This window comes from Myxosarcina sp. GI1 (assembly GCF_000756305.1).
Taxonomy (GTDB): domain Bacteria; phylum Cyanobacteriota; class Cyanobacteriia; order Cyanobacteriales; family Xenococcaceae; genus Myxosarcina.
This window is the reverse complement of record NZ_JRFE01000004.1, coordinates 1-57,671: the sequence shown is the minus strand read 5'-3', so window position 1 is coordinate 57,671 and position 57,671 is coordinate 1. Positions and strand designations below refer to the sequence as shown.

The following is a 57,671-nucleotide window of genomic DNA, read 5'->3' as shown; positions in this document are numbered from 1 at the left end:
TGGTTTTCCAAAACCAAATCCACTTTTTTTTCAAAAGACAAATCAAAAATTTTCTCCGATGATAAATCGGGTCTAAACAAGAATATAGGAATTGGCATAGAAAAAGAACGAAATATTCTTATTCCCGCTACAAGAAAACTAATTGCGAGAAGTGCTGTATTTGAAGACTACAATGCGCAGTACAATTTTTTTAAAACTCAAAAAATAAAACCATCCGATTTTGAACAGAAGTTAATTGATGTACCAGAGACATCATTGATTGAAGGATATCTTATTTTAGAGCCAACTCAAAATAAAACTTTGGAAGTAACAATATAAGTGAATTTTTTACTTTAGTTGCCTCATTTAACAGTTAGTAACCGTAATATTTCATCATAAAGCGATCGTTTAAAATCAGGCGATCGCTTTTTTTCGTAGTTACTAAGAATCAACTATTTTCGGACGACTGTTTTATGCTTCTCAGTTTGATCGCCACTGGATTTACAAACAGGTTGCGATCGCCGAATATTTAGACACCTTTAGCGAACTAACTGCCAGATTAGAAAGTTTGCAGGCTTTTACTTCTTTATGTCAAAAAGCAGAAGTAAACAGCAGTCGTGACTTGCTACCTAGCGAACAGCCAGAAGGCTGGTAACTCTACCTGCAATTTCATAGATCCCAAAAATTGGGAAAAACATCGCGAGCGATTGAGTTTTAAATCTAATGCTTTATAGCTTTGACTCTCATTTTTACCCCACCAGCAGGAGTAAAAGTAAAGCCACGACGGGCTGGCTGTAAAGGACGATTATCTAATAGATCTAATTTCACTTGAGACAAAATAGTTGCTAAAACCAATTTCATTTCAAACAAAGCAAAAGCATAGCCCAAACAGCGACGATTTCCACCACCAAAGGGTAAAAATTCGTAGGGAGAAAATTGTCTGGCTAAAAATCTTTCTGGCTTAAATTTTTGAGGTTCGGGATAAATATCTTCCCGTTGATGGGTTAGATATATAGAAGGAAGGAGTAGGGTTCCAGGTTCAAACTGGTATCCCATAAGTTCAAAAGGTGCTTTCAGTTGACGACCGACAAAAACCACCACGGGATTTAATCTTAAGGTTTCCGATACTACTGCATCGAGATAGGGAAGCTTAATAATATGAGTAAATTCGGCTTCAGCAAGTGAATCTAATTCTGTTTGACATTTTTGACCGACTTCGGGAAGTCGATGTAGCCAATAAAAAGACCATGCCAAAGAGCTTGCTGTGGTTTCATGTCCTGCAAACAACATGGTCATTAATTCATCTTGTATTTCTTCATCACTCATCGGTTGACCATCTTCGTATCTTGCTTCTAAAAGCAAACTGAGAATATCTTCACCCAAAGTATTGGGATTTTGGCGACGACGATCGCATTCTGCTTGTAAAATCTCTCGAATCTGGCGTTTTTGTCGTAAGAACTTACCCCAAGGGGTTAAAGAACCTAAGTTTTTTTGCAACGCAGGGAAAAATAGAAAAAATGAATTTAATGGCGAGTTAAATATTGCTAACCAATCAACTAAAACTTCTTTTAGGCGATCGTATCTTTGCCCTTCATCTAAGCCAAAAATTGTCCTAAGAATAATTTGCAGTGAGATTTCTTGAGTGTAATCGCGAATGCAGATAGTCTGACCAACTTGCCATCGAGCAATAACCTCTTTAGTTATGTCAACCATAGTTTGACCATAACTTTGCATCCTTTCTCCATGAAAAGGAGGCATTAGTAACTTACGGTGTCTTTTGTGTTCGACTCCATCGAGTAAGACTAAAGAGCGATCGCCTAACAAAACTCTAATAGGTGCATTGGATTGCTGACTTACTTCAAACAAACTCGGATCGGCAGTAAAAACTCGTTCTATTGCTTTGGGGTTGCTGAAAATTACATTAGCAGGAAATAGGGAAGATTGAGGTGCGTAAAAAATTTCTCCATATTTTTGTTGGTATCTTTCTAGCGTGCCAAACTGATCTAATAAAGCGCGAATCATTATGGCGATCGCAGGGTCTTTCACCTTTGGCGGTAGTTTTGTTTTGTCGGGTGAAGTTACGGTAGTCATGAGTAATAATATTTTGCTCTTGACTTTATAATTCTACTGCAATCGTTTGGAATCAAGCGAGCGATCGCTCTTTATTGAAAAAATCAATTACACTATTAGAAAGGACAATTAGGCTAAATACAACCGCTAAGAATAAACTTTTTTCGGACGACAATTGCCAAGCCAGCAAAACGTAAAGGTAGCTCGGTTTTAGAGCGAACTAGAGATTTGGTAATGTAGAAAGCTATAGAAGCGATCGCTACTCATATCATTGGTGCGGCAAAAAACTCAGGCAGTAGCAATAAATAAACGCAAAATACGATATTACAAAGGAATCCAAGCTAGTTGGTTTTTCCATTCTTCTGCTTCAGTAGTTTCCCAAATTAGGTTGAGATCTTCTGCTATCTCTCTAATATTAGCTTGAGGACGTAACCAAAATAAGCCCCAAATAGAGCGATTGCAGTTCCAATGTGCTTCAAGATGCTGGGGCATACTAGCGCGATTATCGGTCAATAGAATGCGTTGTGACTGCTCTAAGTAAACCAAGATATCAGGATCTGAAGTTCCAAAAGATGGTGTGCTTGAATCTCCGACACGCAAGATATCTATCTGGGGGTTAAACCGAAAGATTGCTAACTTTAGCCGAGGTGATAAATTCTCGTCTAGTAAGAAACGAACTTTCACGATTCGTCAGTTTTGCTAAGTAAACGTCGAGATTTTTCGGTTCTCAAACGTTTTACTAAAGATGAAGAATTAGCATTCCATTGCAAATATTGCGTTTCTCGCTGCTGTGCTAAACGCTGTAAATAAACATCAACCTGGGTACGATGATGTAAATAGTAGGTAATGGTAGCGTAGATCTCCTCTAAACTCAAACTAGGAAGTTCGGCATGAATTTTCTCTGAAGTGTATCCTTCCAGATAATAGTTAAGTACGGTATCGATACCAATTCGATGACCTTTGAGGCGGATGTCATCAGCAGAGCAAAAATCAAAATAATCTTCTAGGGTTGTGGTGGTAGAGGGAAACATCAATGGTTCTCAAATACAATCTAATTTTGAATACTAAATCTATTATCTCTCGATTGTTGTTTGAGTAATGAGACTGCTATAGCAAAAGTCAAAATTTAAAAGTCAAAAGTTAAAACTAAAATGCATAGCCCATAAAGCTTTCAGTAGTTCGGAGTGTCCTAATTCTTTTGTCCACTGATATATTAAAAAAGCGATCGCCTGATTCCAAACGATCGCCTTTACTCAAAATTATTTTGTTTGACTACTATCTCAAAACAGCAGAACTAAAAAACGCTATACCCGTACCTAAAATTGCCAAGCCAGCAAAACGTAAAGGTAGCTCGGTTTTGGAGCGAACCAAAGATTTAGTGATATAGAAAGCTAAGGAAGCGATCGCCAGTTGAATGATAGCAAAGCCAGCCATATAAGCAACCAAAGGAGTCATTTCCGCACCGATAATCGATTCGCCATAGGCGTAACCGTGAAATACTCCTGCGATCGCGGCTAGACTTACTGTCCAGATTAAACTGGGGCGATTTTTTAGAGCGATCGCCGCACCAAAAATTAACACCGATGCCGAGATAAATAATTCGGGTGCTGGTAAATTGAGTCCGAATAGATGAATTACCGTACCAGCTAGAGATGCCAGGATAAATCCTACAGGAATAAATAAACCCTGCTTAGTTAATGCCGCTAGCAGTCCGACAGCGATAATAAAAGCGAAATGATCGATACCGATAATAGGATGGGCAATTCCTGAAAGAAACCCCTGCCAGAAATTTTGGGGAGTCATTCCACCCATTGCATGATGGGCATCGGCTGGAGTAGCATTTAGTAAAAAGAACGCTCCAAAGAGAATAACTAGAGTTTTAATTCTCGGAAAGGATTGAAACTGTAAGTTTTTAATTTTGGTAACTTTAATGATTTGAGACATTATGGCTGACCTTTTAAATTAGATTTGCTTTGCTAATAGCTAACAGCTTATAGCTTAAAGCTTTGTTTATTTAGCAATTACACATTGAGAAAATCCTTGCTCGAATTCCTGACGATCGAGATTACGACCGATAACTACAAATTCGCTGTGTTTTAATTCTTCTGGTTTCCATTTCCTGTCCCGTCGCATAGATGTAAGCATTCTCACGCTTTGAAACAGAACCCGTTCGGGAAAACCCCGCGCATAAAACAAACCTTTAGTGCGGTAGAGATCTTCTCCTTTCTCTTGAGCGACACCATTCATCCACAGCATAAATCGGTTGATATCGATAGGCTGTTCTGTAGTTAGGGCGAACGAACCTACTGTTGCATCGTGTTCGTGATCCAAATCTTCCAAGAAAGCAGGATCGACTTCTAGTTTGCTGGCTAACTCAAATGCCTTAACGTCGAGAATTAAATCTAGATCGATCGCGCTATTTTGAGTAGGATAGATTTTCGCCAGGGGATTGAGACTTCTTATTTTCTGTTCGATATTAGCTAACTCTTCAGCGTCTACTAAATCGGTTTTATTGAGCAAAATAATATCGGCAAAAGCCACCTGTTCTTCTGCTTCGTGAGTGCCAGTGAGGTTACGTTCCAAGTTATAGGCATCGGCAACCGTAACAAAGGCATCTAAGCGATAGTTGGGTCGAATTTCTTCGGAGACAAAAAAGGTTGAGGCAACGGGTGCGGGATCGGCTAGTCCTGTTGTTTCGATTAAAATCGCATCTAGATTGCCTCGCTCTTTAAGTTTATCTAAAGTTTTTGCCAGATCGTCTCTTACCGTACAGCAGAGACAGCCGTTGTTAAATTCTACTAACTGCTCGTTATCTTCTTCTACTACTAACTGTCCGTCGATACCAATTTCGCCGAACTCATTTACGATAACGGCTACTTTGCGTCCCCGCTGTTCCTGCAAAATATGATTGATTAAAGTTGTCTTACCCGAACCCAAAAATCCAGTAACTACAGTAACGGGAATACGCTCGTCGGTTTTGGCTTGTGTTTGCAATACTACCTCCTGCAAATATGCTTGCTGGCGTTGCTTAAAAACTGTTTGTCAAATAAAATTTAAAACAGCCTTAAAATATAGCTTTGTTGGGTTACGGCGAATAGCAGTTTGAAACCCGAATCATCAGAAATATCTCGCCTAACCCAACCTACAATTTATTCTCCCCAAAGTTGGAGGGCTTCTCGATCCGCTCTAATATCGTCCGTGAGAAGCCGAATTTTAGCTTATGGTTTATAGCTTAGAGCTTAAAGCTTTTATCAACGAGTCGGTACTACCGTCTTAGTCATCTCTTGAATTCCCTGTGCCAAAATCTCTTTACGAGTTGCGGGTTCGGGGGCATCGCCGCGAATTTGGTCGTAGGGGACTACTACCCAGCAAGCACAACCCCATAAGCATTCTCCAGCCATGCCGTTAAAGCGAATTGCAGGTTCGGACATCATTACGCCGAGATCGAGCAGCCAGGAGTGATGTAACAGTTTTTCATCCCAACTCATCTGGTCGTAGAGTTCGCGACTCTTGAAGTAAGCTAAAAAGTCGGTCTTAGCTACACCAGGCATAATAATATCGACATAGCAGGTCAGGCGATCGAAGAATTCATCTTGAGCCAGTAGCAAGGTAGAATCTTCTAAGTCTCCTAAATAGCTTTCTTCCATTGCCTTTTTAAACTTGTCATTGAGCTTTTCATTCCACATATCTCTGGGTGCGTGGATGTAGCACTCGGCGTAGTCGGTTTCAAAGCCTTCTTTTAACTCGGCAAATTCGGGAATGTGGTCGATCCACTGAGCGAGAACTTTCCGCCATTTACTTAAAGGTTCCCCTGGAAGTACCTGTACTGCGGGGTGAGTTAGTTTGGCAATATTAAACAGCGTCCAGCTACGGGATTTGGTACTAATACATTCGTGGGGGGCAGAAGTTTGTCCTGAAGGTCGTAAGGCTTTAAACAAGGTACGTCCGTAGTCGTGCTGGACGAACCGCATAAAGGAGTCGGCAACAAACTTGTGAGTTACCTGGAGTCGAATGCGATCGCGCACGATGGGAACGCCTGTATCGGTATAGCGGCTAAGTCGCTGCCAGGAATGTTCGGAAGATACGGTAAAGAAACCGCCAGTAAAGGGATTGCGATATAGATCTCCCCAAACTTGCACCACGCCAGCATTTTTATCTTCATCGAGCATACAGTCTAACTCGTTAAAGGTAGGGAAAAGATTGCCACCGCGCTCTATTTCGGGGTCGCCGCTACAGGGTAAGACTCCCACCCCAATTACAGGAATACGCCGCCCTAGTTTGACGCTAGAGAGGTGACGGGCGAGGTCTACGATCGTACCGCTACCGATGCCTTCACCCATGCCAAAGCAAGTTAGTACCATCGAGGGCAGACGGGTCTTATCGACACTTTTGGCAAATGCTTCGAGTTCCCGTTCTAAAATTCGTTCGCCGTCGTAGTAGTTGATGCCATAGATAGCTTTTGCTAGAGCGCGGGGAAAGTTTTCCCCTGCTTTGGGAATTTCAATGTTTTCTGGCAGCCAGGGTTCGTAGTTGGGGTTCCAGTAGTATCTAGGAAACTCCAGCTTTAAAAACTCGCGATATCTGCGTAACGAGCCAAACATTTCTTCTCGGCTCGGTACTGGCAAGGAGACAGCTTGAAACTGAAACCGCTCGGTGGGAATACCTCTTTCCTTAAGCCGCAGGGTTAAACCTTCAGCATAATCTTTGGCTTGATACATATCCTGCTCGCCAATATCCACGATTAAAGCCGTAAATCTGGCACGAGGATCGTCCAAAATATCTTCTACTTCACCCGTTCGCAACATGGCATCTACCATTCTTGCTCCTGCCTTACCGATGCCGACTATGTGCAGGCAGTGAGGAGACTGCGAACCCGATGCGCTGTGATACATTGATGCTAATGGCATTTTTGATAACTCCTGAATATTTTTAGTGAATATAAAAGGCAATAGGCAATAGCTTTTTTAAAAAACTAAATTTCCCTTTCTTCTAAATAGCCCTATTAACACGCTCCAGTAAAAAAACCTTTGTCTTCCTCGATCAAACCCATATCTCTAAAAATATGAGCTACGGAGGTCGCTCGTTCGTCTGCAACATAGATTTTGTAATCTTCGACAAAAAATCCAGGGTCTTTAGAAATCAGTCCTTCTTCAATTAATGCCACACCTTTTTCTAAGTTTTCGCGGCTCAAACTAGCTTTCCAAAGAGGTGACTGAATATAGATTTTTTCGTCATCCGCTCCCGTAACGTGAAGTATTTTATTACCAGCTACGGTAGGCACTTCTGCTCCCGCGCCGTATTTTTCCTTTACTAAAGTCCAATCTAAGGGCATTTTTTTATCTCTTACAGTTTGACAATTTCTTCTAGCTGCTCTCTAACATTGCTGCTATCTTCACCCCGTATATCTTCATAAGGAACTACTACCCAACAGGCACAGCCCCACAAACATTCGCCAGCCATACCGTTAAAACGAATTGCAGGTTCGGAAAGCATTACTCCCAGCTCTAACAGCCATGAATGCACCATTAACTTTTCGTCCCAATCGATTTCGTCGTAACTGTTGCGACCTTTAAAGAAAATCTCTAAATCGGTTTTACTGGCACCAGGTAGAATAAACTGCACCGAACCCTTTTCTTTTATCTTTGATTGAATTAGACTCGGCTCGATTAAAGGTGCAAAGACTTTATTCATCTTTTCTGCTAGCTCAGTCAGTTTTTTATCCATTTCCTCGCTGCGAGCATAGGAGGTTCGCAACTCAAAGTAATCTGGGTTAAAGTCTCCAATCAGTCCCAACTTTTTGGGTAAGTCTTCCGTGTCAAAAACTTCATCTACAAAGCCAAAGATATGACACCACTGTTTGCCATACTGACTGCGGGCGGCGGCGTGCTGCGAGGGGGGCGCACCGATCCAATTTAACATTCTCAGACTTTCATAGAGGTCGATACTTTGGTTGTCTAATAAGAATGAAGTTAGTTCTCGATATACTTTCTGTCGCGTAGCCTCAATATCTTGGGTTTTTTCCCAGACGGGCTGTTGGGGAACTAGCATAAAGCCAGCGGTAAAGGGATCGCGATACAAATCTCCCCAAACCTGAACTACTCCTTTGTTTTTCTCTTGGTCTAACATACAGTCCAGTTCGTTGAGAACGGGAAACAACTCGGCGGTTTGTACTGCTTCTGAGTCACCATCACAGGGAACGATACCGATACCCTGTACCAAAGCCCGACGACCGAATTTAACATTACTGAGGTGACGCGCTAAATCGACGACTATACCGCTACCGACGCTATCTCCTAATCCAAACACAATACAAACAATCGACTGACATTTGGCAGCATCGACACTTTTAGCAAAAGCTTCTAATTCCTGCTCGATCGCTTGAGTATCTTCGTAATATGCCCTACCGTAAATGGCTTTGGCTAATGCTCTGGGACAGGGTTCTCCTGGTTCTGGTATAGTCAAGTTTTCAGGTAGCCAGGGTTCGTAATTGGGGTTCCAGTAATACCGAGGAAACTCTAGCTTTAAAAACTCGCGGTAACGACGTAGAGAACTAAATAACTCATTGCGATCGGGAATTTCTAAAGCGACGGTTCTAACCTGGGCTTTATTGGGAGGTAGTTTTTCGGCTAATTTCCTAACTGGTGCTAAGTTGCGATCGTCTAGATCTACTGCTAGAGCGGTAAACCGTTGGCGTTCGTCGGTTAAAAAATTCTCTGGAGCATTAGCGACCGCGCTGGCTATATAATCGGCACCCATTTTACCAATACCTATTAGGTGAACGGCAGTTGGCATCGGTTGTTCCTCTTTTATCCGATGAACCTTGCCACGTTTTAGTGCCTCCATTCTTTTTTTGGCGATCGGATCTTTTCTTTGTTCGGGCATAATGTGGGGAACTCCTAACTCAATCTAATCTAGGTTTGTAGGGTTATATGACTGAAATTTATTAACTTATGGTGACGAGCGATCGATTTAAATTTTGCTAATATTTTTTTTTCTATGCTATCGAGCGGTAATGACAATGACGTAGAGCGAATTCTTGCTAATGTTGTTTTCGTACTGTAATAAAAATTCAATACCAACTGTGGCTAGATCGTGCAAGACTTTTGAAAAAATATCAAAGTCTACAAACATAGTTTACCAAGTTCACCTTGGTAAATATTTAATATACATCTACGTTATTTAAATGTTAGAAAAAATGCTTTGTACTAAAGCAAAAAACTTATTTCTAATTTGATTAAAATTGTGTTATCAAATACAAATATGATTGACTACTATTTATTTTTCTGTTAAAATGCCTACAAAATTAATCTAAAAAGCCAATATTGTCATGATTTACTAATTTTATTTCTAATTTTTAATATTTATATTTTAAAGTTTGAGATAAAAACAACCAAGTTTCTTAAAAGTACTAAATATTAGGTCAAAAATAGTTATAAAGTTTAACAAGTATCTTGTCGTTATAAAGTAAAAAAAATCTTCAATTACTGTGCGCTATTTTGTTTGAGTAGAATTTGGATATTGACTTCAGTACCTCGGTCGATCTGGCTGTAGATATTTATTTGGTAATGTAGCAATAAAGTTGACAAGAGAAGAAAACTTACGAGACCTGATTGACTGACAAAAGAGCAAAAGAAAACCCTTACAATATAAAGTGAGTAAAGATTCAAGGGATTGACAAAAATCAAGGGGAGTCAGCACTCTGAAATTAGATACTACTCATAATTTCAGAATACCGTGAATCAAAACTCCCGTCTTTACAATGGCTTAAATCAATGGATGAGTCAACCAGCTAGCTGGTCACATCTATGCCACCTCAAAAGCTGTATCTGGATGATAATAGCTTTGATTCATACAGGGAGTGTAAATTTAACTAAATGGTCAATCTATATTCCATGTCGAGGAAAATTCGCTCAAAGTAGACAAAGACGTATTTAGCGTTGGTTAAATAATCTTCGAATCAATGTTAATCGTCTCTACCGCGCGTTCGAGCTTTGCTCGTGCACAACTGTTTCAAGACAAGAATCTGAAGGTGTGTAATCTCTTCTAGCAGCCAACCAGGTGTTTTTATAGCAACGGAGAAATTTTGGTCGGTAAGGTCAAGAACTAGGATTGCGTAACGCTCTCAAGGGATGTTTTTTCCTCAATCGTTTTCGATCGAAATGATACTGCCCATAAACATTGATATGTGTGTAACGAGTTGGCCAAATAGACTTTAAATCTTCATCATCGTCAGGATAACCTTCAAGCCGAAGTTGCTGGACAACTTTATCGATATAGACCGTATTCCAGACAATAATGGCATTGGTTACTAAATTCAGACATCCGACTTGATTTAGCAACTGGTCATCTTGCTGAGTTTTAATTTCTCCTTGGTTGACATAAAAAAGATGAGAACGCAGAATATGTAAAGCCTCACCCTTGTTTAATTGTCGCTTAATCCTACACTGTAGAAGGTTTTAGTTTGTCAATAAATATCTTTTTTAAAAAAGACAAAAAACCGCGCCAAAAGTCTGTTGTTGTTGCTGATACTCGAATATCTCTAACTTCCATTTGAGTAGAGCTTCTTTACTCATGAGCTTGGATGGCTGCTCTACTCGGTATGCTGGTTTGATAATTAAACAGGCTTAGTTGTCGTTCGCTCACGTTCGATAATGAATGACTGCCAAAGCTGCCAGAATATCACAAGTTCGACTTACTTTCTTCGCTATTGAAATAGTTCTAAAAGTTCTGTAACTACATCAGCAGTTTCAGCAATGCATTGTTAAAGAGAAAAAGAATTGTAGAACTATCGATTAATTAAACAAAATTTTTGGGAATATTACAAATACAGCATTCATAATAACTGAATTGCTCGGAAAATTTTATTCTTGGCTAGCAATTTGATTGACGCTTGATAAAACTATGTATAATTTTTACTTTTTTAAGGAAACGAAAAATAATAAAAAAATCGTTTTTACCCTTTTATCTATGATATTATGGCTATCTTCCTGTGTTGGTCAACAAAAGCAAAGTAATAATTCAAACTTAAAAGGATTTGAAGTTAAGTTTTTAATTGGTAGCGATCTGGCTCAATTTTGCCAGCAAGCCGCAGCTAAATTAAATCAAACCCAACCTAAAACTAATGACGGACAAAAATTTTATCTTACGTGCGAAGCTAAAGGTAGCGGCGATGTAGTTGAAAATGTACTCACCTTAGCTAAGCAGTTACAAACGGGGGATATAACCGCAGAAAACTCTGGATTTCCAACTCTGCTTTCTGTAGACGGAGAAATTTATCAAAGTCAGTTAGTTTATCAAATGAATAAACTTTTTCCAGGACAAGATTATATTCCCAAAATCACCGACTCACCTTTAATTGCCTACAGTCCAATGGTGTTTATGACCACAGCGGAGCTAGCTAGAGGATTAGAAACCAGTAACAATCTCTATACGACTCTAGCCAATACAGAAAATCATCAACAACTAGATAGCAATGCTCCTCCCATACCTGTTAGCTATGTTCATACCGCACCCACTCGCTCTAATTCTGGCTTACAAACTTTAGTCGCACAATTTGCCTCAGTTGCTAACAAACAACCAGAACAACTAACTATAACTGATGTAGAACAACATCAACAACAAGTAAAACAGATTCAAAGCAAAATTACTCGCTACGGGAAATCGACGGGAAATTTGGCACGCTCGATGGTAGAAAACGGTGTATTTTGGGCTTCTGTTGGTTCGGTTTACGAATCTTTAGTTATTTCTGCTAATACTCAGTCTCCCGACACTGGAACTAAATATAAAGCTATATATCCGCAAGCAACTTTTAGTTCCAATATGCGAGCAATGTTACCCGATGCTCCCTGGAACAGTTCCACAGAAAAAGAAGCAGCAACAAAAATAATAGAGTTTATGCGTCAGCCAGAAATCCAACAAATTGCAACCGATTTAGGCTTGCGCCCTGGGGTACCTGGAGTCGCTTTGGGTAATAAGTTTACTTCTCAATACGGTGTTGTTCCCCAACCAAACTACGAGTCTTATCGTCCGCCAGAACCAGAAGTTGTAGAAGCCATGCTTAATAGTTGGCAGACTTATGCCAAAAAATCTTCTTTGGTAGCAGTCGTTATCGATACATCTGGTTCGATGCGAGGAACAAAATTGACGGCGATGAAAAACACCTTACTCAACTACATTCAAAACTTAGGTACCAAAGAAAAAATTGCCTTAATTAGCTTTAATTCCCAAATTAATCCACCAGTAATAATTGAAGGCACTAAAGAAGGAAAAAATCGAGGAATACAATTTATCAGTAATTTACAAGCCGATGGAGGAACGAGATTGTATGATAGCAGCCTTTATGCGCGTAACTGGCTACTTAAAAATTTGCGTCCCGATGCAATTAATGCCGTGTCGATCTTAACTGACGGGCAAGATTCTGGTTCTCAAATTAATCTCGAACAGCTTTCGCAACAGCTAAAAGCGAGTAATTTTGAATCGGGAGAAAATATTGCCTTTTTTACGGTTGGTTATGGTAATGAAGAACAATTCAATCGGGAAGCCTTACAAAAAATTGCCGAACTAAATGCAGGATATTACCGTCAGGGCGATCCTCGAACTATTTCTAATTTGATGGCAGATTTACAGGTGGAGTTTTAACAACTAAAGTCCAGATTTTCTTTAAAACCATGAAACTAGCTAATCCATTACATTATCCTCTTGCTGTTTGTGCTGGTGGAATAACTCTAATAATTGGAGTACGTTGGCTACGCTTACCCAATCCCATTGTCTTACCTACAGCCATAGCGATCGCCACAGTAGTTTCTCTACCTTTACAGCATAAGGAAAATAGCAAAGTTGAGATTGATAATCCTGCCCTCGCTAGAGAAATTTATTCTGTACGACAGCAAGCAAAACTATTGCTGACTAAAGCTGAAGAATTACGTCGTGAAGCCCAGCAAACCCTGACTGCATCAACACAATTAGAATTACTTTCTACTGTAGAGTATACTTGCGATCGCCTCAAGGAATTACCAGCTAAAATCGACCATTTGACTAAAAAACTTCAGGGTTCTGATTCTCTTTTTTCTCCGAAAGAATTAAGCGCACAGATAGCAGAAGTAAGAGCCAAACAACAAAACAGTCCCGATCTAGCCAAGGAACAGTTAAAACAACTGGCTAACAGCCTGGAAAGTAATTTAAAACTAGCACGTCAAGGACAAGATGCTCGTCAGGCGCAAGTAGTTGCTTTAAATACTCTGGTTATTGAGTCGGCAGGAATCTTACAACAGTTACAAAATCGCTTGCGTACTTCTAACTTAAACGATGCTGAGGAAATTGAGGAGTTACAAGGATTGAGTGAGGAGTTAAAAAGTATGCAAGAAAGTGTCGGTTTATTAATTACTTCATGAATAAAAAAAATAGCAATAATAAAACAATTGTTTCTTTAGGAATTATTTTAGTTTCATTAGGTTTGACCTATGCACCCCTTCCAGGTGTCAAACAAAACATTATTGTAGTAAGTGGAACTGAATTGCAAGAACCCCTGCAAGAGCTTGAAACTAAATTCGAGCAAAATAACTCAAACATCGATTTACAACTAAAATTTCAAGGTTCTCAAGATATTGTTAATAACTATATCGATCGAAAAAATGATTTTACCCCCACGATCTTAATTCCTGCTAACGAACAAACTTTAGAAGAATTAGAGACTCGCTGGCAAGCTCAGAATAACAGTGAAGCTTTTTACAGCCAACCTCAAGCGATCGCCAGAACTATCTTAGTTGCAGTTGCCTGGCAAGAAAGAAGTAAATTTATTTTTCCCGATGGTAAATTTTCTTGGTCGAATCTCGAACGAGCTTTGCAGCAAAGAAGTTGGTCGAAAATTGCCGATAAAAACAATTGGGGCAGTTTCGATCTGGTTATTACCAATCCAACTCGTTCTAACAGTGGTCAATTAGCTTTAAATTTATGGCTGCAATCTAAGGCAAGAAACTCGAAGATGGCTTCGAGTTCCCAAGGCCTTAGCGTTACTAAAAACGCTACTGTCGATAGTTTCGATAGCGAATCTTTGTTTTCTTTAATTAAAAGCTCTATCTATCAGCTTCCCCGTTCGACTGATATCTTGTTACAGGAATTTATTTCTCGCGGTGCTAATGATGGAGATATAGCTATGGTTTATGAAAGCATTGCTCTGTACCGTTGGTCGCAAGCCAAAATCTCACAGGGACAACCATACCAAATCTACTATCCCAATCCATCTGTCGAAACTGTAGCTACTGCTGCTATTGCCAAAAATATAGATCGAAACACCGCTAAAGCAGCTAATAAATTTATCAAATTTATCAAACAACCAGAGCAGCAAGAAGTTTTTGTTAAATATGGGTTTCGTTCGATAATTCCCAACCTCAATTTAGCTTCAGTTCCCAAAAGTCCCTGGCAGCAAAATATTCCTGGGGCAATGTTAAATCCTTCAGTAACATTACAACAGCCTCCCGATTCTCAAAAAACTGCTGAAATTCAACGTTTATGGAGTAGAGTTCGTTAGAGATTTATTAGTATTGTTTGCTTTACAAATAAAATATATTTTTGGTAATAGCTTAAGTTTTGTCTGGATTTTAATAAAGAATTGTTAACTTAAGATGCAAAAGATTTATATTGAGCTAAAAAATTGATGAATCTTTGATGTAATCAACTTTTATGTCTTACAACCAAGAAATTAGTCGAGCTAATCCAGGATATTTAATCGTTCTAATAGATCAATCTTTTTCGATGTGTTATCCCTATGGTTCGGCAGGCACAAAAGCTAAAGAATGCGCTACTGCTGTGAATCGAGTACTACGTGAAACTGTTTTAGCTTGTACTGATGGAGAGGAAATTAAAAATAGCTGCTATATATCAGTAATAGGATATGGAAAAACTAAAGACGCTGCTATCAATGCTTTCTCTGGTAGTTTGGCTACCAAGCCGATGGTCAGTGTCAGTGACTTAACCGAGAACTGCTTGAGAGTAGAAAATATTAAAAGAAAAGTATCTGATGGCGCGGGCGGACTGGTAGAAATTGACGACCAATTTCCCATCTGGATCGAACCTGCTGCTGTAGGAGAAACTCCTATGAGTAACGGATTTCAAATGGCTTCTCAGTTAATTTCTCAGTGGATAGAAGAACATAAAACTAGTTTTCCTCCAGTGGTCATCAACATTACTGATGGAGAGGCTAATTCTCTACCCCGTGCCAAAGCTGCCGCCGAACAGCTATCCCAATTAGCAACAGACGATGGAGCAACTTTAATACTCAATGCCCATATCTCTGGCGCGACAGATAATGAGGTTATTTTACCTTCATCAGTCGAACAGTTACCTTCAGGAGATAGTTATGCACAATTCCTGTATGAGATTTCCAGCGAATTACCTCCTTTAATGCTAGAGCGAGCTGCTGCCAGTGGGTTAGAACCTTCGCCCCATTCTAAAGGCTTTGTCTACAAAGCCAAACTCGAAACAATGATTCAGTTGCTAGAGATAGGAACTAAGGCTGAATTTCGGGGCTAAACTATCATGCCCAATCAAATTTTGGCTTTTTCTTTGCCCAAAATCTCTGAATCCGCAAAAAGCAATCAAGATAGATTCGCTCGCAGCCTCGATGGCAGTTTAATCGCGCTGTCAGATGGGGCTGGTTCTTCTCTATATCCCAAGCAGTGGGCTAAACTACTTGTCGAAGCTTTTTGTCATGCCGAAAATCCGATAGACAGGGTTAGTAGTTCATATCATGAATGGTTAAAACCCATCCAGGAACAATGGCGGCAATATTATCTGGCTAAAATTACCAATCCCAATCGTCAGTGGTGGCAAGCTGGTTCTGCGAGTAAACGGTGTGGTTTTGCTACGTTTTTGGGTTTGAGTTTATCGAATCCCGACGGTTCGGCATCGGGAAAATGGCAAGCAGTAGCGGTAGGGGATAGCTGCTTATTTAAGTTAGAACCAGATAGCGATAAGCTTTTATCTTTTCCTCTGGAAAATTCCGAGGAGTTTAAAAGTACAACCAAATGTTGGTCGAGTCTTCCTGACGATAGTTCATTTCCCCCTCAATTCCTAGAAGGTTACTGCCAACAAGGAGATATCTTTTTATTAGCGACAGATGCTCTATCACAGTGGCTCTTAGCTAATTTTGCCAGTCAATCTTCAGAATGGAAGCAGATATTCGAGCTACAACGGCAAGAAGATTTTGTCCGAGTTATTCAACAACTCAGGCAAAAAAGATCCCTTAAAAATGATGATACGACCGCAATTTTAATTAAAATTCTCGACGAAGTTTCAATTTTACCAATACCATAAATCTGACAACTACACAGTATCGCGATCGCCATGAAATATCCCACTCGTTCGGAATATTACAGTGCCATTCGCAACCCTCATGTTGCATTTCGTAAAATAGATCCTTATTCTCATCGGGAACGAGACTTAGATACTGGCTTGGCAAAGGGCAAAGCCGTAGAAAAAGTTAAGTTTGCTGGTATTCAAGATATCTGGTCGGCTTCGGGAAGTTTTGCCATTGCGTTTAAGTATCAAACTGTTTCTCCTGCCAAAATTTGGGCAGTTAGATGTTTTTATCGCACGAATTTTGATGTTGTCGCTCACTACAAACGAGTTTTAAAATATTTAAATAACAGTCCCGTTAGTTCGTATTTTGTTAATTTTGCTTTATTAGAACAAGGTATAAGAGTTCGTGGAACTTGCTATCCCATTCTTAAAATGGAATGGATAGAAGGGAAAAATCTCAAGAAATTTATTAAAGACAACTTACACCGCAAAAATACCCTCGAATCTCTAGCACAGACATGGTTGCAACTTGCCAATAACTTACTAAGTGCTGGTGTCGCTCATGGAGATTTGCAGCATGGCAACGTTTTCGTTCTCGAACGTTTTGGTAATTTATCGCTAAAGCTTATAGATTATGATAGTCTTTACTTCGAGCGAGACAATCAATCTATTCCAGACAACATCAAAGGACTTTCAGACTATCAACATCCTCTGCGAAAATCTCTCGAACACAGGTGCTTGGCAATTGATTTTTTTCCTCAGTTAGTTATTTATCTCTCGATTTTGGCTCTGGCGGAAGATAAAAGACTGTGGAACGCCTACAAATTAGACGACAGAGAAGGTTTACTCTTTACTCGCAGCGATTTAGAAAATCCCGATACGGCAGCTATATTTCAAACTCTTGCTGATTTATCGCCTTCCATTGCCAATCTCGCCTACAAACTCCGACAAATTTGCAACCTGGCAGATTTCGATCGCATTCCTTCACTCGCTCGGGCGATTACAGAGGAAATATCATCGGAAACTAGTACCAAGACTCAAGAGCGAGCTTCAATTAACTTTAATCTTAGTTACTCAATTGAGCCTATTTTGTCTTTAAGCCGCAATAGCAATTTGTGGTTAAAAAACAATCTCAGACAATTTACCAAGTTAAAATTTAAACCTGCTTGGCGAGTCAAAGATAATATAGGATCGCAATTGACTAACCAAGAACAATCCGATCTTAATGAGACGGCAAAATCGGCGATAGAAAAGCAAGCAAGCAAGTTCTTTATAGTTTGGTGGCAAAAACAATTATTTAGAGTTACTAGTTTATTTCATTCTGGGCAGAAGATTCAAGATGAAATTGAAACGTCAACTCAAAACTCAAATCCCGATATTGTTACTCATATCATCGCTCCAACTGGCACAGAAAGCAAAGTTAAATGGAATCCCCGTCTTAGCAAGAGTAAGCCAATCGAGACAGATTCAAAAGTTATTATCAAGCTAAATTATTGGCAACAGCTAAAAAAACTTGCTGTTACACTTAAAACTTCGAGCGCCAATACAGTTAATCGTTGGTTTAGAAAACTGCGTCAGTTTAGAAGAAATTTGTTGGTAATTAGACTAAAAACACGAAGAAAACTATCTAATTTTCAAAACGAAATACTTAGCCAAGTAAAGCAAATCAAGAAAGCAATTACTGCAAAAACCAAAGGCAAAACCTGGACGACTCGCGAAGTAGCCGAGCGAGTAGAGCGATCGGTAAGCTGGTGTCACAATCAAAGATATCAGTATCCCAATAAATTTCGTTTGGGAGTTCATTATTATAAAGACGAATATGAATCTATTCAGTGGACGAAAAAAGGAATTAAGAACTTACTGCGCCTGCGTGATGCCAAAGATAGCATTCCTAAAAACTCTTTACCTACTAAAGTTGTTAGCACTAATCTGGGAATTTCGACTCAATTAATTACGCGCACCAAAGCCAAACATTTATCTCAATTTATTGAAGGAACTCACTATCATTTAAATTCGCAAAAGCACTATTTATGGACTCCTAAAGGAATTGAATTATTGCAACAACTTTGCGATCGCGCTCAGAGCACTGACAAAGTCCACAGTTGTAGATAAGTCCAAATTAGATTTTCTCGTGGGCAAAAAAATTTAACTAAAGTCAACGACTCTCCGAGAGAGCGGCTTTTCTTTAAACCAACAAAAATGTGTGAGAAGTCCCTCGGCTTGATTTATTCGATTATTAGCATCAAGCAGTATTTAAGATGATTCGGATTAGAGGAATTGTTAAAACAGCCAATCAAGTAAAAAGCAAATTGCAACAGGGAGTTCATCGCAACAAAGTCGATTCTCTAAGAGAATTTGTGTTCGATTCTCTACAAACCATTGACGAGCTTTGTAAGGAAGCCAAAACTTCATCTAAGAAACTTCCCGTGCGTTCGCGTCGAGCTTATGATTATCTCAAGAATATAGATTGGCAGAATTTACCTCTGACCGACCAAAAACAGGAAAAACCAGCTAGAAGTAGCAATTCTTCTACTCTGCGAATTAAAAACTTAGTCAAACAACAGAAGAATTGTCAGCAAAGGATAAGAGAGCTACCACCTGACTATAAAGATAATCAACTAAAATCTATCCGCAAAACTTTGAGCGACTGTACTCAAGAAGTCGAACGCATTTGCCAACAAAATCGGGTTACTCCCGCAGCTTTGACCGCTCCTTGCCGTAAAGCTTATGCTTGGATGAAGTTTCTCACTGATGAAAATTATCTCGACCGCCACCTAAAAACTGTCGGGAAAATAAAAAATCTAGCCGCTCAAACTATGAAAACTCGCCAGCTAGATATTTCAGAAGTTCAGGTAACTATTACTAACTACAATGGACATCATCGATTATCTCTATTGCAAAAAACAACAATCAACTATGTTGATTCGACAACGCAAAGCGTTGGCGGATTGCCGTAGGCAATCAAACTGGTCGAAAAATCAAGTAACTAAAATACGTCAAGCGATTGGCAATGTGTTGAGAAGGGATAGTTATTTGGGAACGCAGTGGGAAAGAGTAAAGCTTGGTACGTATCGGGCTTTAAATTAATCAAAAAAAGCAGAAAGACGGTTTTGGTTCATTTTTACTGTCCACAATAAACAATCAGATCGATTTCAACATCTCCCTGTCCTGCCAAACCAATTACCCCGACCGTAGTACGACTAGGACGACTACCTTCGCTAAAGTAAGAAGAAAAAACGTTATTGACCTCTTGGTAGTCTCTAAAGTCAGTGAGAAAAATACGAGCCATCACTACTCGCTCGAAGCTGGTTTTAGCATGGTCGAGAACGATGCTTAAATTTTCCATGACGCGGCGAGTTTGGTTGGCAGTAGTATCCCGAAGAATTTCACCTGTTTTAGGATCTTCGGCTAACTGACCTGTAACAAAGAGAAAGTCACCAGCACGAACGGCATGAGAGTAGGGAGCAGGGGGCGGTAAAAGATTGTCTGGTAAAGTAATATAATCAAGCATAATTGGTGACAATTTAAGCAAAAAATAAATTGGTCAACTACCAAATGTCGTGTTTTGTTGATTGTTCAACTTTCGACGGTCGGTATGCATAGGCGACGTTAATGGCAACTATGATGAGCTATAGAAACGACGATGTAAGTCATGCACCTGCTCGACAAGACTTGGAACTGGACCATCAACTACCACATCTGGAACTACTTCACGGATTGGTAGAGTTCGTACGGGAGGTGCTGGAACTCCAAGATCGCTAAGCCATGTTGCCAATTGCTCGGAGGAACTCACATACACTATACGTCCCAGCCCGACCCAGCCATGTGCTGCGGCACACATTGGACAATGCTCACCAGAGGTATAGACAGTTGCTTCTGCTCTGTCCTCCGAGGTCATATTCGCCGCAGCCCACCGTGCAATCTCAAACTCTGGATGACGGGTTCGATCGCCTGAAGCAACGTGGTTGCGATCTTCAAACAGAACCTCTCCATCCGCTGCTACAAGTACAGAGCCGAATGGCTCGTCACCTAACATTAGAGCCTCAGTTGCAAGTTCTATGCTCCGACGCAGATGCTGTATGTCTCTATCGTTCACCATGACGTGTTCCTTGGATTCCAGTATCGGCACAGAAGTGTAGCTGCCGCCCGACTAGTTTAGTATACTCTTGATTTTTATAGTAAAAGTCGGCTTTGTTGCATGAATGGAGAAAAGAGATACAGATTTGTAAATCAAAGTAGAAAATCAATTATGAAGCAACAATAATTAAAATGAATGTAGAAAATTAGCTCTAGAAAAAAGAAAACAGTACGAGCGATTGCCCGCAGGGCAGCGGCAAAGACGATCGCCAATCGCGTGACTGCACAGACGATTAGCTTCGCTACCGCTAAAGGCAATTACCCAAGGGGCAGTGGCTTTGCCAATCGCAATTGTTTCTGCCATGTAATAACACTGCATCTTTAGCTGTAAGATCGACATTGAGAATAGCTAAATAAGAGTAATGACTATTACCCATCTTAGTCAGGAAATAATTCGTCGCCATAGCAGTCAATCTTGTTGGCAAAAGGGACAAGTTTATTATCAAAATGGATGCGTTAGAAAGGTAGTGCAACGGGAAGAATCAATTACAGCAGAAGTTGAAGGCAACGATCTTAGACCATATCGAGTTAGTATTGGCTTGAGAGAAGGTGAAGTAAACACGTCTTGTAGTTGCTCTGATAATTTTGGCGGTTGGTGCAAACATATCGTGGTAACCTTATTAGTATGCTTGCGCCAACCAGAAGCGATCGAACAGCTCAGAGTTTAGAACAGATTTTAAACCGTCTTAACGTAGCTCAAACCCACTTCTGTAGAAGCTTCGTTAGCATGAGAGGCGATGACTGAAGTTGGTTCAATTAGTTCATTGTCTACATAGGCTGCTTCAGTAGGACCAGTAGTAAAAGTATCTCCAGTATTAATTACCACCAACTCGGCTCTCGGTCGAACCCCTTAATCACCATTATAAAAACTGCCAATATACCAATAGTTGTTATCTGCAAAATTTGTATATAGAATAATGACTATGGCAAATAATATTGTATAGATTAAAGTCTATGATAAAAATACAGTTAATCATTTAATACTTAATACTTAATACTAAAATACTACAAATCTTTTATTTAGTATCGCTAAAAAGTTTTTGCTCCATAAATATCGAGCGATCGTACTGCAATGCGATCGCTTTTTTTTGGGGTATGGCAACGATTAAAGACACATACGATAACATAGACAATGAGCCAACATTCTTGGTTGATTAATCGCACTGCCGTCTTGGCAACCAAGCATCAAAAAGAACAAGTAATTGCTCCACTTTTTGCACGAGAATTTGGAGTTAAAGTAATAGTACCAGATAATTTTAATAGCGATCGCTTTGGGACATTTACTAGGGATATTCCCAGAGCAGGTAAACAATTAGAAGCAGCACGTCGTAAAGCAGAAGCAGTTTTAAATTGACAGGAGAGACTCTAGCTATAGCTAGTGAAGGGGCATTTTATCCCCATCCCAGCTTTCCTTTTATAGGCTGCGATCGGGAATTAATTTTATTATTAGATCGTGCTAATAATCTAGAAATAGTAGGAGAAGAACTATCAACCAAAACTAATTATAATCATCGATATATAAAAAGTAGCGCAGAAGCCTTGGCATTTGCTCAAGAAGTGGGCTTTCCCGAGCCTGGTTTAGTAGTCATGTCTGACCCTTATACCCATAAGCAAGAAGAAATTTTTAAAGGAATAAATCAAACAGCAACTCTAATTCAAATAGTCAATTATCTTCTACAAAAAAATCCCAAGATACAGTTTATCTAGAAACTGATATGCGAGCAATGTTCGATCCCACTCGTATGCAAATAATTGCCCAAGCTACCTTAAATTAAGTTCAAAAAATTGGTCAATTATGCCCTCAATGTTCTTGTCCAGGATTCGCTCTCATCGAACGAAAACAAGGTTTGATATGTTGTTGGTGTCATACTCCTACTAACTTAACCTTAGCTGAAATATATCAATGTCAAAAATGCCAATTTCAAGAAACTAAAATTAGGAGTTTCGGATCGTACAAAATTACTATGACTTAGTAACGAATTTCCGTTGTTTGCGGAATTTAGCGATCGCCAATAAGAAATCTAACAATCGAATCAAAGCACAATTTTGTGTAAATTTATACTATTTTGCTTGACTACAGATTACTGAGTTTCTGTCAAGGCGAAACTCCTATAAAATGTATCCCCAAGGCAAAAAATTTGCCGAGCCTGGTAATTGTTCATACTGCAACCCTTAGTATTTAATGAATTACATTATTGATAGTTTAAACAAACACTTAGTTTTGGAGTCAATATTGTAATCTCTCTTCTAACCTCGTATACCTCTGCTGCTGCTTAACTTGCTTCACAGCGATCGCAATAGCCTTTTCCGAACCTACAATCAGTGCTAATTTTTTGCTCCTAGTCAATCCCGTGTAAAACAGATTACGTGAGAGCATAACGTAGTGTTGAGTATACAGAGGCAGGATAACAACGGGATACTCCGAACCCTGAGATTTATGAATACTGGTTGCCCAAGCTAGAGTAATTTCATTCAAATCAGCATAGTCATAGGTTACATCTCTGCCATCACGATGAGGCGCGTTCCCTTGCGTCTTTCGCCGACGCGGGGTCGCCTCATCAAAGTCGATAGTAACTTCTTTCTCGGTTCTATCAATTGCCCTAACTATCCCCAAGTCTCCATTAAACACTTCTTTGTTGTAGTCTTTCTTTAGCTGCATCACGCGATCTCCCGAAGGGAGGTAGCTTCGCTAATCGCCCGTCCGTAGAATACTATCGCCTCTGACTAATTCTTTTTTGTATTCGGCAGCAGGATTGATTAGCTGTTGCAATACACCGTTGAGATTGCGAGTGCCTACCAAACCCCTAGTCATGGGACAAAGCACCTGGACATCGGTAGCGGGATTAAAACCAGCTTTGGGAACGTAATGTTCTATTAAATCGCAGATAGTCTGTACTCCATGTTCGGGTTCTGTGCCTCCAGAATGCCAGAGACAATCAGAGGTAGCTTTCATTGAAACGAGTTCTAGTTTGGGTATGCGACCATTATTTATTTGGTGAGCAGTTCTGACGATCGCACTCTCGGCAGCTTGTCTGAATACCTGAGTTAGACGAACGACGGAAATTTGTTGGGAGGCGATTAAATCTCTGAGGACATTTCCTGGTGCCACACTAGGCAACTGAGCGATATCTCGAACCATAAGTAGCAGAGCGTCTTTGGGCAAGGCTTTTAGTATCGCATGAGCCATGAACAGATCCACCATACTGCATTCATCGACTACCAGGGCATCGCACTCTAAAGGATTGTCGGCATCGCGTTTAAATCCCATTTTAGAAGGCTCGAACTCTAACAACCGATGTAAGGTTTTAGCTTCGATTCCCGTGACCTCTGTTAGTCTTTTAGCTGCCCTGCCAGTAGGCGCACCTGCCTGAAGTTTTTTACCTATTGCTTTCCAGAGCTTGACAATGGTATTAACTAAAAAGGTTTTTCCCGTTCCAGGACCTCCAGTTAGAATCAGCACTCTTTCTCTAGCTGCTGTTTTTACTGCTTCGTATTGTTGAGAGGATAAAACAATTTTTTTAGCGACAGTGAATCGGTCAATCCAGCTTTTGACGCGATCGCTATCTACATCGGGTTTAGTTTCAAGCTTTTGCTTTAACAGTTTGGCTAGATGCTGTTCGGAATGATAGAAGTGGTTCTCCCATCCAAGAAGCATAAGCGGTATGGTCTTTTAGGTCATTACCAGATAGAGTATGGATTAAAATTATCAGACCATTTCTGTTTAATGCCAACCAAGTTAGTAAATCAGTATGTCGATCGCGATCGAAAGCTAGCTGACGAGCGACCCTGCCGAGGTTTCTTCGGCTAAGGAACGCGCGAGCTTGAAACTCCAGCAGGGATGAAGACCAATAGGTCTATGGTGCATCCGACCAACCGTTACCCCAAATCTTTTACCAGCTTCCTCACATAAAGCTTGGGCTGGCTCGACGGTCGATTCATCAAAATAGACGTGGGCGTGATATCCCTTGATTAGCTCGATGTCTTGAAATTCCATCTAGTTCTGATTTAAATGATTAAATAAAAATGCGCTCGTACCCCAATTATTAATATATATTCGGACGTTAAATTTATAGGCAAATATAATAGTCAGTAACCTGTATATTTGTAAATGGTGAGTATTGATTCCAACCCACTACAGAGAATTAGTCTATGCAGATTGAGAAGCGCAATATCGGGTTGACGGTAGATGATAGCCTAATGCGCGTCTATGTTGCTGCGCCCCAACTAGCAGGTCAATATCCTGGTTATCTTGTTTTATTCCGATATTTATCAGTTGGGTAGACCGATTACGCTGTTGGCAGATCGTCTGGCAGGATATGGCTATGTAGTTGCCGCTCCCGAAATCTTTCATCGAACCGAACCCATCGGTGCTGAGATCGAACCAAATGATTTGGGAAGAATGCGCGGTAATGATAATGCTCGATGCACTGCGATCGCGGAGTATGATGCAGATGGGCTGGCAGTGCTAGAATGGCTTAAGGCAGAAGACAACGTGGTATCTGAGAAACTAGGTGCATTCGGCTTCTGTATTGGCGGTCATTTAGCCTTTCGTGCCGCTTTCGGTAGTCAGGTGAAAGCTACTGTCTGCTGCTATCCTACTGGAATTCATAGCGGCAAGTTAGGACGAGGAATAGCCGATACTATCGAGCGCGTTGGTGAAATTGAGGGTGAAGTTCTAACCGTATTCGGCAGTCTCGATCCTCACGTTCCCCCTGAAGGTCGCGAAACGATTTTACAAGCTTTAGACAATGCAGGCGTGCGCCACGAAACGTTGCTATATGAAGCCAATCATACTTTTATGCGAGACGATGGCTATCGATACGATCCTATAGCTACAGATGATGCTTGGGGTAAAATAACCGCATTTCTAAAGCGTGTATTGAGTTGAAAGCTTTAGTTTGGTGCGATTGCTTAATTTTTATTACCGTTTGATATCTTCTAGAACTTCCCACTGCATCATCTTAGAATTTATGTAGGCTAATGGTAGTTTAATTTTAATATAAAATCTTGTACCGCCGCGATCTCCTAAAGGGAGGTGACTTCGCCAATCGCCTTCGGGAAATTCTTCACTAATTAAACGTCTTATTATTAACTACTTAATTAAATACGGTCGGTAGAAGTATCAACGCTATCGGAAAAAGTTAATTGTCGAGAGAAGCTATTATTGCCAAGATAGAAATTACAACAGCAATACCGATGACAACCAAAGCAAAATCGCCAAGCCGTATTGTAGTGTGTATAGCTTGCGTAATTAGTTCATTATGTTTATTAGATAGCTGTGGTTGATTTTGTATTTCCATGAACAAAAAAAGCCAGCAAAGAGCGAACGCCAACAAAATCAAAAAGTGGCTTAAGACTGCTGCCGAGCTTAGCAATACTGCTGAAGTTTTATATCTTGGTATCCCATAACAATTGCTTCTCCACTTCCCTGTTTCGATAGTAGCGACCGCTGTGTAGAGCAACTACCAATAAAGCGATCGCCAATCTTCTAAATCCTATGAGAACTCAGGCAAAAGTAAAATCGGAAGCAGTTAGACTATCAGCTTGTACTYCTAGTAACTCAGCTATGGGAGTATCTTCATCTAGACTAACAATCGCGTTGTCTCCGTCTTGAGATAAATTTAGCTCTTCAAAGCTAAGGTTGGGGAAACCTTCAATTCCCAGAACATCCTCTCCAGAGGTAAAGTCCGTAATCTTATCAGTTTGACTCGGAACGTCACTAATAGCAATCCAGAATTGGTCGACACCAGCATCACCAGTAATCAAGTTATTACCACCATCAAATACAAACAAGCAGTCGTTGCCCTTGCCACCAGATAGAACTCATTTGAGATCTATAAAGCATTTATTATCTAAAAACTTATTCCTTAGAGCTGATTCGGAAAGCTTCGTCTAATGATATTACTCAGATAGGCTAGGCTTTTTTAGAAGATAATGTAGACCCCATTAACAATTCAATTAAGCGAAGCGGTCGAGAGTTTGGAGAGAATTTTCTCGGGTGCAAAATTGCTCATCGTCAAGTCTGACCGTTAGCCCTTTCTTTTTTCAATAAAACTTTAAAGCTTTCTTCCTTGAGAAGGTTAAAGCAACAACTCTTTTATAGCTTCTCTTATATGCATGATGCTATGTCTTTCAAACTATCCCTTTTTTACATTAATGTACACTGACACCTAGGAGATGTAAGTGTATCTTTAGCGGTAGTGCTGCGCCAGAAACTAGAGAAAAAGAAGTGAGATTTATCAGTCTGCGTTTTAGCGATCGCTTGAATTTCTTCTAATCAAAGTCAAAATTTGACACTCAATTTTTTAAAGCAAAAAACGTCTTCGGAAAAAATTGACATCTAATTTTTTAAATGTAATTTTGGTCTAATTTAACAAAAAAAAGCTACAAGCTATATGCTGAGATACTTGTAGAATAACGTGATTTTTGACACTAATTCTTTAAATTGGACAAATAATTCTTTAATGTACAAAAATCTTGAGATGCTATGCTCGCTAAAAGTCATCAGATTAAGAATGACGCGATCGCGCCTCCAGCATAAATCGCCCAATCGACACTACTCAATTTTATTTCGTGACTTTCTTAGTCGATTTATGCCCCATGCTCCGCCTACTAACAACAATCCTAAAGTCGGACTAAATTCAAAAGGAACTGCTGCTGTAACCGTACCAGATGCAATATATCTTGTTGTTGGGTCGCCGAAACCATCAAAATATTGTTCGTATGTTGTTGCAGGGTTGATTTGGGCGGTTTCTGATGGAGCTAGATCTACTAAACTAGATTCAGATTGTAAATCTAAAAAGAATTCATTGCCACTTGCTTCGTCATATAAGGACATAGCAAATCCGTCAGCAGAACAAGATGATAAAAAAGCATTATCACTGCTATCAGTGTAATTGCTACCAGCAAAGATTTCGCTGCCTGCGGTAGTAGTTATGTCAATATTGCTACATTGATAATCATCGCCCGATAAGGTAGGTTCGTAAAGCTCGAAGGTACCACTGATAGTTCCTCCATATGTCTCTTCAAAAGTACCAGTAAGAGAAAAAGAAAATGCCGAAGCTGAAGTGATAGTAGCTAATGCCGTAATGGATGTAATTAAGGTTGATAGAGTTATTTTGGTTATCAGATTATTCATAATTATGGTTTGAATCAAATAAAATTTAAGTTTAAAAATTGTGATTTATAGTAGGAAAGATTTTCTTTCCTACATGACTAGTAACGCTCGCGCCAATTTTGTTAATCAGAAAAGTAGCTCGATAAATCCGAGGCAAAGAAGTTACGAATTTGGGCGATAGTCGTACCATTACGCTTAATTAAGCCGTAATAAGTAGAGTCTTCAAAGGTTAATTCACTGGCATTGAGGTCGACTAATTCTAAGGTATCTTCGTCGGGGTTGAAGTCTAAGATCGTATCCGTGACTCCGTTATCGCGAATGATAAAGGTATCGCTACCGCTAGTGCCTCGCAAGCGATCGCTGCCCTCTTCGCCGTCGAGATAATCATTTCCTGCATCGCCGATCAGATAATCATCTCCTGCACCACCGTAGATAGTGTCATTGTCGGCACCACCGCGTAAGAGATCTTTACCATCGCCACCAGTAATGACATCGTTACCAGCATCGCCGTAAACGCGATCGCTTCCCGCACCGCTATCGACATTATCGGCACCATCGCCACCCCGAACGTTTTCACTCTTGGTACTACCTGTTACGGTGTCGTCACCCGCACCAGCATCAATGGTTTGATTGCCTTCTTCATTATTAATAATGTCGTTGTTGTCGCTTCCTTCTACTTTAGTTGTGGTAATGCCAGTTCCTGTTAGATCGATAGTGTAAGCAGCTTCGTCATTGTCGTCGCTATTAATCGTGAGGGTGGCGGTGGCTTCTCCTGCGGTACTGGGGTTGAAAGTGACGGTTAAATCGGTACTCGCACCTGCGGCTAGGGTAGTATTGGCGATCGCGCTACCATTTTCTAAAGTAAAATCGCTAGCGTTAGTGCTTGTAAGGGTTACATCTCCCAAGTTGAGAGTTTCCGTACCGACATTTTGAATTGTGAAAGTCTGTTTAATTGTTCCCGCGTCAATGTTAACGCTACCGAAGTTTTGGGTTGTGCCACTAACTAAATCTGTTTGCCCTTGAGCAACATTAATTTCTGTACCATTACCCGTACCACTTAAGTAAACGATATAGGGATTTTCATCAGGATCGTTACTACCAACTTCTAAAGTTGCATCTATCTCTCCACCAGAATTAGGATCGAACTCGATAGTTAAATAATCGTAATTTACCGTATCAGAATAGTAATCGTAACCAGCGATAGATGTAGGGATATCTCCAATAATTTGAAAATCACCCGCACCTCCCGTTTCGCCATTAATCACGATATAGTCTATTTCTAAATCGCCATAATTACTGTTATATAGTTCAAAGTCATACTGAACACTACCATCGGCAACATTAACAGAACCAAAATCGAAACCATCACCGTTAATAATTTCATTTTTATTACCAAAGCCAAAATCAAAACCACCACCGTTGCTAGTTTTACTACCATCATCAAAAATATCTAAGTCTGGATAAGTAATAAATAGATCTAAAGTTCTGACCGTATCTGTGCCGTTAACATTGACCCTAAGACCAACATATCCTCCTTCGCCCCCGACTGTATATTTTTCAAGATCGACTCCTGCTTTGAGATAGAGTTCGTTACCATCGATTTCAAAATCTTTTGTATAGGAGGCTGTAAAACTAGCAACACTAAAGGTTTCGTTGCCGTCTCCACCAGTAACAACTAGATCGGCAAGCTTAATCCGATTGGTAGTATCGGTATCTACGGGTATTTTACGAACTGTATTTTCCAAAGCGAATGTTACCGAACCTTCAACAAGGTTATTAAGTTCCAAGTAGAAATTTTTGGTAGTAGTATTGGTGCCGTCGCTGACTTCTACAGTAACGATATGTATATCGTCAAGCTCGTAATTTAAATCCGTGCCTGCTTTGAGATAAAGCTTGTTATCAATTAGTTCAAACTTATCTGCATCACCACCTGTAAGCGCAACGGTATAAGTTACTGAATCGGGATCGCTAATGGTTATATCTGTAAGTTCGATCGCGCTACTAGTATCTGTATTTTCATCCAACTTAACAGTAGTGCTTCCTAAAGTTATAGTAGGTGCTTCGTTGATATCTGTAATCGCGATACTAAGAGTTTCTGTATCGCTATAGATACCGTTGCTGACTTCTACAGAAACGTCTAATTGAGTGTCAGATTCGTAATCTAAGTTTGTTCCTGCTTTGAGATATAGTTGATTATCAATTACCTCAAACTTGTCTGCATCATCTCCCGTAAGAGTAATGGCATCGGTTGTCGAATCATCATCGGTAACAGTTAAATCGGCAACTTTAACGCGACTATTGGTGTTTGTATCCTCAGCTAAAGAAGTAACTGCATTTTCTAGGGTTAAAGCAAGTGCGAAATCGACATCGGTAATGGCAATACTAAGAGCTTCCGCATCGCTATAAACACCATCGTTGACTTCTACGGTGACATCTAATTGCGTGTCAGATTCGTAATCTAGCTCTGCACCAGCTTTGAGATAGAGTTCGCTATCGTTAACTACTTCAAACTTGTCTGCATCGTTACCTGTAAGAGTAATGGTATCGGTTGTCGAATCATCATCGGTAACAGTTAAATTGGCAACTTTAATCGCACTACTAGTATCTGTATCTTCTGAGAGACTAGTAACTGTGTTATTTAAAGCAATCTCAGGTGGTTGGTTGCCATCGAAAACGACAATTTTTAGATCTAAAGAACCACTATTAGTGTCATCATTTACTTCTAAAGTGAGATTTAATTCTGGTTCGTTTACATGGTCTAAAGTTGTACCAGCTTTGAGATAGAGTTCTGTGCCGTCGATTTCAAACTTGTCTGCATTGTCTCCAGTAAGACTTATAACGTTGTTGAGGTAAGAATCAATTGTGTCTTCATCGGTAAGATCGATCTCGGCAACTTTGACTCTATTGCTAGTATCGGTGCGATCGCTCACCTCAATTTCTAGAGCTTGTTGGGCATTGTTGACCAAAACGCCATCATTACCGTTACCAGTGCGATCGCTTACGGTATTGGTATTTACAGCAGCAAAATCATAGTATGCAACTAAACCCGTTTCCGTTCCTGTCAGGGTATTATTCAGATCGGTTTGGATTTCTGTTTGGGTGCGAGTAACATCCCAGAAGCGAACATCTTTCATCTCACCCGTCATAAAGAAAGATGAATAATCCCTACCTAGTTTAAAAGTATCACCGTCATTATCGGCGACATCAAAAGCCGAATTTGTCTGTTGAAGATTGAGTTCGCCATCTACATACATCGAAACGGTCGTAGTATCTTTATCCCAAACTAAAGCTATATGATGCCATTCTCCATCAAGAACCGCAGTATTACCCGCATTCGATCTGGTAGTTGCAACAGCATATCTCAAGTTGTAGTTTGTCGCCCAATTATGTAAAGCTTTTTCTCCCGCTTTTAAAACTCCATCGGAGTTATCTTTAGCAAAAATACCGCTAGATATATCATTGCTATTAATCCAAGCCTCAAAAGTATAGTCTGCGTCTAACCGTATTGAATCGGAATCAATTTCGACGTAATCTTTATCGGTATAGGTTTCATTGAGAGCTAAGTAGCTACTAGAAGTAAAATCGTTTGTGACATCAACAGTAAAGGTAGCAGCATCGTTGAGGTTGTTAATTTCTAAGCTAAAAGGTACAGAATCTACTAGAGTGTTGCCAAGGCTGGTATCGTATAGCTCTATCGTTATGTTGTAGCCATCTTTGGTTTCATAATCGATCGCTGTATCCGCTTTAAGATATAGTTCCGTACCGTCTATTTCAAAGTAACTAGCATCATCTCCTGTCAGACTTAGAGAATTACTTGCTAAAGAATCATCGGTGATATTAAGATCTGCGATCTTAACTCTACTGCTAGTATCGGTATTCTCGTCAAGATTGGTAACAGTATTCTCCAAAGCTAAGGTAGGAGCTTCGTTGACATTGGTAACTAAAATTGTAGTGTCTAAATAGGCTTCTAACGTCGAACCAATACTTTCATCATTTACTTCAATGGTGACATTAAATTGAGGTTTAGTTTCGTAATCCAAAGTTGTTCCCGCTTTAAGATACAAATCGTAGATTTTGTCATCATCAGTATTTGCTAAATAAAATAAATCTTTATCGTCACCCGTTAGAGCAATGTTGTTGGTATTAGCACCAACATCTTCATCGCCAATAGTTACTTCGCCTAACTTGACATCATTGCTAGTGTCAGTGTCTTCATCGATATAAATAATGTCTTTATTATCTGCATGGTTGACTTTAGTAGCATCGTAATTACCAGTAGCATCAAAGACAGTATTTTCACTATCGGTATCAAAAGTGTAGTAGGCAGCTAAACCAGTTTCGTTGCCTGCCAGGGTAGTATCTAGATTTGCTGCTATTTCTGATTCTGTACGTGCGACATCCCAAATTCTAACCTCATCTATTAAACCAGAGAAATGGTTCGTACCTCCACTGGTATACCAAACGAAAGGATAACCGATTTTAACCGTATGACTTTCGTTATCTGCATCTAAACCAAAGTCAATACTTGCCGTATCGAGAATGCCATCTACATACATGTAAACGTCATCATTTTCTCCTACTAAAGCAATGTGATGCCACGCACCATCGTTCACTTTTGTTGAGCCATTTAAAATACGTCCGTACGGTCTGAAATCTAAATTACCACTACTGTCTATAACCAAGCCTTTTTCGGAAGATTCCGTAGTAAGGTCGTTATCAGTTTTGGCAAAAATTCCTTGATTAGTTCCAGTAGTTTGAATCCAAGCTTCAAAAGTAAAATTGTTACTACCAAAGTCAAACAATGCAGAATTGGTGTCAACATAATCATCAGTGCCATCAAAACCCAGACTATTTCTAAATGCGGTATCTTGTTCTATGGCAACAGTAGGAAGATCGTTAAGGTCGTTGACATTGAGCGTAAAATCTATAGAAGTCTCAAAACTATCGCCTACCTCTTCATCATCTACTTCAACAGTGACGTTATATGCTGCCAGATTTTCGTAGTCTAAAGTAGTTCCTGCTTTGAGATAGAGTACGGAATCTTCAATCTCAAAGTATTCTGCTTCGTCACCCGATAGATTTAGAACGTTAGTGCCCAAAGCATCATCGCTGAGGTTAATATCGGCAACTTTAATCCGTTCTGTGGTGTCGGTATTTTCGTCAATGTCTGTTACCGTATTTTCTAGAGCAATAGTTGGTGTTTCATTGACATCGGTAAGGGTTACGGTAATGTCTTGACTAGCTTCTATCGTTGCACTATCTAATTCGACAGTAAAGTTTAATTCCGAGTCGGTTTCATAATCTAAGATTTCTCCAGCTTTGACTACCAGTTCTGTATCGCTAATTTCCAGCTTGTCGGCATTATCTCCCGTCAGAATAAGATCTTCAGTGCCGTAAGCAGTATTTAACATGGTAATGTCGGCAATTTTGGCACTGGATGTATCGGCACTATTTTCGGCAATTTCGATATTATTATCGAGGCTCAAGCTATTATCGCTGATGACTCCAGCATCACCATTTAAAGTTCCGTCAAGACTAGCACCGTATGGATCGACGCTGCCTACTTCATCAAAAATAGTAGTGGTGCTATCGTTTTGGAATGTATAGTAAGCAAATAGATCGGCTTCTGTTCCAGCAAGTTTAGTGTCGGTCGTAAAGTTATCGATAATATCTGTTTGGGTTAAAGCTTGACTCCAGATTCTTACTTCGTCCATTTCGCCAGAGAAGTTACCAATATCAGCGATACCTAATTTAACTTTAGAATCAACGTACCCAAAACCCCAGTAGAAGATTCCACTCCTGCTAGCGGTATCGTTTACTCCGTCTACAAAAATAGTACCTTCATTCGTAGTATCATCATGGACATAGGCTACATGATGCCATTCACCGTCATTGACAGCAGTATTTCCAGTAACTACATAATCATCATCAGTTTCCCAATATATATCGTCGTATTGATAAAAAGTTAACTGCCCAGAATCATTAATGTAGAATAAACTTTCTCCTCGTGATTCGTACCTATTAGAGTCTTGGTCGCTAATGATACCTTGTTGTTCGGTTGCCGAGGTTTTAATCCAGGCTTCTAGTGTAAAGTTGCGATCGTTATTGGAGGGATCGTAATAACTAGAATAGTCAGTATGGTAATCATAGTTATTAAATGATACGTAATCCCCGTTGCCGTCTAAGGATAGAGTTTGATTGGCTGGTGATGTAAAGCCCAGACTAAATATCTCATTAACATTGCGGACTGGAATACTGACATCAACTGAGTCATCGGGAGTATCGCCAACGGTATCATCGTCAACTTCGACGGTGACATCTAAAGTAGGATTGGTTTCATAATCAACCGTCGCATCTGCTTGAATATATAGTACGGAATTTTCAATTTCAAATAAATCTGCGTCATCACCTGCAAGACTCAAACTGTTAAGATTATTGGTTTCTAAAGTATCTTCGTCAGTGAAGCTAATCTCACCAATTTCTATTCTTGCGCTGGTATTTACAGTTTCAGGTAACTCGCTATTGATAACATCTACACTGGGATCTTTTGGTGCATCATTAGCATCGGTAAGCCTAATCTTAAGCGCGATCGCATCATCGGGAGTATTGCCAACGGTATCATCATCAACTTCAACGGTGACATTTAAAATATTATTGGTTTCGTAATCTAGATTTGCTCCTGCTGCTATGTAAAGTTCCGTACCGTCAATTTCAAATAAGTCGGCATCATCACCAGAGAGAGTTAAGTTATTAGTTCCTAAAGCATCATCGTCAATAGGAATATCGGCAATCTTAACACGCTCGGTAGTATCGGTATCTTCTGCTAGAGTAATTACACCGCGATCGCTTTCTAGGGAAGCATTATCTACTAAAGTGTTGTAGTAATAGAAATTATCATCGTCAAAGTTATAGTAAGCAACCAGATTTTCTTCATCACCAGTTGCAGTTGTCGAGAGACTGGTTTGGATTTCATCCTGAGTCAGAGCTTTGTTCCAAATCCTCACATTATCTAGTTCGCCAGAGAAATAGCTGGCTCCATAAGCGAGTCCGAGTTTGAAGGTATCGTCTTGGTTATCTGCTGTATTAGTAGAGTAATTCTCACTCTTCGTATCATTTACTCCATCGACATAGATATAACCCTGACTATTAGCAGCATCCCAAACTACCGCTACATGGTGCCATTGTCCGTCATTAACTGCGGTATTACCGACAATACTATTGTTGCCGTTACCGATAAACTCTGCTTGACCCGAACTGTTGATATAGAATGCTTTTTCGCCACTTTCCCAGGTAGTATCATCATCAGCTTTGCCAATAATTCCTCCCTCGGTTTCTGTAGTTTGAATCCAGGCTTCTAAAGTAAAGTCCGTGTTGGCGAAGTTAATAACATCGCTATTGGTTTTAACATAATCGCCGTCTCCGTCTAAGGCTAACACCCGATTGGTATAGGTGTCGGTGTAATCAAAACTAATGCTTGGTGCTTCGTTAACATCAGTAAGATTGACTGTGGCATCAAAAGGAACGCTAAAAGTTCCGTCATCTGCGTTAACAATGACATCTAAAGCAGAATCAGTTTCATAATCGAGACTTGTTCCCGCTACTAAATATAGTTCGGTGTCGTTTACCAGTTCAAAAGATTCCGCATCATCACCAGAAAGTGAAAGAACGTTATCCCCTAAAGCATCGTCGCTAATAACTATATCGCCAATTTTAATACTACTCGTGGTATCGGTATCTTCTGCCAGGGTTAAAGTACTATTTTCTAGGCTAAGACTCGGTGCTTCGTTGATATCGGTAACGGGAATGGTTAAGTCTACGGTTTCGTTGGTATCAGTATCGGTTACGGTAACTTCGTACTGCGCTAGAACTTCAAAGTCGGGTGCGGTGATGAAATGTAGTTCGTCGCCAATCATTTCAAATGAGGCTGCATCCGTACCGCTAAGGCTGAAATTGCTACTGGTGCTGAGAATTTTAGCAACTTTGAGGTTAGTGGTATTTTCCGCTACTTCAACAATTATCTTAGCTTGGCTGGTAGGAGCGGTAAGATCGATGGTGTTTTCGTTATCGCCTAAGTTGCTGTAGATAGTCAGTGCGATCGCGCCAGCGGTAAAGGCGGCTGTATCTATTGTGTTATCGCCTGTTTCGGCATAATAATCAATGGTTTCAATGCCACTGTGAGTAATGTTGATAAAGTCAGTACTGGCGATCGAAGTATTGTCAGCAGTAATAGTCTGAGCGGCATCCGATTCATTGGTTACAGTTAACGAATCGTTGCTACCCGTTCCGCCTTGAATATCTATAGTATCGATATTGCTATGGGTAATAACTTGGGTTAAATGACCTGTTATTTCTGTATCGGTAACAGTAAAAGCGTTATCGCTACTGTCATTGGCATCATTTAAGACGAGTGTATTAGCTCCTTCTCCGCCATCAATGTTAACTATTCCCTCTATGGCATTGCTCAATTCAATATTGTCATTACCCGCATCGCCGTAGAGGTTTAAAGTTATCTCGCCAGCAAGTGCTTCAACTACAAAGCTATTGTTTTGGTTGGCAAAAGTAATATCGATCGCCTCAAAGCCAGTAAAGTTAACCGCAGTGCCAGAAGTGCTATCGGTAATAGTGTAAATACCGTTGCTGTAGGTTAAAGTTCCTGCCGTTCCTACAAAGTCGAGATTTAAAATTCCCGTACCGCTAGTATTGCTGAGATAGGCATCTTGAGTGGTATCGAGTCTGTAAGAGCCGTCAGCTTCTAAATAGACATCTAAATAGTTATCGCTGCTACCGATAGAGTTGTTGTCACCAGAGTCATTGCTAATATCGGTACTGCGAATATTTTCATCATCGGTGTCGTTGCGATCGCGAATTTCTCCTGCAACGGTAAGATTTACGTTATCTCCTGCATAAATTTGTTCGATATCAAGATCTCCCGAAGCCTGGTTGAGATAGATATCGTTGTTGGCACGGGCAGTTAGGGAATTGGTAGCAAGTTCAATAGGAGTAGTGTCACTGCCAATACTGGCATCTCCTGCTTCAATAATCGTATTGCTAGCGGTGATATGAGTAGAGCTAGTTGTAGTTCCGCTAATTCCTTTACCAGATTTGAGACGGATTTCGTTAGCACCAACATCGAGATCGTTAATAGTAATATCAGCTTCCGAACCCAAATAAGCATCGGCAGTAGCAGTTACGTTGAGTTCTCCCTTAGCTTCAAAATCTAGGTCGTCTATTTGCTCGATAACGATACTGTAAATAGACTCGGCATTGTCATTGGGATCGCTTACTTCAATTCCCGAAATATCTAGATAAGTAATGTCGTTTGGTTCTGCTGTTAGTAGATAAAGCAGATCTTCATCGCTAATACCAATTATGCTACCGTCTGCATTTCTGACATCGATCGTTTTCGTACCTTCATCAATGCCAATTCCGCCACCAACATTGAGTGTTAAGTTACTAGCTTGGATGTTTTCAGCTTCGATATCTACTTCCGTATCGGAAACGGGGAGTAGTAAGCCTGGATTGATTACTCTGGTAAGTTCGTCTACCGTCCACACAGCACCTGCGGTAATTTCTGCTTCTTCTTCGGTGGTTGCAGTATAGGTATAGTCTGGATCGTAGTCATCGGTGAGTCCCGATGTTGCTAATTCTTCATGGAGAGTATGATATTCGGTGGTTTTGTTTTCTTCCAAAGTGGCGATCGCACTATCGCTATAGCCTAGTTCTATTAGCTGTGTCTCCTCGGTATCGCTAAAGCTGTATACATAGTCGGGGTTATATTCATCGTAGGTGTAGTCGGTAATATTGTTATCGTCGTCGTAGACTGGGGTGAGGTTACGATACTGCCAGTAAAGCTCGTATTCCGATTCTTGAGCGCGTTCGTATGCCTCTACTGCTTCGGATGCTGCTGCGCTGGCTGCACCCGTTTCGTCGGTAGCAGTACTACTAATATCTTCGTCGGTTAATTCCATATCCGACCAGACAGTATCGAGTAAGTCGGCTCTAGCTGCTAAGTCTTCTGTTTCTTCGGGGTTGTAGTCGATAATGTTGCCACTAGTTACGGAAAGATCGACATCGCCGTTACTAGAATTAGCTGAAGCTAAGTATAAATCTCCACTAGTTTCAGTTACATTGATGTCGCTTGCTGCATCTATAGTTACGCTACCAGTTTCCGACGAGCCAGAATCGATGTTGACATCCAAACTAGACGAACCAATATTACCCGTATCGGAAGTCAGAGAGATTTCCTGACCAGTAATTTTAGAATCAATAGAATTTGCTGCTAAGTTACCGTAGGCTTCAAGATTGACATTACCAGAAGTACTAACCGTATCGACAGTCAGATCCCCTTGGGTTTCATCGATATAAATATCTCCTGTCGCGGTAGCGTTTAGCGTACCACCTTCCAAATCGGTATTAATGGCAATGTCGCTATCGCCGATAGAACCGTTACTGTTAATAGTCAGGCTTTCAGTATTGATTTCATTTTCTGTCAGAGAACGTACCGAACCAGCGGAGCTATCTATAGTTGTATTGCCGCTAATATTGGTAATGTCCTCGTTGAGCCAAACAGTAGCATCGGAGTTAACTTGAATCGAGCCTGTATCGTTACCGATGAAACCAACTTCGATGTCGTAGTTAGCCCGAACAGTACCCTGATAATCCCTTACTACTTCGCGCTTGTTTTCCTCCGCAAACCAAATATAAGAGGCTACTTCGCTAGAAAAAGTAGGATTATCAGTATCCCAATTAGTAGTAATCGATCTACCTAAACCGTCTTGTTCGCTACCGTCATAAACTCTGGTGAGAGTAGCTGCATCGTATTCAACAATACCGTTGTATGAACCATCATTATTTTCTCGGTCGTTCCAAGTTCCATCAGGGTAGATGTTTACATAATCTTCGTCGCCATCGTTATTTGGCTCTCCGCTATTCCAATTGGTATAGTCAGCAGTTTCACCGCTGACCCACTCAAAGTTACCTTCACTATCTTTGTCGGTGTAACCAATCCAGAAATTTTCGCCGTAACTACTAAACTTCGATTCTATCCAAGCTTGTTCATCTGCATCATTAATAGTGACCAGATTGCCATCGTAGCTTAAGGCATCTGTTTGGGTTGCCGTCCAAGAACCCTTATCTTCGGTAAGGAAATACAGCTTGCCATCATAGCGGTTATAGGTAGTCGAGGTAGTATTGGGACTTGATAGAGTAACATCATCTATAGCTCTATAGTCCCATTGATAATACAGATTGCGATCGCTTAAGACGTAATCAACTGTATTATTAGCAGAAGTTTGCGTATAACCATTAATCTGAGAATTATCACTAATTACAATATCGCCATTGACATCTTGCGTATAGGTGGTGGTTAGGTTTGTAGTAGTTCCGTCATCGTTATAACCTGTTTGACCGAGATCGATAATCTTAATCTGACCTTCAACACCTTCCCCACCTGTATCTAACTGTGACAGTTCGAGTTCGTAGTCTGTTTGGTTATCGATGGTAATGTTGCCAAATCCATCCATTGCTTTAATGCTGCCATTACCAGTACTGACAATATTGCCGACTAGCTGAACGTAGCCTCCTCGAACCGACACATCTTCTACTTCAATGCGATCGCTTTCAGAATTGTATCTGGCAGTTATGTTATTTCCATAAGTATCTGGGAAATAGTCGGAAAGGTCTAAGAGTGAAGCAATACTGATGTCGCTAGTGCTAGATAGTTCGATAATGCCCCTACGGGTATTACCACTATTACTATTACTATCATTCCAAAGTCCATTCGTTGTTAGAACAGTATAATCTTCTCCCGTACCAAAATCATTAGGTTCGTTCTCGTCCCAATTAGTGTAGCCAACAGCAGAACCATCGATCCACTCAAATACCCCTTCTTGGTTTCGATCGTGGTAACCGATCCAAAATTCTTCGCTATGGCTAAAGGTAGATTCAATCCAGTCTTGTTCGGACTCGTCATTGATACTAACTAAATTACCGCCCAAAGCTGCTGCTTGGGTCTGGGTTTCTTGCCAAGTACCCGCATCTGAAAGTATATAAAAGCGATCGTTATAAACATATACATCGTGACTAACGCCGAAGTGTGAAAGCGGGATTTCGATGATACCTCTAACTAAATCTTGAGAACCATAATTGAGATAATTATCATTATCATTCCAAAATCCACTAGGTTCCATTTGGGCGTAATCTTCATTGTTATCAGAATCATTGGGTTCGCCAGAGTTCCAATTGGTATAGGTTAATTCTTCTCCGTTAGCCCAAACCCAGCCATCGGTTGCGGGGTTGGTTCGTCTTGCAGATTCAAAACCGCCATAACTTTCGTTATCCGTTAGTCCAATCCAGAGTCGTTCGCTACCGCCGAAAGTATCATAGAGCCAATCTTGTTCGTATTTATTGTTAATGGTAACTAAGCTACCACCCAAGCTTTCTCCATATTCTTTTACATGATGCCAATAGTCTTCTTTCTTACTCAGTAAATAGATACTATTGCCGTAGATGTAGCTATTTTCAGGTAGATCGATACTATTTAAAGCGTCTAAACTATCAAAATCAGCGATCGCATTTAGATTGTCTGCTAATTTAGAGAAAGTCGTTTGCTCGGTTTTGAAATCTTGGATAATACTATCAACATTACTATCGAGAGTTAGGTTATAGTCGGCAATTCCACTTTCAATAGTTCCCGCAACATTAATATATTTTGCATCGATAAAGACACTACTTTCGGCAACTAAACTACCGCCACTAGCTTCGTCAAATTTATCTTGGATTAAACTGCTGTCTGTAACCTCATAATCAAGTCTATAATTTAGCGATCCATCGGTATATTGAGGAACATAGTCGCTACTAAGCCCTTGATAAACAGGTGTGCCATCATAAAAGAATTTTTTAGTGCCACTATCAAATTCGTGATCGTAAATATATGCTTCTTCTACAGTCGCTACATAACTTTGAAACTCATCATTCCATATAGCTTCGGGACTAGAACCAACGGTAAAAGCATAACCATCGCTGAGGTAAAAGCTTTCTCCAGAATCTATATTAATTGTTTTTGCCGAAATTTCTCCAGTGGTTACGTAAATCGTGCCATGTGCATTGGTAATATTTACAGAGCCATTACGATTGGTTATCTCACCTTTAATTTCCAGAATTGAACCACTACCAGAGAAATTTTCATATTGATTTTCAATAGTAATTTTTGCTTCTGTCTCTTCGCTATCGGTGGTGGTAATGTTAGTAAAGTCAACTAGGTCGCTGTTAATTGAGAGATCGCTATTGGCGGTAATGGCAGCATTGTTAAACAGCAGTTGTCCACCGTAATTATCATTAATTTTGACATCATTAATGCGGAAATAAGCATCACTTAGATTGGTAATGGCAATTTCGGCATCTCCTTTGGCTTCTAGAGAACCACTGCCAACTAAATAATCTCCTGAAACATTAATACTACCTACTGCAACTTCTATATCTGAGACTTCTAAAACTTTGGTATTGGATATATCTCCTAAATTACTTAATTCCTGTTCCCAAAAATCAATTTCTGCTTGAATAGCGTCAAGATCGAGGTCAGCACTAGTACTATTTTCTGCTTCTGTTATCTGTATGTTCAAATCATCAATAATCGCCTGAATTTCTTCGGCTAAATTAACAGTAGATTCAGTTACCGTAACCGTTTCGTCATTAGTAGCAACACTGTAATCTTCGTTAATAGTTAAAGATTTAACATTATCTACTCCAGCAGTTATATTGCCGTCAACAGTAACGCCATTGATAAAAGTTTCTGAGGTAGAATCATTGGTCAAAACAGAAGAAACATCTGCACCAAAAAAATTAGCTATACTGCTAGCAACTTGACTATAAACATCCGTACCTTCTCCCGATGCTTCGGCACTATAGCTACCATCATTGTTATTGCTAATTAAGTTCAAATCTTGGCCGCTAGAAACTGCTGCACCATTATTAATCGCGATCGCATTATTGAGGGTAATATTACCATCGGCATCGATGTAATTTTTTGACATGGGGCTGGCAGATTTGTTCCAGAGATTTGTATCGGCATTAACTTGAATACTATTGCTATTGCCGTTAGTATCTTCTCCTGCTGCGAAATTAACATCACCCTCTGCGGTAACAGATGCACCACTATTTAAGATAATTTGATTATCGACATTGGCTTCAGCTAACGTATCTCCCTTAGACACCCCAGACAGTCCATAAGCACTGGCATTTGCTTCGGCTTCCAAGTCGGCGATCGCTCTGGTGCTAAAGTTGAGATCGTGGGTACTGGTAATATCGGCATCCCCGATATTGATATAGGCTTGGTTGGTGTTGTTGGTAACTTCGGCATCGGCTTTAGCCGAAGAAATTAAACCACCGCTATTAAGCTTGGATTTGACATCTGCTCGCACATCATTGAGTATGGCGAAGTCCATATTATCAATAGTGTCGTAATCTTCGTCGCCAACGCTGAGGATCGCCCCATCATTGACATTAATATTACTGGTATTGGTAATAGTAGTAACGGTTTCTACTGCGGGCAGATCTACAACCCCACCCGAACCAGATTCAGCGTTCTCATCGTCTAATGCTGCTTGCTCGATATTGTTGATAATGGCAACATCAAAGTCATCATAAGCCGTGACGTTAGCGTTGCTATTAAAGTTGACTTCGACATTGGCATTGACGGTATTTTCGCTGTTAGCACCACTGGCACCGACTAAAGAAGCGTTAGTACTGTCGGTTTTGGCGTTGAAAGTAGCAATGTGTTCGGCTGCAACATCGATGGTATTAACGGTAACTTGACTATCAATATTGGCTTGGGTATCATTGGTATTTCTCGTCTCTGCTTCAGCAGCACGTCCAGAGATAATTCCGCCACCACCAGCAATAGATTCGGCGTAGTTATCATCATCACCGTTGACATAAACACTAAAGGTATCGGCATTTATTGTTGAATTACTAGCAAGATCGATGTTGTTGCTGGTATCTGATTCAGCCAGAGCGTTGTTAAAACCGAGAGCCAAAATACCGCCGTTATAGCCATCAGCAAAAGCATCCTGACTGCTGTTGAGATCGGTTTGGAGAGTGGCAGTGTTGGTAATGTTGAGAATTGCTCCCGAATTAATATCAATGGTGGTGCTAGCCGTATTTCTAGCTTCGGCAGTAGTAGCATTAACAGAACCTATCAACGAACCACCAGAAGCACTAGCATTAGCTTCGGCGGAAATTCCCGTATCAGGTAAAATTTGTTGGGCAGTTAAGCTAAGATCGCTGGCGGTAACATCAGCATTACTACCGATGTAGGCATTAATAACTGGTGCTACTTCTACCGTTACTTCAGAGTAGCCAACCTGAATTCCACCCGCAGCACTGACTCCAAAAGCATCTCCCGTTACTTTTGGTTGAGCGATCGCGGTAATAGTAAGGGTGTTAGTTACGTCAAGATCGGCAGCATTGGTAACGTAAGCTTCTGTAGTCGAAGTATCCTTAGCAGTAACGCTATTACCCGCACCAGCAGTAGCGATCCCTGCCGAAAGAGCAGTGACATTGCCATCTAGAATAGGTGTAGTAGTTGCAGTAACATCTAAATTACCCGTAGTAACTACGTCGGCTTTATCGATATAGGCTTTGGTAGTGCCATTAAATTCAATATCTGTAACGCTGGCACCAATAGCTGTAATACTGCTTACTGCTACACCAACCACGTCGGCATCTATAGTTGGCGTACTGGTTGCCCCTACCGTAACATCATTAGCACTAACAACGGCATTGTTACTAACGTAGCTAGATACTGTAGAAGAAATAGTAGCGGTAACTTCTCCTCCAGCACCAGCACCACCAATGGCAGCAGCAACGGAAGTAGTAACCGCTTCTGATTCAATGGTAGGAGTGGAAGACGCATTTAAAGTAACATCGTTAGTGGTAGTTACTTTGCTGTTATCGATATAGGCATTTACAGCGTTATTGATAGTAGTATCCGTCAGAGAAACACTAACCGAAGCACCAATAAAGCTAGCTGCCAGAGAGCCAGTACCGACAGTGGGTTTAATCGTCGGCGTATCGGTAGCCGTTAGAGTAACGTTGTCTGCCCGTACTGCATCGGCTGTAGTCAGGTTGCGAATTAAAGTTTCTACCGTATTAGTAGTAGTAGTAATTACATTAGCTCCTGCACCGCTAAGAGAAGCACCAGAAGGTGCGACTGCGGCAGCTAGGGATGCGGCTACGGCATAATTATCGTTAAAGGTGAGAGTAGAATTGGCAGTGAGTTTTAGATCTCCTGCTGCGTCAACCGTGGTGCTGTCGCTGGAAGTTGCTCCAATATACGAGCGAACGGTATTGCCGATGGTGTTGTTAACCTCCACTCCAGCGATCGCCATACTAAAGGAAGCACTGGTACTACCTGAAACCGAAATACTACCGCCAACGGCAACTGATTCAATCGTACTGTTATCTTGGGCATTGAGAGAAATCGCACCACTGGTACTAGTAGCTTTACTACCATCTTGGATATAGGCTTCAATCGTATTAGTAATATCGTTAGTGGTTGCCGCTCCCGCACCCGACGCGCTGAGAGAAGCACTTGTACTAGCAGCAACGGAAACCGCACCAGCCATAGTCAGATTTTCAATATTAGAGGTAGATGTAGCTTCAATAGTTAAGTCACCCGCAGCCGTTACCTCGGCATTATCAATGTATGCACTTACGGCATTGCTGATAATATTTTCGGCGGTAGCCACCCCTGCGGTAACGCCTCCACTAAACCCAGAACCAATAGATACGGCGACGGCAAATCCTCCCGCATCGGCAGTTACGGTACTGTTATCGGTTGCTTTAATAGTAATCGCACCGCTATTGGCACTGGTAACGGTACTGTTATTATCTACGAAAGCTCGTACGGTATTAGCAATTTTGTTTTCGACTCCAGTTCCCGCTCCACTGAGACTGACATTTAACCCCGAAGAACCAACCGAACCGCTAGCTGCGGCACCAATACTAAAGAGATCGACGGTTCCAGTAGATGTAGCGGTAGCACTAACTCCTGCTGCTGAATTAACTACAGCATTACTGATATAGGCTTCGACTGTATTGGCAATATCGTTATCTGCCACAGAAACCCCTACCGATGCCGAACCATTAGCCATTCCATTGCCAAACTTCAGAGAGAGGGCATAGCCTCCAGCATCGGCAGTAACCTTACTATTATCCTGTGCTAGTAAAGAAATTGCGCCACTGCTAGTAGTAGTTCTAAATTGACTAGTATCTGCTACGTATGCAGAAATTTGATTTTCAATAATATTTTCCGTACCCGCTCCCGCACCAGTCAAACTAACACCAATACCGCTACTGCTGTAGGTTCCCGAAACTGCTGCACCTAGAGCAAAAGCGTCGATAGTTGAATTGGAAATTGCAGAAATATCAATTGTGCCGTCTGCTTCTACTGAGGCATCGGTAACATGAGCCGTAACCGTATTGGTAATTTCATTACTGGCTACACCCGCACCTACCGATAGAGCGGCACTGGTAGACCAAGAATCACCCGCGATCGCTAAGGAAACTGCTGCTCCACCAGCATCGGCATAGATAGTAGAGTTGTCCGTTGCCTTGACAGTCATGGCTCCCGCAGCGTCTACATTGGTGTCAATGTTATTACTATCGTCTAGATCGTCAATTGAGGCATCAATCGTATTATTAACAATATTGCGCGTACCCGCACCCGCACCACTCATAACCAGTCCGCTCTTATTCCAACTAGCAGAGCCAGAACCAGAGATCGAGTAAGCTGTAATTGTGGAAGTAGAATCGGCAATGAGTTCCAAATCTCCCTGAGCCACTACTCGACCATCTTTAATCCTGGCTTTGGTTTGGTTTTCAATTTCGTTGATGGCAATAGAAATACCAATAGTAGCAGCATAGCTGTCGGTTTTGCCTTGTAGTAGAGAAAAGCCGAAAACTCCAGCAAGAGAGAAAATTTCGGCATCATCGTTAGCAAGCAGTGATAATTTGCCGTTCAGGTTAGTTTCTATCTCGGTATAGCCATTATCGATATAGGCTTCGGTTGTGTTAGCAGTATTGTTATAAGTCAAGCTGAACTCGGCTGCCATACCGTTTAAACTAGCACCAGCAGCGACCGCAAAAGCATGAATGGTATTAGTGTTGGTAGCGTTTAAGCTAAGGTTAGTGGCAGAAATATCTGCGTCCTCGATATAGGCTAGGGTAGTGTTGTCGGTAAAGTTTAGTCCGATACTCGCACCAATGCCGTATTGACCCGAATACTGTAGCGCACCTGCTACGCTGAGAATTGAGGAGCTATCGGTAGCAGTTACGATAATATCGCCACTGGAGTTAACGTTGCTGTAGTTGGCAATGTAGGCATAGGTGTCATTGGTAACGTCATTGTCTGTGAGCGTCCCTGCAAAAGCTACACCTTTATCGGCAAAAGACCCAGAACCACTTGCAGCAATTCCCAAATGATAGTTTTCGTTGGTACCAGTAATATTAAGACTGCCCGAATTAATCGCCGAATTATCGACATAGGCTTTGGTTTCACTTGTCACCAAATTGAAGCCAAAAGAACCAGCAATACCGTATGAACTTTCTGTATTAGAGCTACCTTTAGCAGCCGCGATCGCCACTGCTCCTCCAATGGCATAGATTTCATTATCGCTCAGGGCGGTAATATTAACGGCGTTATCTGGAACGTAGAGATCTATACCTTTGACATAGGCTCTGGTTTTGTCTTCGATGTAGTTAATAACGGCACTTCCCGAAACACTCAGTCCCCCTGAAGTTCCCGTAATCGAAGAGTAGTCTTTTAATTGAGAACTACCAGCAAAAGGATCTGAAGCATATTCGGTCGAACCAGAGGCAAAAGTACCCGCGATCGCACCTCCTAAAACTACCCCGCTATTTTCACTGCTGACTGTTACTGCACCCACAGCATTAACAGTACCCTGGGTAAGAGAGACGGTTATTTTCTCAAAGAATTGATGTTCGCTACCATTACCCGTATTGGTTAAATCGAGCGCGTTATTATTAATCTCGCTATAGCTATTGGCTTCGGCTTCGGAACTCGCTAACTTGATGGTATTCTCGTCAATAACAATGGCGTAATAAGTTCCTCCATCGGTTAATTCTCCATCTACAGTGCTAATACCAGTATTGCCACCATTACCGTAAATTAGAGCATCTCCCGTACTTAGTTCGTGGTCGCTCAGGGTAATCGTATTGGCTTCGAGATTGACAATTGCTAGAGAAAAAGAATGATCGCTACCGCTACCCGTATCGGTTAGAGCGATTGCGGTATTGTTAGTATCGCTATAGGCGATCGCATCAGCATAACTACTCGCGAGTTTAATCGTATCGCTATCTATGGCAATAACATAATAAGCATCTCCGTCAACTAAGGTGCCACTACTCGTACCAATACTCGTTCCCTCGTTGTTACTGTAAACTATCCTTTCGCCTGTCTCAAAGCCATGACCTAAAAGATTGAGTTCATTAGTATCGATATTAACAACGGGAGTCCGCAAACTGTGAAGTTTGCCATCTCCAGTAGAGGTAAGATCTATTGCTACTTCATTTGCGGCATCGGTAGCGTTAGCTGCTAGCTGTAAGCGATGATCGTCTACTTTAATAATGTAATAAGTCTGTCCGTCAACTAGCTCGCCATCGGTATTATTCGCACCAATATTAGTATCGCCGTCATTGCTATAAACTACCGCGTCTCCAGTCTCAAAACCGTGGCTGTTATAGATAATGATGTTATTTTCTAGATCTAAAACCGAGCGAGTAAAGTAATGCTGGTTTAAACCTTCAGCCGTACCACTATGAGTTAAATCTAGGGGCGTATTGGTATTGTCATTAACATCGGCTAACTGGAAATTATTATCGTCAACGTAAATTACTTTATAAGTCGTTTCGTGTTCTAATACGCCAATATTTTCGACGGTTAACTCTTCTTCGCTTTCAACATTGGGAAAGTCATTAGCGAGATTGTTATAGGTAACTAAATCTCCGTCGCTCAAACCGTGACTGGCTAAAGTAATTGTATTGTTACTAATTTCGCTAACATCAATTTCATCAACAACGATAGTTTCATTAGCAGGTTCGATAAATTCATACCCCTCTACCCCTTCAGTGGGACTAAAGGTAGTTTCCGAATCACTATCTCCCCCGCTAGGAGCAAAAGCAAGACTGTCTAAAACAATTAGTTCCTGATTAAATCCCGTTCCGCTGCTGCTTAAATCTTGGGCAACTCCTGCTAGAGCATTACTTTGGCTAGTAGCTAACTTAATCGTGTTCTCATCGACGACAATTACATAGTAAGCCTGTTCGGGAACCAGATTACCGATACTTGTTTCTCCTGCATTATTGTAAACAATGGCATCGCCAGTAGTTAGCCCATGATTGGCGATCGCAATACTATCGTCATCGATATTGACATCGCTAGTAGCTGCAAAAGTAATAGTGTCTGAAGTATTCCCCAAAATCGCATCAGTAGTGCGATCGATAATATCGAAAGTTGCTGCTACGCCAATTCCCTGGTTTTCTCCCGTTGCAAAACCCCCTGTAAAGTTATAGGTATTACTATTATCTAGGGCATTAACGGTAATTGTTCCCGATGATTCTACCGTTGCTAAATCGGAAACATGAGCGGTAACTTCACCAACGCGATCGACTGCTGATAAGCTGATGTTAGTCGCTTTCTTAGCAGATCCCGTAATACTCCCCGTCGCGCCAATAGAAATCTCGGTATTGTCTAATTCGGCATCGACATCCAAGGCATCGGTATAGATTGTGGCACCATCTTTTATAGTTGCTTTGATGGTGTTGTCCGTGTTGGCATAAACAACACCCGCTCCAATTCCCGAATCAGAAGTTACTCCCTTGCCAAATAAGGTGCTGTAATTGCTTTTACCTTTTAAAATCCAGAAACTATTACCGAGAATTGACATCAGATCGTCTACAGGATTGAAGTTTCCTGCAAAATGAAGGGTAAAAGCATTTCCATAAGCATTGACTAATACCGTCTGATTCCCCGAACGATAATTATTGTCTTGATTTATCAGGGCATTTTCTCCGATGTATGCCTGACTGTTATTATCAACATCAAAGTAATTTACCGAACCTGCATAGGAAGTATCGCCAGAAGCTTTGGCTTTTGCCCAAGAATTAAATAAAACGCCTACCCCCAGGTCTTTTTTAATGTGACCTGTAATGTTAGAAATCAGATCGTTAACTTCTTCGATTCCCTGTCCTATAGAGCCATCAAAATTGAGCTTGAAATATTCCGTCACATCTGGATCGAAAGGCATATCGATCTCTGATTCAACGCTCATTGCTCCTGATGCATCGACAGAAGTATTGTCCCCGATATAAGCCTTAGCAGTATTTTTGATATCGGCTATAGAAGTAGCAATAGTTGCACCCGTAGTCGATCCTTCCTCTTCCCCCGATTTAATTTTGGCTTTAGAAGCAGAGGCAAATTCTGGTATTTCTTCGACTTTTGCCGAAACATCAAGAGTTCCCCCCGATTTTACTGTCGCACCGTTACCAATTCTCGCTTCTGCCGTGTTGCTTTGATTGGTGTATAAAATCGAACCTGTAAGAGCGGTTTGTCCAGAATTACTGGATTTGTTCTTAAATCCAGGTATTTTTGATAGAGCTTTTTCTTGTCCTTTTAGAATAAATTTAGAAACAATAGAATCGGGTTCGCCAATTACAACCTTTGATGCAGCTTCATTAGTAGTAGTTATAGTCTCTGCATTAAGATCGATATTTCCCGTAGTTTCGGTATTACCATCGAGCAAGGCTTGGGCGTTGATGTCACCCAAAGCTACATTTAATCCTAAACCATAGCCTCCTTTGGAAGTTAAACCCAACACATCGAGAGATGTACTGTGGTCTTTATTGGTAGTAGCATCAATATCTAAATTGCCACCAATATTGAGAATCGAACCACTATCGACATCAACAGTTGAGTTAATATCTGCTTGAGTAACTGTCGCGCCAAAGAAATATTTAGAATTGCCTTTAAGTTTACCGAAACTTTGAGCGGCAGCAGCAACACCCAAAGTACTATCTGCATGAGAAGAAACAATTAGATCGCTAGAAGTATTTATTCGCGCTCCCGTGCCAATATTTACCTTAGCCGTAGGGTTGGATTCACCGTAAGCAGCAGCTAAACCCAACTGCAAACTAAAAGCATCAACTTCCGCGCTAGCAGCAGCATCGGTATCAAGAGTTAGTCTACTAGCCTCTATCTGAGAATTTGTGCCAATATCAATTGTTGATTCTGCATCCGCACGAGCGTAACCAAAAACAAGAGATTCAGTCTCTAATATCCCGAATCCTGTATTCAAATAACCATTAAATATCTCTTCTATGTTGTCTAAAACCGAATCATCTTCGCTAAAGCCATCATAGGTATTGGAACTATCAGAATCAACATTCAGGGCAACAGCACCACCTTTCAATACCGCACTATCTTCTAGATAAATTCCCGCACCAGCATCGTCAGAACTTCCCGTATCGCTTGCCGTAAAGTTTACCGTCCCTGCTGTGTAACTACTACCATCTTCCACCTGAGCTAAGACAGCAGCATTGCTGGCTAGAGTTATATTTTGTCCTGTAAAAGTAATATCACCCGAACTGCCTATTGAACTATCGCTGCCATCGACTTGACGAGTCGATACATTCGCACCGCTACCTACATTAATAGTTTCCGCATTAACACTAAAATTACCACCAAAAGTCTGAATATTTCCCGTAAGGTCAACAGTATCGTCTCCTCCTTCTCCAGCAACGCTAAGAGCGATCGCATTAGTACTAAAATCTAAATTAGAAATTGCAATAGTATCGTCGCCATTACCCGTATTAATTTGAATTCCAGAAGTAATGTTAGTAAGTAATGTCGAGTAGACTTCGCTACCAGCTTCTTGAATTGTTAAATTTGTGCCATCATCAGAAACAGCTAAATTTACTGCGTCAGTAGCAGTATAGGTAAGTAAACCATTTTCCAAAGATGTTGTAGAAGCTAAGACATCTTGATAGTTAGATAAAGCTAGAGAGTTGGTTTCAATGTCTCCCTTAGCGTATTCTAAATCCCAATCGCCACCCAAAACACTATTACCCGTAAAATCTTCTGAAGCAGCGACATCTGCGCCAGTAAGTTCGCCCAGGCGATCGACAAAATCTTGTCCCGTTTCTCCTTCTGCTACGTTACAACCATAAAATAGAAAATCGGCATTTTCTTGTAAATTATTACCCCATCCTGTCAAGCGATCGCTATACTTATCTAAATTCGACCAGTTTAACTCTGTCGCGCCTAGCTGTAGACTTCCTTCATCGCCGTGAGTAACAAAGTGAACCCCACTAATATCTTCCTGTTGCGCTAGGACTTCACTAACCCGACCGATGCTGTCTAAACTACTATCGAGAGTAAATACCGAACCCTCAAATCCTGCAATTAAACTTTGATAGTCTTTGACGGTTTCATCGACAAAAATAATTTCCGAACTCAGTAAACTTGAGGATGTAGTTGTCTCGCTTTCTGGCTTTAGAGGCTCGAAACCCAATCCAGATAGTTCGGAGGTAAATTCCCAGTTAGTATCGTTAAAATTGGCAGAAGACATAGTATTTATCGGTCAAAGTATAAAAGTTTGCTAAATATTTGTAACGGCGTTTTAAAAATTACTGTGGCGATCGATTTTGAATTTGCAAGCACAGCGATCCAGTTTTTTTGTAGCCTTCAGATCGCTAAGTAATACGTAAATAAATTTAGTATTTTAAAAATAGGAAACTCTGAAAAATAAAGGGAGACAACTTTTAGGCGTTGCTGTCTCCCTGCATACTTCAAAAAGCAGATAAATTGTGTTGTAAGGAGAAACTAGAAATATTAGGCTTCTATAGGTATTAATATTTCTTCTTTAGCTTCTAGAGGAAACTCACTAATAATTTGCTGGAATTTTTGAAGATCGTTTTGCCAATTGGTAACTATGTCTTTAATTTTTTCCGTACGTTCTGCATCAGTATCATGCTTCAGTTCGTAGGCAAAATTACCACTAAAAACAATGATTGGTAAAGCTTCTGAGTCTGGCTGGCGCAGTTTTCCTTCATTAATGACAAGACTACAGCGACTATCCTCAAAGTCATAAACTAAGCGCAACTCTGTTTGCACTGGTTTAGTTCCATGCTGTTGCCAAGAACCAGGTACTAAAATTTGGTTATAAAAGTCCTGATAAGATTCAAAACCTAAAGAGTCTAACTGCAGATAAGCTCGAAAGTTAATACCCAGTGCATGATAATCGAGATTAGATAATTTACTGATATAGCCTCGGACGACTTCAGGACTAACGCAAGCTTTTGGAGTTTTGTCTTCTAAAGTTTCTCCAAATAGGCAGCGATTGGGTTCGCCAATAATATTAATTCCATTGCTATAGACGGTTTGGCTAAGGCGATCGTTAGCAACGGGTTGACGACTCAAAGTCCAATCACTGGAAACAATACCGCTAGATTGCAGAAACTTAGCATGAGCCAGACTTAAATCGTAATTACGGATTACAAGAGCAAAAGTTAGTTCGTGAACTTTGAATAAACTATTCATCTTTTTCAGTTTTTTTACAGAATGCAAATCAAATATTTTTGTCTGCAATTTGCTTTTATGTTAAAGCTAAGTAAAGAGATAAGCATTAGAAAAATTACGTATTTTATCTTACTTTTATTTTTGAATACGGTATTTTTATAAATGTTTTAATAAGCAAGCTATAAATATTTTGTCTGAGCCAATTTATAATTTTTCAGTGCATATACCGCTAATCGATAGAATAAATTAGCGGTATATGGTATATACAGTTATTGAATTTTCTGAATTTTTTTTATTAGAAAATAAACTTTTAAATATCTAAAACCAAAATTACGGCGATTTATTTCTTAGCTGAATATAAATGCAAATTAAACCAGGTAATCAAAGATAAGAATTTTTATTTAAAATAGGATTAATTTGCATTTGCTCCAAAATTTTAACAATTAGGCACTTTGTTGAGTTGTACTGGTGTCTCAAAATAATTGGACTAGCGTCTCAAATATCTGGAGATTACGTTTGAATGAGATTTTGACCTCGTCTAAAACTCACTAAATTTTCTGAAGAGTAAAGATAAAGAGGTTTGACGATTACTTACTCTATAGCTAGTATGGCTAAGCGAAATATTTTTAAAGATTACTTTAGTAGTGGTAACATCCGAGCCGACCGTTAATACAGCAAATGCTAAGAAGATTCCTTATGCTCAACCCTGTTCGGATGAAATGCCTCCGAAAGATTGTTTGACTGCCTGGCATGAGCTAACTAGCCCACTCTTTGACATCAATGTACAGAAACCCGACCAATTTTCGGGTTCGGTCAAAGCCTACCTACTCGGTCGGATAATTTTTACCGAAGTTGAATTTGATGCTCAAACATTTCGTCGCACCTTGAGGCACACCAAGATAGGAGCGAGCGATCATCTGGTTTTAGAGTGGTATTTAGATGGAGGCGGGACAGGATATCTAAAAGACGACTCTATTATTATGTCCCCGAAACAAATTAATTTGCTTGACTATCGGCACTCTCTGTACACAAACATTAGTGATGCCAAGTTGATTTCGTTTACGATTCCCAGAGAAATGGTTCAGTCCTTTAATACCAAGCATTCCTCGGCTCTATCTTGGGACGTATCATCTGCTAAAGGTAGAGTTTTGTCCTCGTTTATGAGTGAACTTTGGTGTTTGCTGTCAAAGGTCGAGCAGTCTGAAGCCAGAGAACTGTCTAATGCTCTAGCAGGGTTACTCAATGGACTGCTGTTGCCGCAACGCCAGCAGTCAGACTACGAGCAAACATGCGTACGAGCTTCTACACTAACCGCAGTCCAAAATTTTATTAGTGCTAATTTACATTTGTCGTCTCTGAATAATGAATACCTTTGTCAAACATTTAACATTTCGCGATCGAGCTTGTATCGTTTGTTTGAGAAATTTGCTGGTGTAGAGAGTTATATTAGAGAGCAACGACTCAAACGAGCTTTTGACCAACTTATTGATGCCAAACCAGGAACATCGAAAACTCTAATCTTTGACATTGCTGTTAGTTCTGGATTTACCAACTCTGCTTATTTTTCTCGCTTATTTAAGAAAACTTTTGGGGTAACACCATCGGCAGTTTTGCATGATGCGATCGAGAATGATGATTTACAACTGACTGAAGCTAAAGAGCAGTATGGGCAAATAAAAACATTTAAAAGATGGTTTGTACAAGCTTAACTAAAGAGCAACCTGCAATTATAAAATCTCTGCTATTACGTTAAGCGATTCAAGTTGCTTATGACATTTCTTGTAGCGATCGCTTGCATGACGAATTGCCTCGATTAATTTCATCTTCAGCTTTTGGCTGTCAGATAAATCGTCTAATTAAGATTAAATTGTCGTTAATTAGTCACTCTAAGCTTAAGGTGCCATCGCCTCAATCGATTTTGCATTTAGTTCGCGTAACCGTGTCTCTAACAAACTAGCGGCTTTTGTTTCATTAATATCTACGAGAGAAACAGATATATTAACCCAAAAACAATCCCAATCTCTTAAATCTTCTAGTCCAAATATCCAGGGTAATAAACGGCGAGACATGTTTTCATTGGCAAGAGCGATAATTTGACTTTTGCTAAAAGCAGTTTGTCCTTGTGAATACATACAGGTATTGAGATACATTTTCTCATCATGGGTAGATAAGCCGTAAGTGCCAAGTTTATTTTCAACAACAGTTATTCTCGAACTATTATCGACAGTATCGGTTTTGTCAGACATATCCTTCGCTATTCCTCGATATCTTTGAATCAACTTCTCATTACCCTGGGTATAGTTAGGAACGTAATACACTTCTGTAACTAGGCTGTTGTCGGTTCTCTTTCGATCGCCTGTGGCGGTAAGCGGAGCGTAATCGCGCCATCCTTGGATATTTCGATTGCGGTAAGGAAATAGATTATTAATAAATTTAGGCTCGATCTCTTTCCATTCCTTAAACACAAGGGGAGGTACAAATTCATTCTTAAAATCTTTAACAAACAAATTAATCCCAATCGCGAATGCAACTCCCAAGCTACAGCAGCCTAAAACTACAGTTCTAGCTAACTGCCAATATTTAATGTTCATATAGCTTACTCAAATCTTGAGTTTTTTCTTCTTTGTGACTGACTAGAAGCCGGTAAACTAAGGCAAATAAGAAAACAGCAAGGTTGGTAAATATTGCCGCACCACTGCTACCGTGCCAATAATCAAAAGCTTCTTGGTGTTCGTTAACTACCAAAAAAGCCATCAAACCGAGACGTACGCTATTAACTGAAAAAGCAATTATCGTTGCCCAAAGTGCCAACAGGACTTTTTGATTTTTTTTAAGGCTAAAACATAAAGAGATGACCAAACAAAATTGCCACATTAGCCATAAAAGCTTAAAGCTAGTGCAGCCTCCCGCAATTTCAATCGAACCTGTGGGCAATACTACCGAATTATCTATTTGATGCACATCAAACCCAACATACCAAAGCATCAACCGCGATATTTTGGCATCCAAAATGGCAATATTTTTATTAAGCGAGAGCCAGCTGAGAATATGAGAGAGGGGAATACTTGTAAGACTGACAATGATAATTTCTCGCCAGTAGTGTCTAATGTGTGAAATTCTAGTAGCTAACAGACAAATTCCCAAACAAGAAATAATTGGATAAAAATGAGCTAAAACATCGGTAGCGCGATCGCTCATCAGACTACTACGCACTGACATCCAGGTAATTAATAATAGTCCCAAACAGGTAGAAAAAATATTACTATCGAGAGAACGTGTATTGCGATTTTGCCAAGTAACAAGCAAAGCCGCACACCAAAAAATCAAACAAACAGAATTGTAAGCAACTAAATGCCAATTTAAAAATATTAATAACCCTGTAATAATTAGCAACCAGAAACTATAGGGTTGTAATTGCACTTTTTCAAGCATTTGAGCGACTTATTAATTAGTATTTGTTAAACGTAATACTCTAGTCCACTGGGTATGACTCCAAATCATTATGAAGCCAATTCCAGAAATAATTGCTCCAATAATCCACTTAAAAGTTGTTTCGATCAACTCTGTTCTTTGTTTACTAAAATTTTTTTGCAGTTGTTTTTGACTATTTTGCTGCTGTTGCCTGACTTGAGTGAGTAAATTTTGTTTTAACTGCTGAGGAGAGGTAATTGCGAGTTCTGGTGTTTTTTGCTGATAAGCTCTAAGTAAAGTATTCAATTGTTCTTCATTGGCACTTTTTAGCTGCCTGGAATATTGCTGCATGCGTTCTTTTTGCTGGCTGATTTGAATAGCAAACTTAGCTTTTTGACTGCGCTCGATTCTAAAAGCATTACCAATTAAAATTGGCGTAATTAGAAAATACACCGTACCTAAAAATAGAGCCAACCAGGAAAGTAAAGCTAAAAAATTTAATTCTTTTGGTTTAATAAAGTCGCGATCGCGCCGATAAAAAATTAAAATCAATCCTATCAACGAACCCCAAACAGTTTCAACTAACTTACCAGAAGTTTCCCAAGCCCAAATAGGATTAAATAACTTAGCATTTAAAAATAAAGTTATATAGTCTAACAACATCAAACCAAGAATTATATAACCAACTAAATTGATGATTTTAGTCGATTGTTGCTCGACCACAGCATTGACCTGTTTGGGAGAAGATACTTGCTGTGGTTTTAGCTTAAGATGTTGTCTAAATCTCCACCAGTAAAACTTAAGCATATAAACTTTAGCAATCACAGATATTACCTGTTTGTTTATAACTCAATAAATCCACTCTGACAACAGATATTATTTTAAAAGTATACATTTATTTACTTTATCTAAAAATAAGACTGCATGGGTTTTAAATTTTTACCACAATAATTATTTTTATGTGCAGATATTTTTTTCAATTTTTGTCTACTTTGAATAGAACATTTCCGTAAAAATACGGGAGACATAAAGGATTATATTGAATTTAGAATAGGTAACTAAGTTCCTAAACGTAATTAACTATCTCTATTATTTATTGCTTAGAATTTTGTTAAAAAAAATATATTTGTTTAAAAAAAAGTGTAATTAATTGTTTGTTATCTGCTTACGCAAATAAATATTATTTTTAAGATTTTCAAATATCGAAAATATAGATTGACAATTTGGTTTTTTTAAATTTAAGTAATTATCTACTTTCAATCGAGTTACAAACAGTTAATCAGTCAATTAAAGTCATTCAAATTCAGGAAATTTAGGGTAGACAGAAATTCTCTGGCTTGAAGGGCATATTCCACGCCTACCCAAAAGGAGCAAAAATTATGGCAAATTATAACGTAAATCTAGCAACAGACAACGGCTTGGGAGATACTCCAGGAACTCTGAGCTATGCAATAACCCAAGCAAACGCCAATTCTGAAGCGGATACTATCGAACTTAATAATGATTTACGGCTAAGTTTGTCAAACGGTGTCGCTCGAATGCCTGAGATTGAGAGTGATATTACTATCAATGGTAATGGATATAGCATCAGTGGTGATAACGATGGTGACGGTGTTATCGATCTAAACGGTGAAGACAGACCCCTACTAGCTGTTACCAACGGTAAGGTAGAAATTAACGATCTTACTCTCACTAGTGGTGTAGCCAAGGGAGGCGATGGTTCTGGCGGCGGTGCTGGCACGGGCGGAGCCTTATTCGTCTACGATGGTGATGTTACCGTCAACAATGTTGACTTTACAGATAATCGCGCTGTAGGTGGCGATGGTAATACTGGCAGCACTGGTGGCACTGGTAGCTTTGACGGCTTTGGTGATGGTGGTAGCACTGGTAGCACTGGTAGCACTGGCAGCACTGGTAGCAGAGGTACAAATGGTATAGACGGCGCTTTTTTGGTTTCTAGTACTGGTGGTACCAATGGTGGCACTGGTGGCACTGGCTACACTGGTGGCACTGGTTACACTGGCGGCTTTGGTGCTGGTGGTGGCAGAGGCGGTACTGGTGGTAGGGGCG

The 57,671-nt window shown here is 40.3% G+C and carries 29 protein-coding genes and 6 pseudogenes (1 of these 35 running past the window's edge); 13 read left to right on the top strand and 22 right to left on the bottom strand.

Going from position 1 to position 57,671, the window contains the following annotated elements:
• Positions 1-318: the 3' end of a hypothetical protein gene (locus KV40_RS01740; RefSeq protein ID WP_036477364.1), read on the top strand. It extends 951 nt beyond the left edge of the window; only the last 318 of its 1,269 coding nucleotides appear in the window; its start codon lies beyond the left edge, outside the window; it ends in the stop codon at positions 316-318.
• 381 nt (positions 319-699) lie between these two features.
• Here the strand turns inward: KV40_RS01740 and KV40_RS01735 are convergent, their stop codons facing one another.
• The 9 genes from KV40_RS01735 to KV40_RS32960 form a co-directional block, all read right to left on the bottom strand.
• A complete protein-coding gene (locus KV40_RS01735) occupies positions 700-2,070 on the bottom strand; it encodes a cytochrome P450 (protein ID WP_036477361.1) in 1,371 nt (456 codons plus the stop codon).
• A 303-nt stretch (positions 2,071-2,373) separates the two neighbouring features.
• The gene (locus KV40_RS01730; protein WP_036477358.1) at positions 2,374-2,733 is read right to left on the bottom strand and encodes a DUF5615 family PIN-like protein; all 360 of its coding nucleotides are present in this window, start codon (positions 2,731-2,733) and stop codon (positions 2,374-2,376) included.
• Positions 2,730-3,080 (bottom strand): DUF433 domain-containing protein, encoded by a 351-nt coding sequence (locus KV40_RS01725; RefSeq protein WP_036477356.1) that lies wholly within the window; start codon positions 3,078-3,080, stop codon positions 2,730-2,732. Before KV40_RS01725 ends, KV40_RS01730 begins: the two co-directional genes overlap by 4 nt.
• Before the next feature lie 244 nt (positions 3,081-3,324).
• The gene (locus KV40_RS01720) at positions 3,325-3,993 is read right to left on the bottom strand and encodes a HupE/UreJ family protein (protein WP_036477354.1); all 669 of its coding nucleotides are present in this window, start codon (positions 3,991-3,993) and stop codon (positions 3,325-3,327) included.
• A 66-nt stretch (positions 3,994-4,059) separates the two neighbouring features.
• Positions 4,060-5,058: a GTP-binding protein gene (locus tag KV40_RS01715; protein ID WP_253274130.1), complete on the bottom strand. Its 999-nt coding sequence runs from the start codon at positions 5,056-5,058 to the stop codon at positions 4,060-4,062.
• A gap of 242 nt (positions 5,059-5,300) precedes the next feature.
• Positions 5,301-6,956 carry a hypothetical protein gene (locus tag KV40_RS01710; protein WP_036477351.1) on the bottom strand — a complete coding sequence of 552 codons (1,656 nt, stop codon included), beginning with the start codon at positions 6,954-6,956 and terminating at the stop codon, positions 5,301-5,303.
• A gap of 95 nt (positions 6,957-7,051) precedes the next feature.
• Positions 7,052-7,381 carry a hypothetical protein gene (locus tag KV40_RS01705; protein WP_036477349.1) on the bottom strand — a complete coding sequence of 110 codons (330 nt, stop codon included), beginning with the start codon at positions 7,379-7,381 and terminating at the stop codon, positions 7,052-7,054.
• Positions 7,382-7,392: 11 nt separating this feature from the next.
• Positions 7,393-8,931, bottom strand: coding sequence for a hypothetical protein (locus KV40_RS01700; protein WP_081942722.1), 1,539 nt, complete (start codon positions 8,929-8,931; stop codon positions 7,393-7,395).
• 1,214 nt (positions 8,932-10,145) lie between these two features.
• Positions 10,146-10,487 (bottom strand): Tn3 family transposase, encoded by a 342-nt coding sequence (locus KV40_RS32960; protein ID WP_081942721.1) that lies wholly within the window; start codon positions 10,485-10,487, stop codon positions 10,146-10,148.
• 529 nt (positions 10,488-11,016) lie between these two features.
• Here KV40_RS32960 and KV40_RS01695 point away from each other — a divergent pair.
• From KV40_RS01695 to KV40_RS01665, 7 genes are all read left to right on the top strand, one after another.
• Positions 11,017-12,687, top strand: coding sequence for a VWA domain-containing protein (locus KV40_RS01695; protein WP_253274129.1), 1,671 nt, complete (start codon positions 11,017-11,019; stop codon positions 12,685-12,687).
• Positions 12,688-12,716: 29 nt separating this feature from the next.
• Positions 12,717-13,439: a hypothetical protein gene (locus KV40_RS01690; protein WP_036477345.1), complete on the top strand. Its 723-nt coding sequence runs from the start codon at positions 12,717-12,719 to the stop codon at positions 13,437-13,439.
• A complete protein-coding gene (locus KV40_RS01685; protein WP_036477342.1) occupies positions 13,436-14,575 on the top strand; it encodes a substrate-binding domain-containing protein in 1,140 nt (379 codons plus the stop codon). The genes KV40_RS01690 and KV40_RS01685 overlap by 4 nt, the downstream gene beginning before the upstream one ends.
• 152 nt (positions 14,576-14,727) lie before the next feature.
• The gene (locus tag KV40_RS01680; protein WP_036477339.1) at positions 14,728-15,576 is read left to right on the top strand and encodes a hypothetical protein; all 849 of its coding nucleotides are present in this window, start codon (positions 14,728-14,730) and stop codon (positions 15,574-15,576) included.
• Between the two features lie 6 nt (positions 15,577-15,582).
• Positions 15,583-16,359: a protein phosphatase 2C domain-containing protein gene (locus KV40_RS01675; RefSeq protein ID WP_036477337.1), complete on the top strand. Its 777-nt coding sequence runs from the start codon at positions 15,583-15,585 to the stop codon at positions 16,357-16,359.
• A gap of 30 nt (positions 16,360-16,389) precedes the next feature.
• Complete coding sequence (locus tag KV40_RS01670) at positions 16,390-18,456, top strand: hypothetical protein (RefSeq protein ID WP_036477334.1); 2,067 nt, start codon at positions 16,390-16,392, stop codon at positions 18,454-18,456.
• A 146-nt stretch (positions 18,457-18,602) separates the two neighbouring features.
• Positions 18,603-19,301: a hypothetical protein gene (locus KV40_RS01665; RefSeq protein ID WP_052055257.1), complete on the top strand. Its 699-nt coding sequence runs from the start codon at positions 18,603-18,605 to the stop codon at positions 19,299-19,301.
• A 164-nt stretch (positions 19,302-19,465) separates the two neighbouring features.
• Here the strand turns inward: KV40_RS01665 and KV40_RS01660 are convergent, their stop codons facing one another.
• The 3 genes from KV40_RS01660 to KV40_RS34515 all read right to left on the bottom strand — a co-directional run bounded on the left by KV40_RS01660 (position 19,466) and on the right by KV40_RS34515 (position 20,785).
• Positions 19,466-19,855: a RidA family protein gene (locus tag KV40_RS01660; protein WP_036477333.1), complete on the bottom strand. Its 390-nt coding sequence runs from the start codon at positions 19,853-19,855 to the stop codon at positions 19,466-19,468.
• Between the two features lie 108 nt (positions 19,856-19,963).
• Complete coding sequence (locus tag KV40_RS01655; protein WP_036477435.1) at positions 19,964-20,443, bottom strand: nucleoside deaminase; 480 nt, start codon at positions 20,441-20,443, stop codon at positions 19,964-19,966.
• 165 nt (positions 20,444-20,608) lie between these two features.
• Positions 20,609-20,785, bottom strand: coding sequence for a hypothetical protein (locus KV40_RS34515; protein WP_156113903.1), 177 nt, complete (start codon positions 20,783-20,785; stop codon positions 20,609-20,611).
• A gap of 58 nt (positions 20,786-20,843) precedes the next feature.
• Between KV40_RS34515 and KV40_RS01650 the strand changes: the two genes are divergently transcribed.
• On the top strand, positions 20,844-21,149 hold the full coding sequence (locus tag KV40_RS01650; protein ID WP_036477330.1) for an SWIM zinc finger domain-containing protein: 306 nt from the start codon (positions 20,844-20,846) through the stop codon (positions 21,147-21,149).
• 32 nt (positions 21,150-21,181) lie between these two features.
• Here KV40_RS01650 and KV40_RS34510 read toward each other — a convergent pair.
• Positions 21,182-21,316 (bottom strand): annotated as a pseudogene (locus KV40_RS34510) (MBL fold metallo-hydrolase); the annotation flags it as partial.
• Positions 21,317-21,613: 297 nt separating this feature from the next.
• On the opposite strand from KV40_RS34510, the pseudogene KV40_RS37160 reads away from it, so the two are divergent.
• Positions 21,614-22,454: pseudogene (locus tag KV40_RS37160) on the top strand (DUF6671 family protein).
• A gap of 254 nt (positions 22,455-22,708) precedes the next feature.
• Here the strand turns inward: KV40_RS37160 and KV40_RS01635 are convergent.
• Positions 22,709-24,136, bottom strand: a pseudogene (locus tag KV40_RS01635) (ATP-dependent RecD-like DNA helicase); the annotation flags it as partial.
• A pseudogene (locus KV40_RS37155) lies at positions 24,063-24,475 on the bottom strand (DOPA 4,5-dioxygenase family protein). The pseudogenes KV40_RS37155 and KV40_RS01635, both read right to left, overlap by 74 nt.
• 155 nt (positions 24,476-24,630) lie before the next feature.
• Here KV40_RS37155 and KV40_RS01625 point away from each other — a divergent pair.
• Positions 24,631-25,369, top strand: a pseudogene (locus KV40_RS01625) (dienelactone hydrolase family protein).
• Between the two features lie 617 nt (positions 25,370-25,986).
• On the opposite strand, the gene KV40_RS01620 reads toward KV40_RS01625, so the two are convergent.
• From KV40_RS01620 to KV40_RS01605, 4 genes are all read right to left on the bottom strand, one after another.
• Positions 25,987-26,274, bottom strand: a complete 288-nt coding sequence (locus KV40_RS01620; protein ID WP_036477322.1) for a hypothetical protein — start codon at positions 26,272-26,274, stop codon at positions 25,987-25,989.
• 763 nt (positions 26,275-27,037) lie between these two features.
• Entirely contained in the window at positions 27,038-27,619 is a 582-nt protein-coding gene (locus KV40_RS01615; RefSeq protein ID WP_036477318.1) for a hypothetical protein, read from the bottom strand.
• A gap of 101 nt (positions 27,620-27,720) precedes the next feature.
• Positions 27,721-51,240: a LamG-like jellyroll fold domain-containing protein gene (locus KV40_RS34505; protein WP_036477316.1), complete on the bottom strand. Its 23,520-nt coding sequence runs from the start codon at positions 51,238-51,240 to the stop codon at positions 27,721-27,723.
• Between the two features lie 263 nt (positions 51,241-51,503).
• Complete coding sequence (locus KV40_RS01605) at positions 51,504-52,211, bottom strand: hypothetical protein (RefSeq protein ID WP_036477314.1); 708 nt, start codon at positions 52,209-52,211, stop codon at positions 51,504-51,506.
• Between the two features lie 623 nt (positions 52,212-52,834).
• Here KV40_RS01605 and KV40_RS01600 point away from each other — a divergent pair.
• Positions 52,835-53,899, top strand: a complete 1,065-nt coding sequence (locus KV40_RS01600; RefSeq protein ID WP_036477312.1) for a helix-turn-helix domain-containing protein — start codon at positions 52,835-52,837, stop codon at positions 53,897-53,899.
• A gap of 183 nt (positions 53,900-54,082) precedes the next feature.
• Here the strand turns inward: KV40_RS01600 and KV40_RS01595 are convergent, their stop codons facing one another.
• From KV40_RS01595 to KV40_RS01585, 3 genes are read right to left on the bottom strand one after another with little or no spacing between them, the layout of a single operon-like run.
• Positions 54,083-54,781, bottom strand: coding sequence for a hypothetical protein (locus KV40_RS01595; protein WP_036477310.1), 699 nt, complete (start codon positions 54,779-54,781; stop codon positions 54,083-54,085).
• A complete protein-coding gene (gene crtA / locus KV40_RS01590) occupies positions 54,771-55,622 on the bottom strand; it encodes a cyanoexosortase A (RefSeq protein ID WP_036477308.1) in 852 nt (283 codons plus the stop codon). The genes KV40_RS01595 and crtA overlap by 11 nt, the downstream gene beginning before the upstream one ends.
• A 12-nt stretch (positions 55,623-55,634) precedes the next feature.
• Positions 55,635-56,408, bottom strand: coding sequence for an HpsJ family protein (locus KV40_RS01585; RefSeq protein ID WP_036477432.1), 774 nt, complete (start codon positions 56,406-56,408; stop codon positions 55,635-55,637).
• A 572-nt stretch (positions 56,409-56,980) separates the two neighbouring features.
• On the opposite strand from KV40_RS01585, the pseudogene KV40_RS01580 reads away from it, so the two are divergent.
• Positions 56,981-57,671 (top strand): annotated as a pseudogene (locus KV40_RS01580) (hypothetical protein); the annotation flags it as partial.

Coding starts and splice junctions, on each gene's coding strand:
- KV40_RS34515 (WP_156113903.1), bottom strand. CDS start 20,785: ATGGCAGAAACAATTGCGATTGGCAAAGCCACTGCCCCTTGGGTAATT.
- KV40_RS01695 (WP_253274129.1), top strand. CDS start 11,017: ATGATATTATGGCTATCTTCCTGTGTTGGTCAACAAAAGCAAAGTAAT.
- KV40_RS01595 (WP_036477310.1), bottom strand. CDS start 54,781: ATGAACATTAAATATTGGCAGTTAGCTAGAACTGTAGTTTTAGGCTGC.
- KV40_RS01675 (WP_036477337.1), top strand. CDS start 15,583: ATGCCCAATCAAATTTTGGCTTTTTCTTTGCCCAAAATCTCTGAATCC.
- KV40_RS01700 (WP_081942722.1), bottom strand. CDS start 8,931: ATGCCCGAACAAAGAAAAGATCCGATCGCCAAAAAAAGAATGGAGGCA.
- KV40_RS01605 (WP_036477314.1), bottom strand. CDS start 52,211: ATGAATAGTTTATTCAAAGTTCACGAACTAACTTTTGCTCTTGTAATC.
- KV40_RS01615 (WP_036477318.1), bottom strand. CDS start 27,619: ATGAATAATCTGATAACCAAAATAACTCTATCAACCTTAATTACATCC.
- KV40_RS01690 (WP_036477345.1), top strand. CDS start 12,717: ATGAAACTAGCTAATCCATTACATTATCCTCTTGCTGTTTGTGCTGGT.
- KV40_RS01650 (WP_036477330.1), top strand. CDS start 20,844: ATGACTATTACCCATCTTAGTCAGGAAATAATTCGTCGCCATAGCAGT.
- KV40_RS01710 (WP_036477351.1), bottom strand. CDS start 6,956: ATGCCATTAGCATCAATGTATCACAGCGCATCGGGTTCGCAGTCTCCT.
- KV40_RS01720 (WP_036477354.1), bottom strand. CDS start 3,993: ATGTCTCAAATCATTAAAGTTACCAAAATTAAAAACTTACAGTTTCAA.
- KV40_RS01735 (WP_036477361.1), bottom strand. CDS start 2,070: ATGACTACCGTAACTTCACCCGACAAAACAAAACTACCGCCAAAGGTG.
- KV40_RS01660 (WP_036477333.1), bottom strand. CDS start 19,855: ATGCTTGATTATATTACTTTACCAGACAATCTTTTACCGCCCCCTGCT.
- KV40_RS34505 (WP_036477316.1), bottom strand. CDS start 51,240: ATGTCTTCTGCCAATTTTAACGATACTAACTGGGAATTTACCTCCGAA.
- KV40_RS01680 (WP_036477339.1), top strand. CDS start 14,728: ATGTCTTACAACCAAGAAATTAGTCGAGCTAATCCAGGATATTTAATC.
- crtA (WP_036477308.1), bottom strand. CDS start 55,622: ATGCTTGAAAAAGTGCAATTACAACCCTATAGTTTCTGGTTGCTAATT.
- KV40_RS01665 (WP_052055257.1), top strand. CDS start 18,603: ATGATTCGGATTAGAGGAATTGTTAAAACAGCCAATCAAGTAAAAAGC.
- KV40_RS01655 (WP_036477435.1), bottom strand. CDS start 20,443: ATGGTGAACGATAGAGACATACAGCATCTGCGTCGGAGCATAGAACTT.
- KV40_RS01685 (WP_036477342.1), top strand. CDS start 13,436: ATGAATAAAAAAAATAGCAATAATAAAACAATTGTTTCTTTAGGAATT.
- KV40_RS01585 (WP_036477432.1), bottom strand. CDS start 56,408: ATGCTTAAGTTTTACTGGTGGAGATTTAGACAACATCTTAAGCTAAAA.
- KV40_RS01725 (WP_036477356.1), bottom strand. CDS start 3,080: ATGTTTCCCTCTACCACCACAACCCTAGAAGATTATTTTGATTTTTGC.
- KV40_RS01670 (WP_036477334.1), top strand. CDS start 16,390: ATGAAATATCCCACTCGTTCGGAATATTACAGTGCCATTCGCAACCCT.
- KV40_RS01705 (WP_036477349.1), bottom strand. CDS start 7,381: ATGCCCTTAGATTGGACTTTAGTAAAGGAAAAATACGGCGCGGGAGCA.